This window comes from Nocardia altamirensis NBRC 108246, from assembly GCF_001612685.1.
Lineage (GTDB): Bacteria > Actinomycetota > Actinomycetes > Mycobacteriales > Mycobacteriaceae > Nocardia > Nocardia altamirensis.
On the sequence record NZ_BDAY01000057.1, the window covers coordinates 1 to 57,671 of the forward strand.

54 protein-coding genes, 1 pseudogene and 1 riboswitch (1 of these 56 running past the window's edge) are annotated in these 57,671 nt (G+C 68.0%); of the genes and pseudogenes, 37 read left to right on the forward strand and 18 right to left on the reverse strand.

Annotation, left to right across the window (positions count from 1 at the left end; genetic code table 11):
• The 5 genes from ftsL to NA11_RS28310 all read right to left on the reverse strand — a co-directional run.
• The coding region (gene ftsL, locus NA11_RS28290) for a cell division protein FtsL (protein WP_069165069.1) at positions 1-690 on the reverse strand (690 nt) is incomplete at its 3' end.
• Between the two features lie 301 nt (positions 691-991).
• Positions 992-1,966, reverse strand: coding sequence for a 16S rRNA (cytosine(1402)-N(4))-methyltransferase RsmH (gene rsmH / locus NA11_RS28295; RefSeq protein ID WP_069165070.1), 975 nt, complete (start codon positions 1,964-1,966; stop codon positions 992-994).
• Positions 1,967-2,153: 187 nt separating this feature from the next.
• Complete coding sequence (gene mraZ / locus NA11_RS28300; protein ID WP_069165071.1) at positions 2,154-2,585, reverse strand: division/cell wall cluster transcriptional repressor MraZ; 432 nt, start codon at positions 2,583-2,585, stop codon at positions 2,154-2,156.
• A 439-nt stretch (positions 2,586-3,024) separates the two neighbouring features.
• Complete coding sequence (locus tag NA11_RS28305) at positions 3,025-3,450, reverse strand: SCO2097 family morphological protein (protein ID WP_069165072.1); 426 nt, start codon at positions 3,448-3,450, stop codon at positions 3,025-3,027.
• Positions 3,451-3,641: 191 nt separating this feature from the next.
• Positions 3,642-4,082, reverse strand: coding sequence for an SAV_6107 family HEPN domain-containing protein (locus tag NA11_RS28310; RefSeq protein WP_069165073.1), 441 nt, complete (start codon positions 4,080-4,082; stop codon positions 3,642-3,644).
• A 172-nt stretch (positions 4,083-4,254) separates the two neighbouring features.
• On the opposite strand from NA11_RS28310, the gene NA11_RS28315 reads away from it, so the two are divergent.
• From NA11_RS28315 to NA11_RS28335, 5 genes are all read left to right on the forward strand, one after another.
• A complete protein-coding gene (locus NA11_RS28315; RefSeq protein ID WP_069165074.1) occupies positions 4,255-4,866 on the forward strand; it encodes a GNAT family N-acetyltransferase in 612 nt (203 codons plus the stop codon).
• A gap of 31 nt (positions 4,867-4,897) precedes the next feature.
• Positions 4,898-6,463 (forward strand): phytoene desaturase family protein, encoded by a 1,566-nt coding sequence (locus tag NA11_RS28320; protein WP_069165075.1) that lies wholly within the window; start codon positions 4,898-4,900, stop codon positions 6,461-6,463.
• On the forward strand, positions 6,460-7,299 hold the full coding sequence (locus NA11_RS28325; protein ID WP_084655141.1) for a carotenoid biosynthesis protein: 840 nt from the start codon (positions 6,460-6,462) through the stop codon (positions 7,297-7,299). The genes NA11_RS28320 and NA11_RS28325 overlap by 4 nt, the downstream gene beginning before the upstream one ends.
• Before the next feature lie 91 nt (positions 7,300-7,390).
• Complete coding sequence (locus tag NA11_RS28330) at positions 7,391-8,137, forward strand: LppM family (lipo)protein (RefSeq protein ID WP_069165116.1); 747 nt, start codon at positions 7,391-7,393, stop codon at positions 8,135-8,137.
• A 100-nt stretch (positions 8,138-8,237) separates the two neighbouring features.
• A complete protein-coding gene (locus NA11_RS28335; RefSeq protein WP_069165076.1) occupies positions 8,238-9,422 on the forward strand; it encodes a glycosyltransferase family 2 protein in 1,185 nt (394 codons plus the stop codon).
• 54 nt (positions 9,423-9,476) lie between these two features.
• Here NA11_RS28335 and NA11_RS28340 read toward each other — a convergent pair whose 3' ends face one another.
• The 3 genes from NA11_RS28340 to NA11_RS28350 all read right to left on the reverse strand — a co-directional run bounded on the left by NA11_RS28340 (position 9,477) and on the right by NA11_RS28350 (position 11,612).
• Complete coding sequence (locus NA11_RS28340) at positions 9,477-10,247, reverse strand: hypothetical protein (RefSeq protein ID WP_069165077.1); 771 nt, start codon at positions 10,245-10,247, stop codon at positions 9,477-9,479.
• Between the two features lie 212 nt (positions 10,248-10,459).
• Positions 10,460-10,885 (reverse strand): tautomerase family protein, encoded by a 426-nt coding sequence (locus NA11_RS28345; RefSeq protein ID WP_069165078.1) that lies wholly within the window; start codon positions 10,883-10,885, stop codon positions 10,460-10,462.
• Between the two features lie 25 nt (positions 10,886-10,910).
• The gene (locus NA11_RS28350) at positions 10,911-11,612 is read right to left on the reverse strand and encodes an SDR family oxidoreductase (protein ID WP_069165079.1); all 702 of its coding nucleotides are present in this window, start codon (positions 11,610-11,612) and stop codon (positions 10,911-10,913) included.
• Positions 11,613-11,705: 93 nt separating this feature from the next.
• Between NA11_RS28350 and NA11_RS28355 the strand changes: the two genes are divergently transcribed.
• The 13 genes from NA11_RS28355 (at position 11,706) to NA11_RS28415 (ending at position 24,416) form a co-directional block, all read left to right on the forward strand.
• A complete protein-coding gene (locus tag NA11_RS28355) occupies positions 11,706-12,215 on the forward strand; it encodes a winged helix-turn-helix transcriptional regulator (RefSeq protein WP_069165080.1) in 510 nt (169 codons plus the stop codon).
• A gap of 122 nt (positions 12,216-12,337) precedes the next feature.
• Positions 12,338-12,431: riboswitch (SAM riboswitch) on the forward strand.
• Between the two features lie 188 nt (positions 12,432-12,619).
• Positions 12,620-13,612 (forward strand): amino acid ABC transporter permease, encoded by a 993-nt coding sequence (locus tag NA11_RS28360; RefSeq protein WP_174567745.1) that lies wholly within the window; start codon positions 12,620-12,622, stop codon positions 13,610-13,612.
• Positions 13,609-14,376, forward strand: a complete 768-nt coding sequence (locus NA11_RS28365) for an amino acid ABC transporter ATP-binding protein (protein ID WP_069165081.1) — start codon at positions 13,609-13,611, stop codon at positions 14,374-14,376. Before NA11_RS28360 ends, NA11_RS28365 begins: the two co-directional genes overlap by 4 nt.
• A gap of 14 nt (positions 14,377-14,390) precedes the next feature.
• Positions 14,391-15,350 carry an ABC transporter substrate-binding protein gene (locus NA11_RS28370; RefSeq protein WP_245746233.1) on the forward strand — a complete coding sequence of 320 codons (960 nt, stop codon included), beginning with the start codon at positions 14,391-14,393 and terminating at the stop codon, positions 15,348-15,350.
• 4 nt (positions 15,351-15,354) lie between these two features.
• The gene (locus NA11_RS28375) at positions 15,355-15,879 is read left to right on the forward strand and encodes a GNAT family N-acetyltransferase (RefSeq protein WP_069165083.1); all 525 of its coding nucleotides are present in this window, start codon (positions 15,355-15,357) and stop codon (positions 15,877-15,879) included.
• Positions 15,876-16,988 carry an LLM class flavin-dependent oxidoreductase gene (locus tag NA11_RS28380; protein ID WP_069165084.1) on the forward strand — a complete coding sequence of 371 codons (1,113 nt, stop codon included), beginning with the start codon at positions 15,876-15,878 and terminating at the stop codon, positions 16,986-16,988. Before NA11_RS28375 ends, NA11_RS28380 begins: the two co-directional genes overlap by 4 nt.
• Positions 16,985-18,604, forward strand: coding sequence for an ABC transporter substrate-binding protein (locus tag NA11_RS28385; protein WP_069165085.1), 1,620 nt, complete (start codon positions 16,985-16,987; stop codon positions 18,602-18,604). Before NA11_RS28380 ends, NA11_RS28385 begins: the two co-directional genes overlap by 4 nt.
• A gap of 2 nt (positions 18,605-18,606) precedes the next feature.
• A complete protein-coding gene (locus tag NA11_RS28390; RefSeq protein WP_069165086.1) occupies positions 18,607-19,614 on the forward strand; it encodes an ABC transporter permease in 1,008 nt (335 codons plus the stop codon).
• A gap of 43 nt (positions 19,615-19,657) precedes the next feature.
• Complete coding sequence (locus NA11_RS28395) at positions 19,658-20,464, forward strand: ABC transporter permease (RefSeq protein WP_245746246.1); 807 nt, start codon at positions 19,658-19,660, stop codon at positions 20,462-20,464.
• 2 nt (positions 20,465-20,466) lie between these two features.
• On the forward strand, positions 20,467-22,131 hold the full coding sequence (locus NA11_RS28400) for a dipeptide ABC transporter ATP-binding protein (protein ID WP_069165087.1): 1,665 nt from the start codon (positions 20,467-20,469) through the stop codon (positions 22,129-22,131).
• On the forward strand, positions 22,131-22,385 hold the full coding sequence (locus NA11_RS28405; RefSeq protein WP_069165088.1) for a hypothetical protein: 255 nt from the start codon (positions 22,131-22,133) through the stop codon (positions 22,383-22,385). The genes NA11_RS28400 and NA11_RS28405 overlap by 1 nt, the downstream gene beginning before the upstream one ends.
• A gap of 76 nt (positions 22,386-22,461) precedes the next feature.
• Positions 22,462-23,268 carry a DUF1684 domain-containing protein gene (locus NA11_RS28410; protein WP_069165089.1) on the forward strand — a complete coding sequence of 269 codons (807 nt, stop codon included), beginning with the start codon at positions 22,462-22,464 and terminating at the stop codon, positions 23,266-23,268.
• On the forward strand, positions 23,265-24,416 hold the full coding sequence (locus NA11_RS28415; RefSeq protein WP_069165090.1) for an LLM class flavin-dependent oxidoreductase: 1,152 nt from the start codon (positions 23,265-23,267) through the stop codon (positions 24,414-24,416). The genes NA11_RS28410 and NA11_RS28415 overlap by 4 nt, the downstream gene beginning before the upstream one ends.
• Here NA11_RS28415 and NA11_RS28420 read toward each other — a convergent pair.
• Positions 24,393-25,316, reverse strand: a complete 924-nt coding sequence (locus NA11_RS28420) for a hypothetical protein (RefSeq protein WP_141717890.1) — start codon at positions 25,314-25,316, stop codon at positions 24,393-24,395. The genes NA11_RS28415 and NA11_RS28420 overlap by 24 nt on opposite strands.
• Before the next feature lie 394 nt (positions 25,317-25,710).
• On the opposite strand from NA11_RS28420, the gene NA11_RS28425 reads away from it, so the two are divergent.
• Positions 25,711-27,780, forward strand: a complete 2,070-nt coding sequence (locus tag NA11_RS28425; protein ID WP_084655142.1) for a CocE/NonD family hydrolase — start codon at positions 25,711-25,713, stop codon at positions 27,778-27,780.
• Between the two features lie 34 nt (positions 27,781-27,814).
• Here NA11_RS28425 and NA11_RS28430 read toward each other — a convergent pair whose 3' ends face one another.
• Complete coding sequence (locus NA11_RS28430; RefSeq protein WP_084655143.1) at positions 27,815-28,816, reverse strand: methylenetetrahydrofolate reductase; 1,002 nt, start codon at positions 28,814-28,816, stop codon at positions 27,815-27,817.
• A gap of 90 nt (positions 28,817-28,906) precedes the next feature.
• Here NA11_RS28430 and NA11_RS28435 point away from each other — a divergent pair, with 90 nt between their 5' ends.
• The 4 genes from NA11_RS28435 (at position 28,907) to NA11_RS28450 (ending at position 34,469) form a co-directional block, all read left to right on the forward strand.
• The gene (locus NA11_RS28435) at positions 28,907-30,058 is read left to right on the forward strand and encodes a polyprenyl synthetase family protein (protein WP_069165093.1); all 1,152 of its coding nucleotides are present in this window, start codon (positions 28,907-28,909) and stop codon (positions 30,056-30,058) included.
• A 14-nt stretch (positions 30,059-30,072) separates the two neighbouring features.
• Positions 30,073-31,650 carry a phytoene desaturase family protein gene (gene crtI, locus NA11_RS28440; protein WP_069165094.1) on the forward strand — a complete coding sequence of 526 codons (1,578 nt, stop codon included), beginning with the start codon at positions 30,073-30,075 and terminating at the stop codon, positions 31,648-31,650.
• A 99-nt stretch (positions 31,651-31,749) separates the two neighbouring features.
• Positions 31,750-33,507, forward strand: coding sequence for an alpha-(1->6)-mannopyranosyltransferase A (locus NA11_RS28445; RefSeq protein WP_439957105.1), 1,758 nt, complete (start codon positions 31,750-31,752; stop codon positions 33,505-33,507).
• Positions 33,504-34,469, forward strand: a complete 966-nt coding sequence (locus NA11_RS28450) for a phytoene/squalene synthase family protein (RefSeq protein ID WP_069165095.1) — start codon at positions 33,504-33,506, stop codon at positions 34,467-34,469. Before NA11_RS28445 ends, NA11_RS28450 begins: the two co-directional genes overlap by 4 nt.
• 19 nt (positions 34,470-34,488) lie before the next feature.
• Here NA11_RS28450 and NA11_RS28455 read toward each other — a convergent pair whose 3' ends face one another.
• The gene (locus NA11_RS28455; protein ID WP_069165096.1) at positions 34,489-34,857 is read right to left on the reverse strand and encodes an Rv2175c family DNA-binding protein; all 369 of its coding nucleotides are present in this window, start codon (positions 34,855-34,857) and stop codon (positions 34,489-34,491) included.
• 149 nt (positions 34,858-35,006) lie between these two features.
• Here NA11_RS28455 and pknB point away from each other — a divergent pair, with 149 nt between their 5' ends.
• A complete protein-coding gene (gene pknB / locus NA11_RS28460) occupies positions 35,007-36,965 on the forward strand; it encodes a Stk1 family PASTA domain-containing Ser/Thr kinase (protein WP_245746239.1) in 1,959 nt (652 codons plus the stop codon).
• A gap of 153 nt (positions 36,966-37,118) precedes the next feature.
• Here the strand turns inward: pknB and NA11_RS28465 are convergent, their stop codons facing one another.
• On the reverse strand, positions 37,119-38,504 hold the full coding sequence (locus NA11_RS28465; protein WP_069165097.1) for a class II 3-deoxy-7-phosphoheptulonate synthase: 1,386 nt from the start codon (positions 38,502-38,504) through the stop codon (positions 37,119-37,121).
• A gap of 166 nt (positions 38,505-38,670) precedes the next feature.
• Between NA11_RS28465 and NA11_RS28470 the strand changes: the two genes are divergently transcribed.
• A complete protein-coding gene (locus NA11_RS28470; protein WP_069165098.1) occupies positions 38,671-39,177 on the forward strand; it encodes a polyadenylate-specific 3'-exoribonuclease AS in 507 nt (168 codons plus the stop codon).
• A gap of 94 nt (positions 39,178-39,271) precedes the next feature.
• Here the strand turns inward: NA11_RS28470 and qcrB are convergent, their stop codons facing one another.
• The 4 genes from qcrB to ctaE are packed head-to-tail and all read right to left on the reverse strand — an operon-like array spanning position 39,272 to position 43,651.
• Positions 39,272-40,894 (reverse strand): cytochrome bc1 complex cytochrome b subunit, encoded by a 1,623-nt coding sequence (gene qcrB, locus NA11_RS28475; protein ID WP_069165099.1) that lies wholly within the window; start codon positions 40,892-40,894, stop codon positions 39,272-39,274.
• Positions 40,891-42,096, reverse strand: coding sequence for a cytochrome bc1 complex Rieske iron-sulfur subunit (gene qcrA / locus NA11_RS28480; protein ID WP_281197107.1), 1,206 nt, complete (start codon positions 42,094-42,096; stop codon positions 40,891-40,893). The genes qcrB and qcrA overlap by 4 nt, the downstream gene beginning before the upstream one ends.
• A gap of 20 nt (positions 42,097-42,116) precedes the next feature.
• Positions 42,117-42,980, reverse strand: coding sequence for a cytochrome bc1 complex diheme cytochrome c subunit (gene qcrC / locus NA11_RS28485; protein ID WP_167837753.1), 864 nt, complete (start codon positions 42,978-42,980; stop codon positions 42,117-42,119).
• Positions 42,981-43,039: 59 nt separating this feature from the next.
• On the reverse strand, positions 43,040-43,651 hold the full coding sequence (gene ctaE, locus NA11_RS28490; RefSeq protein WP_069165101.1) for an aa3-type cytochrome oxidase subunit III: 612 nt from the start codon (positions 43,649-43,651) through the stop codon (positions 43,040-43,042).
• Positions 43,652-44,008: 357 nt separating this feature from the next.
• On the opposite strand from ctaE, the gene NA11_RS28495 reads away from it, so the two are divergent.
• The 3 genes from NA11_RS28495 (at position 44,009) to NA11_RS28505 (ending at position 46,025) form a co-directional block, all read left to right on the forward strand.
• Positions 44,009-44,455 carry a hypothetical protein gene (locus tag NA11_RS28495; protein WP_069165102.1) on the forward strand — a complete coding sequence of 149 codons (447 nt, stop codon included), beginning with the start codon at positions 44,009-44,011 and terminating at the stop codon, positions 44,453-44,455.
• A gap of 112 nt (positions 44,456-44,567) precedes the next feature.
• Positions 44,568-45,629, forward strand: a complete 1,062-nt coding sequence (gene trpD, locus NA11_RS28500; RefSeq protein WP_069165123.1) for an anthranilate phosphoribosyltransferase — start codon at positions 44,568-44,570, stop codon at positions 45,627-45,629.
• A 114-nt stretch (positions 45,630-45,743) separates the two neighbouring features.
• Positions 45,744-46,025 (forward strand): hypothetical protein, encoded by a 282-nt coding sequence (locus tag NA11_RS28505; RefSeq protein ID WP_069165103.1) that lies wholly within the window; start codon positions 45,744-45,746, stop codon positions 46,023-46,025.
• A 400-nt stretch (positions 46,026-46,425) separates the two neighbouring features.
• Here the strand turns inward: NA11_RS28505 and NA11_RS28510 are convergent, their stop codons facing one another.
• Positions 46,426-46,701: an Lrp/AsnC family transcriptional regulator gene (locus NA11_RS28510; protein ID WP_069165104.1), complete on the reverse strand. Its 276-nt coding sequence runs from the start codon at positions 46,699-46,701 to the stop codon at positions 46,426-46,428.
• Between the two features lie 1,174 nt (positions 46,702-47,875).
• Positions 47,876-49,414: pseudogene (locus tag NA11_RS47360) on the reverse strand (DEDD exonuclease domain-containing protein); the annotation flags it as partial.
• A gap of 609 nt (positions 49,415-50,023) precedes the next feature.
• Between NA11_RS47360 and NA11_RS28520 the strand changes: the two are divergent.
• From NA11_RS28520 to NA11_RS28560, 9 genes are all read left to right on the forward strand, one after another.
• Positions 50,024-50,584, forward strand: a complete 561-nt coding sequence (locus NA11_RS28520; protein ID WP_069165105.1) for a C40 family peptidase — start codon at positions 50,024-50,026, stop codon at positions 50,582-50,584.
• Positions 50,585-50,850: 266 nt separating this feature from the next.
• Positions 50,851-51,879 (forward strand): NlpC/P60 family protein, encoded by a 1,029-nt coding sequence (locus tag NA11_RS28525; RefSeq protein ID WP_069165106.1) that lies wholly within the window; start codon positions 50,851-50,853, stop codon positions 51,877-51,879.
• Positions 51,880-51,885: 6 nt separating this feature from the next.
• Positions 51,886-52,878, forward strand: coding sequence for a hypothetical protein (locus NA11_RS28530; protein WP_069165107.1), 993 nt, complete (start codon positions 51,886-51,888; stop codon positions 52,876-52,878).
• 247 nt (positions 52,879-53,125) lie between these two features.
• On the forward strand, positions 53,126-54,253 hold the full coding sequence (locus NA11_RS28535; protein WP_069165108.1) for a glycosyltransferase family 4 protein: 1,128 nt from the start codon (positions 53,126-53,128) through the stop codon (positions 54,251-54,253).
• 222 nt (positions 54,254-54,475) lie between these two features.
• Positions 54,476-54,859, forward strand: a complete 384-nt coding sequence (locus NA11_RS28540) for an SRPBCC family protein (RefSeq protein ID WP_069165109.1) — start codon at positions 54,476-54,478, stop codon at positions 54,857-54,859.
• A 71-nt stretch (positions 54,860-54,930) separates the two neighbouring features.
• The gene (locus NA11_RS28545) at positions 54,931-55,368 is read left to right on the forward strand and encodes an SRPBCC family protein (protein ID WP_069165110.1); all 438 of its coding nucleotides are present in this window, start codon (positions 54,931-54,933) and stop codon (positions 55,366-55,368) included.
• Positions 55,369-55,424: 56 nt separating this feature from the next.
• Entirely contained in the window at positions 55,425-56,678 is a 1,254-nt protein-coding gene (locus tag NA11_RS28550) for an ArsA family ATPase (protein ID WP_281197108.1), read from the forward strand.
• Entirely contained in the window at positions 56,671-57,111 is a 441-nt protein-coding gene (locus NA11_RS28555) for a hypothetical protein (protein WP_069165111.1), read from the forward strand. Before NA11_RS28550 ends, NA11_RS28555 begins: the two co-directional genes overlap by 8 nt.
• Positions 57,108-57,671 carry the 5' portion of an ROK family protein gene (locus NA11_RS28560; protein ID WP_069165112.1) on the forward strand. It continues 444 nt past the right edge of the window, so the window shows 564 of its 1,008 coding nt (coding positions 1-564); the start codon lies at positions 57,108-57,110; its stop codon lies off the right edge, out of view. The genes NA11_RS28555 and NA11_RS28560 overlap by 4 nt, the downstream gene beginning before the upstream one ends.

Genomic DNA, 57,671 nt, shown 5'->3' on the forward strand with positions numbered 1-57,671 from the left:
GTCCGGCGCGGGCGGCGGTGCAGGCGCGACCGGGGTCGGGCTCGGCACCGGGCTCGCCGGAGCCGCGTTCACCTGCGCGTTCGCCGGTGGCGGCGCGGTCGGCGTCGCCGGTGTAGTCGTCACCGGCACCACCCGCTCACCACGGGCCTGGGCATTGTTCGCGGGCGGGGGCACCGGCGCCGACGGCGACACGTTCAACGGCGGCACCGGAGGGCCCTGTGCCGGAGTGGGTTTGCCGATCACCGTGACGGTGCCGTCCGGCGCGACGACCAGGCGAGCCGGGTCCTTGGCCGGAATCATGCCGAGCTCGCGGGCGCGGGCGGCAAGGGCAGGCGCGGAATCGGCCGCCTCCACCTCCCGCTGCAGCGCGTTGCGCTCGTCGAGCAGCTTGCGGTTGACTGCCCTGGCGTCGCCGAGTTGGTAGCTGTCCTCCGCGGCGCGGGTGGTCAGCAGCAGCGTGAGCGCGAGGCCGCAGCCGAGCAGCGCGATGATCGCCGTGACGAACCGGATCCGGCCCGCCATCGCCGTCACCGGCTGCTTCGGCAGATCCGGTGTGTCCGAACGGCTTTCGGCGCGGGTCCGGCGCCGCGCATAGGCCCGCTGTGCGGCGCCCGACTTCACCCGGTCGGACTCGTGCACCCGGCGCGCGATGCGCCCCGGTGCCGCAACGGTCCGTGTCCGTATGCTCATTTCGTTGTCCCCTCGTGAGTCTGCGTGGGGCATCCGGCCTCCCTTGTCCAGGCCCCACACCCGGTCTGCCGGAGACACACTCCTCGTTCGTGTCGCCTCCGGCGTGCTGTGCTGGAGGCGGGACACGCCCGCCTCCGTTCCGCCGAAAGAGCGCTCGTACGATCCTGTCTCCAACGGCTGCGTGCGCGCGCGAAAGTTCCGGTCGTCCGGATGAGCACCGCGCGAGGACGACCCATCCGATCCGGTGTCATGCCGGAGTTCCCACACCCCGTCGGCCGGGTGAGCACGCCGCAGCGGTGACTCATCCGACCTCCTGGATCCGTTCGGCCGCGCGCATCCGGACCGGTGCGGCGCGGGGGTTCTCCTCGATCTCCTGCTCCGTCGCCTTCTCCGCACCGCGGGTGAGCATCCGGAATTCCGGTCCCATGCCCGGCAATTCGACCGGAAGGTCGACGGGCGTCCGGGAGGCCGCGCGCGGCGCGAACTCCTGCTTGACCACCTTGTCTTCCAGTGACTGATACGACATCACCACGATCCGGCCGCCGACCCGCAGTGCGTCCATCGCGGCGGGCAGCGCCGCGCGCAGCGAATCGAGCTCGCGGTTCACCTCGATCCGCAGCGCCTGGAAGGTGCGTTTGGCCGGATGCCCGCCGGTGCGCCTGGTCGCCGCCGGAATGGTCGCGTAGAGCAGTTCGACCAGCTCGGCGCTGGTCGTGAACGGCCGCTGCTGGCGGCGGCGCAGCACCTCGGAGGCGATCTTGCCCGCGAAGCGTTCCTCCCCATAGGTTTTCAACACCCTGGCCAGATCGCCGTGGCCGTAGGTGTTGAGCACATCGGCGGCGGTGGGGCCGGTGGTCGGGTCCATCCGCATGTCCAGCGGCGCGTCGACGGAGTAGGCGAAGCCGCGGTCGGCCTCGTCGAGCTGCATCGACGACACGCCGAGGTCCATCAGGATGGCCGAGACCGAGCCGGTGGTGGCAAGCCCGGCCTCGGTCAGTGCGTCGGCGATGCCGTCGTATCGGGTGTGCACCAAGGTGATTCGGTCCGCGAAGGGCGCGAGCCGCGCACCGGCCAACTCGAGGGCGGCGGTATCACGATCGAGACCGACGAGCCGAAGGCCGGGATAGGTGCGCAGAAAGTGCTCGGCGTGTCCGCCGAGACCCAGTGTCGCATCGAGATATACCGCGCCCGGTTCGGTCAGCGCGGGCCCGAGCAGTGCATCGGCTCGACCGAGCAAAACCGGAACATGGCGGGGGCCGTCCTGTTCGCGGTTCACCTCGACCTCCCGGGATCTGCCTCGCTTCGTCGCGTACCACACGCGGGTCGCTCTGTTCCCACTGCTGAAAACTGTTGCTGGAGACGAATGCCCCGTGGTCTCTGACCGAACCTCGGCACCTGGCGTCGGGGAAGTACGTCAGGGTCCGCGTCCGGGCAGAGGCCACGCGGCACTCGTTCGCTCGGGGCTAGAAGATTCCGCCCAGCGACTCGTCTCTCGCTTGCGAGAAGTCCTCCTCGTGCTCGGCGAGGTAGGTGTCCCACGCCTGCTTGTCCCATATTTCGAGGAAATCGACCGAGCCGATCACCACGCAATCCCGTTGCAGGTTCGCGTACCGACGGTGTTCGGCAGATAACACGATGCGGCCCTGGGCATCCGGACGTTGTTCGTCGGTGCCGGCTGCCAGTGCCCGGACGAATGCGCGTGCCTGCGGATTACTCCGAGATGCCGCCGCGGCCCGCCGAGCGAGCGCGGTGAACTCTTCTCTGGGATACACGGCAAGGCTGTGGTCCTGACCCTTCGTGACCATCAACCCTCCCGCCAGATCGTCTCGAAATTTTGCAGGCAACGTCAGTCGCCCCTTGTCGTCCAGCCGAGGTGTGTAGGTACCGAGAAACAACCCGATACCTCCCTAGTCGATCACCTCGATGGTCGGCCTTTCCGGTAGTGCGCGCTCCACATTACCCCACTTTCCCCCACTTTCAATCGAAACCCGTGGTGATCCGGCTCGCCGCTCAGCCGATTTCGCAGGTCACCCCAGCTATCACCCAGGTGGAGAACTTTTTGCGTGTTCTGCCGACACGCACGGTCCGCATGGACAAACGCCCGGAAACACCCAGCAAACACCCAGGTGTGATCGCTTCGAGGCGAAGGTGGGGTGCAGTGGGTGATCACGGTGGGGCGAGGTGGGGAATCTTGGTGGGGGGCGGTGGGGGAAGTGCCACCCACCGACGCGGAGATCACCGGCGACCCGAAAGTCTCCACACGTGAGCCAGCGACGCCGCACCGAATCGGTGCGGCGTCGCCAGCCGTGCTGAAGTTGTCGGGCTACGAGCGAGCTACTCCTGCTCGAACCTTCGCCGGAATCGGTCTTCCATCCGCTCGGAGAAGCCGCCGGACTTGCGTTGGCGGCCACGGCCACTCGTGCCGCCGCCCGGACCACCGGGCGCGGCGTCGCCGCCGGACCGATCACCCTTCGCGATGCCCTTGGAGCTGCCGACCAGCAGCAGGACGCCCGCGGCGAACATGACGATGAAGCCGATCAAGCTGATGATCGGGAAGCCGCCGGGCTTCACTGGTGCGGCGATGCCGGCGACGAGTAGAAACAGACCGAGGACGAACAAGGCCGCGGCCTGGAGTCTGCGACGACTCGAGGTCGAGCGAAGGCGTCCGCCGCGGACGGACGACGCGAACTTCGGATCCTCAGCATAGAGCGCGCTCTCGATTTGTTCGAGCATGCGCTGCTCGTGCTCGGAGAGTGGCACGGTACCTCCCCCGGCACTAGGCGTGGCTGTCGCCTCCGGGTAGGCGACAGATAGCCGACCTTGGCGGCTATCTGTCACCAATGATACGAGTTCGATCAGGGCCGTACCACCTTATGGGCGCAGCCAGACGAAGTCTGTCGCCAGCCGCGCCGGGCCGAGCGAAGCCGAGGCACTCGCCTAGGAGCCCATAACTATGCGGTCATGCCCCCTGTCCACCCCGGGGCCGGGCGCAACCGGGCCGATGCGTTAAGGAGATCTTCGACGTCGTGAAGGAATGCGCCTACCCGCGAATAGAACTCGTCGGCCTCGGGATCGTCGATGTCGCGATCCAGTCCGGCCTCCAGCGCCGCCCTGATCTCCGAGCGCGCACTGAAATAATCAGCCCACATCACGAACTCGGGCGCGGCGCCTTGCATGAGGACCCACGCGTTGCGGGATCGAGCCCGTGGCGCGGTGTCGGCGCCGGTGAGCGCGATCACTGCCCCTGCCCCGCGCAACGCCGCGAGATAGGCGGTCCGGAACCGCTCACGCGGGTCTCGCTCGCCCGCGGCCTCCATGAGCAGGCCATCCGCTCGTTTCAGTAGCTTGCCCGCTCGACCGGGTTGTCCGGGATGTTCCATCCGACCAGACATGTCCCCGTCCCTCCATCATCGCGCACCCGGGGCCAACACCGCCTTGGTGTGACCGAACAGGTATTCGAACGTTTGAATTGAGATTGAATATAGAGACGCCCACCGACAACTTCCGCGCCCGCGCAGTGACGACCCCGTCGCCGCACTCCTGCCCGCCGGACCGACGAGAGCCATGACCGCCGTCAAGCCCAATCACACGCCAGCACCTGTCGTCGTCGACCTCTCCGTCGCGGCACTGCGCTCCCGGCTGCACGACGCACTCGGGGTGTATGTCGCGGCGATGGACTATCCCCGCGGCACCGAACACCACCGCGCGCCCATGTGGACCGAGCACACCACCCGCTCCGGGTGGCAGGCCGTCGCCGCGGTGGCACCGGACGATTCGGGCCTCGTCGATCTACGGTCCTCGCCGATCGTTGCCATCGCCTACGGGTATCACGGCGCACCGCACCAGTGGTGGCACCAGCAGGTGCACAGCGGGATGCGACGGTCCGGCTGGCCGGAACACTCGGCGCGCGAACTGCTTTCGGACTACTTCGAACTCACCGAGCTGCATGTGCACCCGTCGGCACAGGGCCTCGGCATCGGCGCAACGCTGCTCGAACGGCTGCTGCGGGACCGGCAGGAACGGGCGGTGCTGCTGTCGACGCCGGAGGTCGAGCAAGAAGACAATCGCGCGTGGCGGCTGTACCGGCGGCAGGGATTCGGTGACGTGGTGCGCAATTTCGTGTTCGCGGGCGACAGCAGGCCGTTCGCGATTCTCGGACGGCGGCTGCCGCTGTGAGGACGGTGCGGCGCGCCGGCATGGCGGTCACGTGACGGTCGCGGTGGTCGGCTCCGGCCACAATGCGCTGGTCGCCGCCTGTTATCTCGCGCGGGCCGGGCATCGGGTCGAGGTGCTGGAACGCGACGAGGTGCTCGGCGGCGCGGTGTCGACGGTCGAGCGGTTTCCCGGCCATCTGGTCGATCGCGGTTCGTCCGCGCACCTCATGATCCGGCATACCGGGATCATCGAGGACCTGGCGCTCGGCGACTTCGGGCTGCGGTACATCGATTGCGACCCTTGGGGTTTCACGCCCGGTTCCGCGGGGCATGCGCCGCTGATTTTTCACCGGGACCTCGACGCCACCTGCGTATCGATCGCGGCGGCGTGCGGCGAACGGGATGCCGCGGCGTATCGGCGGTTCGTCGAGGTGTGGGGGCCACGCAGCGCGCGGGTGATGCGCGCGTTCGGCGGCGGGCCGACGCCGGGGCGGCTGGTGCGTTCGTTCTGGGGGCTTGACGCGAAGCACGGTGGCAGCGCGCTCTCGCGAGAGTTCCTGCAGTCCGGTGACGCGTTGCTGGACACCTATTTTCAGGACGAGCGACTCAAGGCGTCGCTGGCCTGGTTCGGCGCTCAGTCCGGGCCGCCGATGTCGGAACCCGGCACCGCGCCGATGGTCGGGTTCGCCGCGCTCATGCACACGCTGCCGCCTGGTCGTGCGGTCGGCGGCAGTGGCGCGTTGAGTGCGGCGTTGGTGCGACGGTTGCAGTCCGATGGCGGCGTGGTGACGGCGGGCGACGCGGTCACCGCGCTGCGGCGCGACGGCGACGGCTGGCAGGTGCACACCGCATCGGGACGAAAGCTGCACGCGGACACCGTGATCGCCGGTGCCCATGTGCTGACCACCCTCGAGCTGTTGCGCGGCGGCGGGTTCGACGCCGCGGTACTCGACGACTGGCGGCGGCGCATCCGTGTCGGGCCCGGCATCGGCATGGTCGTGCGAGTAGCCACCAACGCGTTGCCGAACTATCCAGGCAGTTCGGCCGACGAATCCACGCGCGGTCTGCAGTTTCTCGTGTCGGATCGGCGTCAGCTTCGACTCGCGCACGGTGCGGCATCCGCCGGTGAGCTGCCGCCGCGGCCGGTGGTGCTTGCGATGAGCTTCAGTGCGCTCGACCCGAGTATCGCGCCGCCGGGTGAGCACCAGCTCTCGCTGTGGGCGCAGTGGCACCCGTACCGGCTGGCCGACGGCAGCGACTGGGCCGGGCACGCCGACCGTGAAGCCGATCGCATCATCGCCGAAGTCGACTCCTGTGCACCGGGTTTCGCCGACTCGGTGCTGCGCAGGCATGTGCAGACCCCGGTCGAGCTGGAACGGGAGCTCGGACTGCTCGGCGGCAATGTGATGCACGTCGAGATGTCGCTGGACCAGATGATGCTGTGGCGACCGCTGCCCGAGCTGTCGGGGCAGCGCGTGCCCGGCGCACCCGGCCTGTATTTGACCGGCGCGTCGACGCATCCGGGCGGTGGCGTGTCCGGGGCGAGCGGGCGCACCGCCGCCGCCATGGCACTGCGCGACCTGCGACGTCGTCGATTCTCGTTGCCGCGCAGGCGATGACATCGATCCCGCGGCACACTGTCCGCCCGCCGGTGCGTGCGGTGGTGCCGCTCATCAGCGCCGCGCTGCTGATCCTCGCCCAGATCGCCTACCCACTGACCTCAGGTGCGGCCCGCGACCGGGTCACGGTGCTCGTCGTACTCCTTTCGGCGGGTACGGCATTGGCGCACGCGCGAGCGACCCGCGGCATTCGGTACGCGGTCGGGTTCGCCGTGATCGTCTCCGGCCTCGGCCTGCTCGCCGAGATCGTCGGCACCGCAACGGACTTGCCGTTCGGGTGTTACGCGTACGCGGTGGACCGGCTCGGACCTGCCATGAGCGGAGTGCCGCTGGTGGTACCACTGGCCTGGACCGGCGGGCTGTATCCGGTGTGGGTGGTGGCCGGGCTGATCGCCCGGCGGGTGCCGTCGCGGATCGGGTTGTTCGCGGTGGGGGCGGTGGGCTGGGACCTGTTCCTGGATCCGCAGATGGTCGCCGACGGGCAGTGGGTCTGGTGCGACACCGACTCCGGACTGCCCGGTCTTCCCGAAATCCCGTACACCAATTATCTCGGCTGGTTCGCGGTGGCACTGCTCATGGGAGGGCTGCTCGCGGTCTGGGATCGGGCGGCGCCCGATGCGACGACGTCAGTAGGGCTCGACAGAATCGGACCCTTTCCGACTCGGATCGCCGTGCCGGTGGCGGTATTTCTGTGGACCTGGCTCGGCTCGACCCTCGCGCACGCGGTATTTCTCGGCCTCCCGTTTTCGGCCTGTTACGGCGGCATCGGGCTGAGCATCCTGGGCATTCCGCTGCTGCGCAGGCTCGTCGCAGGCCCGACTCGACAGGACGGGTAGCGACATCGCGACCCGCGTTCCGCCCGTCGCGTGGGCACTACGAGGGATGGCCTGGCACGATGTCTGCGTGCAGCCGAGTCCCATCACCACGATGCCCGATGCCCCGGTCCTATCGCCGCCGCGGACACCCCGTCTCGGACGGCGGATCGCCGCGGCCGTTCTGCTGGCGGCGTTGCTGGTCCCCGTGCTCGCGGGCTGCCTGCGGGTGCAGGTGTCGATGGGTGTGTCGTCGAACGACCGCGTGTCGGGGCGGATCGTCGCCGCGGTCGTCCCCGCCGACCCCAAGGACAAGGGCCCGCAGCTGAAGGCGCCGGACTCGTTGGCCGCGAAGGTGCGGGTAGAGCCCTACACCCAGGACGGGTACGTGGGCAGCCAGGTGTTCTTCGAGGACATGTCGTTCGGTGAGGTCGCGCAGCTCGGTCAGCTGTCCGAGCAAACACAGGGCATGTTCTCGCTCCAGTTCCAGCGGGCCGGCGATCTGGTCAGCCTCAACGGCCGCGTCGACCTGAAATCCGTACCGCCGCACGGCTCCGACGTGCAGTTCACCGTCGCCTTCCCGGCCCGCGTCGCCAAGACCAACGGCAACCGCGAGGGCGACAACATCGTGTCGTGGAAGCTGCCGCCCGGCGACGTCTCCACGCTGCGTGCCGAGGTCAGTTACGCCGACCCCAACACCCGCTCCTTCGCGGGCTGGGCAGGCATCGTCGGCGGCATCACCCTCGCCGTCGCGGCCATCATCGCCGCCATGGCGTACATGGACCGCAATCCCCCGGCGCCGGGCGCACCCACCGGGCTCTCCTGGAGTCGTTGGTGGCGTTCGGTCAAGCAGAGTCGCTGAGCCTGTTCGCTGAGCGCCCCGTGATCGCGGGGCGGAGCGCGAATGCGTTGTGCGCCAAGGTAGTCGGTGCCGCGTGGATCGACATCGCAGGATCGCTCGGATGAGCGTGGCCAGGGCGGGCGCCTTGCGCGTAACGCAGATCGGCGCCGGCATCGCGGTGTCAGGTGCGGCCATCACCTTGTACAACCGGATCACGGTGCGGCGGTTGACGAATCAGCCTGCCAGCGTGATCGAGCCGGTGACCGTGTGCGTGCCTGCGCGAAACGAGGCGACACGGCTGCCGTGGTTGATCGCTGACCTGCGGGCACAGCGTGGGGTCGCGCGGATGACGGTGCTCGTCCTCGATGACGCCTCGACCGACGACACCTTCGCCGCCGCGACCGCGGCGGCCGCTGCCGATCCCCGGATCACGGTGTTGCGCAACGACACCGAACCCGCGCCGGGCTGGACCGGGAAGGCCGCCGCGTGTGCGCGGCTGGCCGAGGGAGTTTCGACACCGTCGCTGATATTCCTCGATGCCGACGTGCGACTGGCGCCTTACGCGATCGCGGGTGCGGTCACCGCGTTGCGCAGGCAGCGGGTGGCGCTGGTGTCGCCGTGGCCGCGACAGCGGGCCGAGTCCGTGGCCGAGGCGCTGGTGCAGCCGCTGCTGTGCTGGTCATGGGCAGCGAGCCTGCCGATCTCCGTGGGCAATCGGAGCTTGCGGCCATCGACCGCGGTGGCCTGCGGCCAGTTTCTGGTGTTCGACACCGCCGCCTACCGCGCCGTCGGCGGGCACGCCGCGGTCGCCGCCAGTGTCACCGAAGATCTCGATATTGCTCGAACCCTGCGCCGGGCCGGACAGCACACCGTTCTCGTTGCCGCGGGCAGCCTCGCACATACCAGGATGTACACCGGCGCCGCCGAAGTCGACGCCGGCTACACCCGCTGGCTCTGGTCCGCCTACGGCGGCACCCGCATCGGCGGTGCCGCAGTGGGAATCTTTGCTGCCCTTGGCTATTGGCTGCCACCGCTGGCGGCCGTCCTTGGTCACGGTGCGGTCCGGCGCGCCGGCCTGCTCGGCTACATCGCCGCAGTCATCGGCAGGCTACTCGCCCGTTCGACCGAGACCGGCGGCCCGCTCGCAGGCGCCGATGTGGTTGCGGCACTGGCCCACCCATTCTCCGTCGCCGCCTACCTGCGGCTCTGGGTGCGTTCCCATCGGGCTCGGCGGCGCGGGGCATTGCGATGGAAGGGTCGTGTTGTCGATACCGCGGGTGTCGGCGCGCGGCTTGCTTCGGACTGACTCGCTTGCCGACCTGGACCGCAGCTGCGTCGAAAACGCCGTCCGGTCAACGGCTTACGGAACGTCGATCACACCAACGGTCGGTAGAAAGAAGCAGGGCACGCCACCGTTCTGCACCGTGCCGAAGACCGCGGCGAGCACGGTGCCCGATCCGGTCTGGACCGGCACCGCACGAATCCCGCCCATCGGCATGGCACCGAGGAAGAAGTCCTGAATCACCCGCTCGGCCATGGGCCGCAGCGCCGGCGGGACCTCGGCGGGAACCATCGTGCGGACCACATCGGACAGCAGCCCCATCGGCACCAGGCCGTACTTGCTTGTGCTCGTGTTCAGCCAGGCGACATACATACCCGTGGTATTCGGCCCATCGGGCCTGAGCCCGTACGGCAGAAAGCTGAACATGGTCTGCCCGGCCTTGACTGCCGTCAGATCGAGTCCAGGAATCGGGATCGTCGTCTTGGGCCACGGCCCAGGCACCGCACCGGCCACCGCGGGCGCGAGCCCAAGTGTGCTGCCCGGCAGACAGAACGGCGCGGCCGTCGGATACAGAAACGGCTGCATCCCGAACGCCCGCAATGCATCGACCGCGGCCTCATAGAGACCGAACAGATCCCCGGCCCCACCTCGTCCGCCCTGAACCGGCCTATCCCCCACTCCGCCAGGCGAGTTGGGTGTAGCACCCCCAGGCGCCACCGGCGCAACACCGGCGGGTGGCGCAAGCACCCCACCGTCCGATGGGCCAGGCGCCGCACCGGCAGCAGGCGCGATGACCATCAGCGCGAGTGCACCGACAGCGGACAATACGGTCGAGCGCAGCACGGCCATGGAGACCTCCTCGTCGACACAACCGATGCCTGACGGTACTCCGGCAAACTCGCTGAACTGCCCGTATTGCCGGTGGCAAGCTCCTGGCGTGTCGCGGCGCCCGCCGTCAACAGTGCAGTCGACGACCATCCGCATGCCAACCGTGCGACGCACCGTCAGGGGATGCGCCGAGTGGACAACCCGGGCCGCTGATCGTCAGCGCCGTGTCGTCGTCAGTATGCGGACACCGAGTTCTGTTCGACCCAGCGCTTTTCGGCGTCGGAACCGCCCGGCGGGGGCACGACACCGTTGATCATCCAGAGGTCTTCGCTGGTTTCGTCGGCGTGAAACTCCCAGTGCAGGTCGGGATCTCGTTCGAGGAAGGGGTGCACGATGCTTTTGATCCACTGAGTCGTTCGCCGGCGGCTTTCCTGATCGGGGTTGCGGCGAGCGATGTGGTCGATGGCGATGCGAACCCCGGCCGGGGTTGGTTCGCCGCCGACGTAGAAGTTCTCCGGACGGACTTCGTGAAACAGGGTCACCACATAGAACCTCGGCAGGCCGACCGATTCGTAGTGGTCGGCGATGCGAGCGGCGAGCCGGTGTTTGTCGGTGTCGGTGAAGGTTCCAGGCGTGTGATGAATTGTCCACAGTGGCATGGTTTTCGGTGCTCCTCTGGTGATCTCAGCGGGCGGCAGCGAAGATCAGCTGCTCCACCGGCCCGGAGAGGGCTGCTTTGACGTCGACGGTGACGGCGTCGGCCAGCACTTCGGTGTGGCCTGCTTCGAGGCCGTCGAGGATGCGGGCGGCGACCTCGACGGGCGTGACCTTCGGCGCTTGGATCGCCGACACCATGTCGGTGTCGATGAATCCCGCATGGACGCCGACGACCTGGGTGTGCTGCTGTGCCAATTCGATGCGCAGCGAGTTCGTCACCGACCACGCGGCGGCCTTGGATGCCCCGTATGCGCCGCTGCCCGCCAGCCAGGACAGCACGGAGTGCATGTTCACCAGCGCGCCGCCGCCGTTGGCGGCCAGGATCGGCGCGAAGGCCCGCGCCACGCGCAGCGTTCCAAAGACATTGATATCGAAAGTCTCAGTGACCCTGTCGAAGTCGCCCGTCAGCAACGAGCCCGGCAGCAAGGCCCCTGCGTTGTTGAACACGAGCTGGGTGTCGGAGGCGAGCTCCGCAAGCGATGCGACCGAGTCTGCGGAACGCACCTCGAGTTCGGCAGTGACCACCTCCGGCCTGCCGTCGACGTAGGCCGAGCGCGCGGTGGAGTACACCTTTCGCGCCCCACGCGCCAACAGTTCATCGACCAGCGCCGCGCCGAGCCCACGCCTGCCCCCGGTCACCAGAGCCGCCTTGTCTTGTATCGCAACCACGGCAATCTCCCATCTCAGTAACGATGACGTTAGTTAGATACAAGCACGGGGATGCTGCATAACGCAAGCGTTAGTTACAATGGCCGGGTGGCGATGGAGTTCGAGAAGCAGCTGCGCGATCGCGACGCGTGGTCGGTCGGCGACGGCTGTTCGGCGGAACGGGTGCTCAGCCTGCTCAGCACCAAGACGGTGTTTCTCGCGATTCGGGAATGCTTCTACGGCACAACACGATTCGAGGACTTCGTCGCACGGATCGGCACGTCGGCGCCCGCTGTGTCACGGGCGCTCAAGCAGCTCGAATCCGCCGGGATCGTCACCCGCGTGCCGTATCGCGAGCCCGGCAAGCGGATCCACGACGAGTACCGGCTGACCGAGTCCGGCGAGGACATGCTGCCGGTGTTCCTGTCCCTGATGCAGTGGGGCGACAAATACCTGCAGGACAGCCGCCCACCCCTCGCCTTCATCGACCGCGATACCGGGCGTCCCCTGAAGGTCAGGGTCACCGCCGAACCCGTGCGGGAGCCGTCCTCGGACGACATCGAGATCCGGTTGAACCCCGCCCTCCGGCGCCGCGCGCGGACCCCCGACCGCGACGAATTCTGAGCGACCGCCCGCTGTGCGACAAGGGCTACGCTCACGGTGATTAGTTCCCTTGCCTAAGGGTTCGGCCGCTGGGCATGATAATTCGGCTCGACCCTGACATCGTGCGGTGTCCGGATCGGCGGCAACCATCCAGAGCGACCGAGAGACCTGGCTCGTCGACGTCGCAGCAACCCCCCGTACAGCGGGTGCGGGTGCTTCCGCCAGGACCGATGGAGGAACCGACATGGTCATCGAAGCTGTCCGCGGCATCCGGTGGGGACGCCGACATATCGACCAGTGCAAGGTGACGTCCGCGAGCTGTCGGGGCTGACCGCAGCCAGACAGTGCACCCGTCGCTGGCCGGGTGAGGTGACCGCGGCCCGATGAGGGGCGGTCACATTTCGTTCTTCCGAAGGACCTACGCCATGAGTGCGTCTGTCGCACCTGATGCCGCTGCCGAGCTGGCGCCGGACGAGCCCGCCCCACCACCGCCCGTCGCGACAGCCACGCCGACGGTAGCCAAACCGTGGCACCCGTGGCGCTGGGTGATCAGCGCCGTCGCGCTCGTCCTGCTCGCGCAGTTCATCCACGGCCTTGCCACCAACCCCGGCTGGGATTGGCCGACCTTCGCCCAGTACATCACCGCGAAATCGGTGCTGTCGGCACTGCGGGTGACGCTGGAGCTCACCGCGTGGGGCACCGCCCTCGGCTTCCTGCTCGGCACCGCCCTTGCCATCGCCAGGCTCTCGAACAATCCGGTGCTGCGGGTCATCTCGTGGAGCTACATCTGGGCGTTCCGCTCGATTCCGCTGATCGTGCAGCTGCTGTTCTGGTTCAACATCGCCTACCTGTACAACACGCTGTCGATCGGAATTCCTTTCGGCCCAGCGTTTTTCACCTTCGAGGTGAACGGGGTGATCAGCGGGTTCACCGCGGCGGTGATCGGGCTCGCGCTGCATCAGGCCGCGTACTCGGCCGAGATCATCAGAGCAGGCATCATCTCCGTCGACGCGGGCCAGCTGGAAGCCGCTGCCGCGCTCGGCATTCCGCGGGTGCGCCAGTTTCGCACCATCGTGGTGCCGCAGGCGATGCGGTCGATCCTGCCGAACGCGACCAACGAGGTGATCAGCCTGTTCAAGGGCACCTCGATCGTGTCGGTGATGGCGATCGCCGAACTCTTCTACCAGGTCCAGGTGATCTACGGCCGCAACGGCCGGGTGGTGCCGCTACTGATGGTCGCCACCGCCTGGTACATCGTGCTCACCACCGTGCTCTCGGTCGCGCAGTACTACATCGAGCGGCACTACGCCAAGGGCGCGCAGCGCACACCGCCGCCGTCGCCGCTGCAGCGCGCCTGGCAGAAGCTGCGCGAGATTGCCGAAACCGGTTCCGCCGCACCGCGCGGAGCGACCCGATGACCGCGGCAGCCGCCGTCGAGGTGCGCGGCGTTCGCAAAGCCTATGGCGCGCACGAGGTTTTGCGCGGGATCGATCTGACCGTGCGGTCCGGCGAGGTGGTCACGGTGATCGGCCCGTCCGGCTCAGGCAAGTCCACCCTGCTGCGGGTGGTCAACCATCTGGAGCCACTGGACGCGGGCACCGTGCACATCGACGGCGAGTTGATCGGTTATCGCCTGCGCCGCAACACCTTGCACGCCCTACCCGACCGTGCGGTGCGCAAGCAGCGCGCCAACATCGGGTTCGTCTTCCAGCAGTTCAACCTGTTTCCGCATCTGCCAGTGCTCGACAACGTCACGCTGGCACCGCTTTCGGCGCAACGGCGCGATCGCAAGGAGGTCGAGGCCGAGGCGCGCGTGCTGCTGGCGCGGGTCGGCATCGGCGAGCTGGCCGACGCCTATCCGCGCACGCTGTCCGGCGGGCAGCAGCAGCGAGTGGCGATCGCCCGCGCACTTGCCTTGCGGCCAAGAGTGATCCTGTTCGACGAGCCGACCTCAGCCCTGGATCCGGAGCTGGTCGGCGAGGTGCTCGACGTGATCCGCGGCCTCGCGGACGGCGGCACCGCCCTGGTGATCGTCACCCACGAGATCGGCTTCGCCCGCGAGATCGCCGACACCGTGGTGTTTCTCGACGCGGGCGTGATCGTCGAGCAGGGCACGCCCCAAGCAGTCCTCGACAATCCGCGCCACCCGCGCACCCGCGCGTTCCTTTCCCGAGTCCGCTGATGAACAGGTACCCGATGAAGCTCTCTGCCCTGGCCACCGCCGCCGCGACCGCGGTCGTGCTGCTGGCCACCGGCTGCACCGACCAGGAGGCGGACACCACGTCCCAGACCGCCGGTGCGATCACGTTCGACCTCTCCGCCGCCCAGACCGGCCGCGTCCGCGCCGCCAAGGTGGACAGCATCGCCGCCGAAGTGCCGCAGGCCATTCGGGATCGCGGCACGCTGGTGGTGACCGGCGCCTCCGGCACCGCGCCGCCGCTGCGCTTCTACGCCAACGACGACAAGACCGTGGTCGGCTCCGAGGTCGATTTCGCCTCGCTGGTCGCCGACATTCTCGGGCTGAAACTCGATGCGCAGGTGGCGGATTGGTCGCAGAACTTCGTGCGGATCGATTCCGGCGAGGTCGACGCGTTCATCTCCAATGTCACGGTGACCGAGGAGCGCAAGGAGAAGTACGACTTCGCCACCTACCGCAACGACACCGTCGCGCTGGAGGTGCCGAAGCAGAGCACCCTCGACTATCAAGGCCGTAAGAGCCTTGCCGGCAAGCGGATCGGCGTCGGCACCGGCACCAATCAGGAGCAGCTCCTGGTGAAGTGGAACGAGCAGAACCGCGCCGAAGGTCTCGCGCCGATCGACATCGCCTACTTCCAGCAGGTCAGCGACTACTACCTGGCGCTGGCCTCGCAGCGGCTCGACGGCTACATCGGGCCGAACCCGACCGCGATCTACCACTCCACCACCACGAATCAGACCAAGATCCTGGCCACCTTCTCCGGCGCGGGCGAGGAACTGCAGGGTGAGATCGCGGTGCTCACCAAGAAGAACAACGGGCTGGTCACCGCCGTCCAGCACGCGCTGGCCTACGCCATCGAGCACGGCACCTACCAGCAGGTGATCGCGCGGTGGGGTCTGCAGTCCGAACAGGTCACCGCGTCGCGGATCAATCCGCCCGGCCTACCGAAGAAGCGGTGAGCCGGTGACCCAACAGCTTTCGCGACCGGAGCTGCGGGTGCACCTCGTTGCCCAGAGCGATCCGCTCGCCGCGCCACTGCTCGCCGAACTCGCGGTCGAATACAGCAACCGTTACGGCGGCACCGCAGGCCAGATGCACGCGTCACTGACCGAATACCCGGCGGCGGAGTTCGCGCCACCGCACGGCGCGCTCCTGGTCGTCACCAGAGCAGGAGAAGCGGTGGCAGGCGGTGCCTTTCAACGCTACGACGCGGAAACCGCCGAGCTGAAACGCATCTGGACGTCGCGGGAACACCGCAGACAAGGCCTCGGCCGCTACGTGCTCCAGCAGCTGGAGGCCGAGATCGTGCAGCGCGGCTACCGGCGCATCTATCTCACCACCGGGCCACGCCAGCCCGAGGCCGTCGCGCTGTACCTCGCGACCGGCTATACCGCGCTCTACGACCCGGCCGTGCCCGCCGACGAGATCGGCCCGCACCCGTTCGAGAAGCACCTGTCCCGTACCGACGATCTGGGGGCGATCGTATGAAGTTTCTGCTCTTCACCCTGGTTACCCGAGTGCCGGATCCGACGACGGGACGCCTCCCCGGCACCAGGGAACGGCTGCGCAATGTCGTCGAACAGGCCAAGCTGGCCGAGGATCTGGGCTACGACGGCTTCGCGGTCGGCGAGCGGCACGAAGATCCGTTCCTGTCCGCCGCGCCGCCGGTGATCCTCAGCCATCTCGCCGCGGTCACCTCCCGTATCACGCTGTTCACCGCGGTCACCACGCTGAGCCTGCTGGACCCGGTGCGTGCGTTCGAGGACTACTCGACGCTGGACAACCTGTCCGGCGGCAGGCTGGAGCTGATCATCGGCAAGGGCAACGGCGCGGCGCAAGCCGAGCTGTTCCACGTCACCACCGACGACCAGTGGGATCGCAATCGCGAAGGCTACGAACTGTTTCGGGCGCTCTGGGCCAGCGACAGCGTGACCTGGTCCGGCCGGTTCCGGCCGGAACTGAAGGCGGCGAAGGCGCTGCCGCGGCCGTGGCAGCCGAAGATCCGGATCTGGCACGGCAGCGCGACGAGCAGAGACTCGGTGGAACTTGCCGCACGCAACGGTGATCCGCTGTTCTCCGCGAACGTCACCAACCCGATCGAGCCGTATGCCGAACTGGTGCGCCACTATCGGGAGCGCTGGGAGTTCTACGGCCACCGGCCGGAAGACGCACTGGTCGGGGCAGGCACGGCCGGATTCCATGTGGCCCGCACATCCCAGCAGGCGCTCGACACCTACCGTCCGATCTTCGAGGCACGACTCGCGTTGGCGCACAAGCTCGGGCTGCCGATCGTGTTCGAGACCCTCGACGATTTCGTTGCCCGCAGCTCGGCCCTGGTCGGCAGTCCCGAGCAGGTGATCGACAAGGTCGGGCGGCAGTACGAGCAGTTCGGCCACGAGGTGATCCACCTGTCCGCCGAGCGCGACGGCCGCCCCGAGATCGACTACCTGGACAGTCTCGCGCTGTTCCAGACCGCGGTGGCGCCGGAGTTGCGCCGCCGCATTCCAAGCCGCCCCTTGGCCACCGGCGCCGATGCCGCCGAGCTCGACCCGCGCGACGACCTCGTCCGCACCGAAACCTCTGGAGTAGCACCGTGATCCGAACCAGCCACCGAATCCTCGCGCTGGCAGGCGCACTGGCCGCCGTCGGCGCCGTCGCCGCCTGCGGCACCGATTCGGCCGCTCCCGGCGGTGACGCAGGCCCGCCCAAGCCGGGCGGCACCTTGCGCTACGGGCTTTCGCAGGCGCCGACCTGCTCGGATCCCGCGCAGTCCGGCACCAATCAGACGCTGTACGTCTCCCGGCAGATCGTGGATTCGCTGACCGACCAGGACCCGAAGACCGGCGAACTGAAGCCGTGGCTCGCGCAGAGCTGGGAGGTGACGCCCGACGCGAAGGTCTTCACGTTCAAGCTGGCCGACGGCGTCACCTTCAGTGACGGCACGCCGCTCACCGCGGATTCGGTGCGCAACACCTTCGATTCGATCGTCAAGCTCGGATCGGCGAAATCCCCGCTCGGCGCCAGCTATCTCACCAACTACGTCGGCACCACCGCGGTGGACCGGTTGACCGCGCGGGTGGAGTTCAACAAGCCCAACGCGCAATTCCTGCAGGCGTCCTCGACGACGCAGCTCGGCATCCTCGCCGACGCCACCACCGCCAAGCCCGCCGAGCAGCGCTGCCTCGGCGACAACATCGGCAGCGGCCCGTTCACCTACGCGAGCTACCGCCAGGACGCCTCGGTGACGCTGGCGAAACGCGCTGGCTACCAGTGGGGTTCGGCGGTGTTCGGGCATCGCGGCGAGGCATACCTCGACAAGATCGAGTTCACCGTCGTCCCCGAATCCGGCGTGCGCACCGGCAGTGTGGCCTCGGGACAGCTCGATGCGATCAGCGACGCGCTGCCACAGGACGCGCCGCAGATCGAGGCGGCAGGCGGGCGGGTGCTCAGCACCGCCAATCCCGGTGTGCCGTTCGGCTTCCAGCCCAACGTGACCCGAGGACCGTTGCGCGATCCGGCCGTTCGCCAGGCCCTGCTGCCTGCGATCGATCGGAAGCAGTTGGTCGACACCGTGCTCGGACCCCAGTTCAAGCCCGCGACCAGCACGCTGGCCAGCAGCACGCCCGGCTACCAGGATCTTTCGGCACAGCTGGCCTACGAGCCCGCGAAGGCGCGCACCATCCTGGATCAGGCGGGCTGGGTGCCGGGTGGCGACGGCATCAGGGTGAAAAACGGTGAGCGCCTGTCCTTCTCGGTGCTCTTCAGCCAGGTGTTCGCGGGCAATCAGGCGATCATCGAGCTGGTGCAGCAGCAACTGCGCCAAGCCGGTATCGAGCTGAAGCTGGATCTGGTGTCCGTCGCGGAGTCGACGGCGCGGCAGAACGCCAAGGACTTCGACAGCACCTACTACAACACCACCCGCGCGGACGGTGACATCCTGCGCACCTCGTTCGGCCTCGACGGCCGCAATCTCAATGTGCGCGGCCGCATCCCGGCCCTGGACGACGCGCTCGACGGACAGCTGAGCACCGTCGACGGCGGCACCCGCACCGGCCTGGTCCGCACGGCGCAAACGCAGGTGCTCGATGCCGGACTGTGGATTCCGACGGTGGAGCTGTCCCAGGCGATCGGCGTCGGCGCCGCCGCGCAGGACCTGAGGTTCGAGGCCTCGGCCCGGCTGCAGTTCTTCGACGCCTGGCTGAGCCGGCGGTGACGATGGCACGCTATCTGGCTTTGCGAGTCCTGCAGGCGATCTGGGTGCTGTGGGCCGCGTTCACCCTCTCGTTCATCGTGCTCTACCTGCTGCCCGCCGACCCGATCTCGATCGCGGCCGACGGCGGCGGTGCGGGCACCCCGGTGGACAAGGCCGCGATCGCCGAGTTGCAGGCGCGCTACGGGCTGGATCGGCCGCTGTGGGAGCAGTATTGGACCGCGCTCTGGCATGCGGTGCGCGGTGACCTCGGGCATTCCATCGGCACCGGACAGCCGGTGACGAGCGCACTCGGCGACGCGTTGCCGTCGACACTCGCATTGACCGGGCTCGCCCTGGTTTTCGCGACCGTCGGCGGCGTCGCGGTGGCCTTTGCCGCGACCTACACCCGGCGCCCGTGGCTGCGCACCACGTTGGCCGCGCTCCCCTCGCTCGGGGTCTCGGTGCCGACCTTCTGGACGGGATTGCTCCTGCTGCAGCTGTTCTCGTTCCAGTGGCGGCTCGTCCCCGCCTTCGGCGGGCACGGCTTCGCAGGCACGGTTCTGCCCGCGGTGACGCTGGCTTTGCCGATCGGTGCGGTGATCGCCCAGGTGCTCACGGCCGGGCTCGCGGCAACCTGGCGGCAGCCGTTCGTCGATGTGGCACTGGCCAAGGGCGGTTCGCGCTGGTGGGTGCAGCGCAAACACGTGCTGCGCCCGGCAAGCGTGCCGACCTTCACCATCGCAGGCGTGCTCGTCGGCAACATGCTGGCCGGATCCGTCGTGGTCGAGACCGTTTTCGCCAGGCAGGGCGTCGGGCGGCTCACCCAGACCGCCGTACTGGCACAAGACATTCCGGTGGTGCAGGGCGTCGTCCTGCTCACCTCGGCCGTGTTCGTCACGGTGAATCTCGCGGTGGATCTGCTGTATCCACTGCTCGACCCGCGCATCGCCGCGCGTTCCGGCCGCAGTCTCGCGGCCGAGGAGACGCCCGAGCCGAGCGGGACAGTCGAAGGGGTGGCAATTCGTGGTTGACGTCATCGAGGAGCGGCGGCCGATCGCGCTGCGCGCACCAACGCTGCGAGGGAAGTGGTTGCGCGGCAACGCGATCCTGATCCTGTCCGGATTGATCGCGGCGCTTGCGGTCGGGTGGGCGCTGTTTCCCTCGGTCTTCGCCAGCGGTGATCCGTTGATCGGGGTGCCCGCGGAGAAGTTCCGCAGTCCCGACGCGCAGCACTGGTTCGGCACCGACAACCTCGGGCGCGACCTCTACACCAGGATGGTGCACGGCGCCGGGCTCTCGCTCACCGCGACGCTCGCCGCGGTGGGGATCGCCTTGGTGGCCGGGTCGCTCCTCGGCCTGGTCTCGGGTGCGGCCGGTGGGTTCATCGACTCCGTCGTGATGCGTGTCGTCGACGTGCTGCTGTCCATCCCGGCACTGCTGCTGTCGCTGGCGCTGGTCACCGCGCTCGGCTTCGGTACCCGCAATGTGGCTATCGCGGTTGGTGTTTCGCTGATCGCCAATTTTGCGAGGGTCATGCGGTCGGAGGTACTGCGGGTGCGGCACGCGGCGTATGTCGAGGCCGCCCATGCTGCGGGCACCCGGTGGTACACGGTGCTGCTGCGGCATGTGCTGCCCAACTCCTATCAGCCGGTGCTCGCGCTGGCCGCGGTCGAGTTCGGCATGGCCGTGCTCTCGATCTCAGCGCTGAGCTTCCTCGGTTACGGCGCGAAACCACCCACCCCGGAATGGGGTTCGCTCATCTCCGAGGGCCGCAACTATCTCGCCACCGCGTGGTGGCTGACCACGCTGCCTGGGCTGGTCATCGTCGCGGTTGTCTTGGCCGCTCAGCGCCTAGGGCGCGCCGTAGGAAGGAACGAATAACCATGACCATCACTTCGCCGCCGGCACCACCAACGCACACCCACGCGCGCACCGCCGATCCGCTGCTGCGGGTCGACGATCTCCGCGTCCGCTACCAGGCGGAATCGGGTGCGGTCAGCGCACTGGCCGGGGTTTCGTTGCAGGTGTGCCGCGGCGAAGTAGTGGCGCTGGTCGGCGAGTCCGGTTCCGGCAAGTCAACGCTCGCGCAGTCGGTGATCGGGCTACTCGGCGCCAATGCCGAAATAACCGGTGGCACTATCGCGTTCGACGGGAAGGTGATCGACACCAGGTCAGCGCGGGCGTTGCAGCGGCTGCGTGGCGCGCGGATCGGCTTCGTGCCACAGGATCCCGGTCTGTCGCTGAATCCGGTCCAGCGCGTCGGCGAGCAAGTGGCCGAGGCCCTCGTGGTGCACCGACTAGCCGACCGCAAGTCCGCGCGCGGACGCGCGGTCGAGTTGCTCGCCGAGGCCGGCCTGGATCGGCCGGAGCTGCGCGAAGTGCAGTACCCGCACGAACTTTCGGGCGGTCAACGCCAGCGGGTGCTCATCGCCGCCGCGCTGGCCTGTGCGCCGGACCTGGTGATCGCGGACGAGCCGACCAGCGCACTGGACGCCACGGTGGCGCGCCGGGTACTCGATCAGCTGGCGAGCCAGATCGCGGCCAAGGGCACCGCGGTGCTGTTGATCACGCATGATCTCGCGGTGGCCGCCGAGCGCGCGGATCGGATCATCGTGCTGAACGGCGGCGAGATCGTCGAAAGCGGGCCGACCGCAACGGTGTTGGCCGACCCGCGGCATCCGTACACGAAACGGCTGCTCGCGGCCTCACCGAGCCTGGCGCCCGTCGGCGCCTATCGGACGCCCAAGCCACGCGACGGCGCGACGCCGTTGCTCGCAGTGCGCGAGGTGCGCAAGCGATTCCGGGCGCAGGCAGGCGGGTCGGTGACGGCGGTCGCCGGAGTCGACTTCGAGCTGCGGCGCGGCGAAACCCTGTCGCTGGTCGGCGAATCCGGGTCGGGCAAGTCGACGACGGCGCGCATCGCGTTGCGGCTCACCGATCCCGACAGCGGGCGGGTCGCCTTCGACGGACAGGAGCTGACCCGGCTGCGCGGCGCACGACTCCGGGTGCTGCGCAAGCGGTTCCAAGTGGTCTACCAGAACCCGTACGCGTCGCTCGACCCGCGCTGGCGCGTCGGCGCCATCATCGAGGAGCCGCTGCGCGCCTACGGCGTCGGCGACCGCGCGGCCAGGCAGGCACGGATCGCCGAGCTGCTCGAGCAGGTGGCGCTGCCCGCCGACTTCGCGCAGCGCCGCCCCGCCGAACTGTCGGGCGGACAACGCCAGCGCGTGGCGATCGCCCGTGCCCTGGCCTTGCATCCCGACTTGCTGGTGCTCGACGAGCCCGTCTCCGCGCTCGACGCCTCGGTCCAAGCGCAGATCTTGGAGCTGCTCGACCGGCTGCAGTCCGAGCTGGCACTGAGCTACCTGTTCATCTCGCACGACCTGGCGGTGGTCCGCAGGATCAGCGATCACGTTGCCGTCATGCGGCATGGCCGTATCGTCGAATCAGGCCCCACCGCACAGATTTTCGACAATCCGCAGCACGAATACACCCGCGAGCTGCTCTCCGCCATCCCCCGGCCCGCCGTTGCGAAAGGACTCCCCTGATGTCGGATTCGACCTACCGCAACAGCCGGATACTCGTCCGCACGGAGCGGCCCGTGAGTTGTCGGAGCAGGCCGGACGCGGCGCCCTCGCTGCCCGCCCGCGCGAAGCGATGGTGGCGAACCCACCTGACCGGGCCCGGGACGGATCGCGGCGCCGAGTTGTGGCAGCACGCACTGTTCTTCGCACCCGACGCCGCGGGAACAGGTCTGCACCCGGCGGCACGGCAGTGCCTCGATTGGCGGGAAACCCACTGATGACCGACCTCACCATCCGGCGCGACCATGTCGGCCCGCGTCAGCACAGCACCGTCCACGAAGGAGCACGAGCGTCATGACGACAAGCATCAGCACCGTTTTCGAAACCGAGTGGGCACGCTGGCATCACGCTCGGGAGGACCAGTTGCGTGACCCGCTCGGCTTCCTCAGCCTGACCGGATTGCATTGGCTCACCGACCAACCCGAGCGACTGCCGGACGTGCCAGGCACCTGGTGGGTCACCGACAACAAGGTGTTCATCACCGCCCAGCCCGCCGACCGCCTGGAAGTCGACGGCAACCGCATCGCAGGCGTGCAGATCCTCACGCCCGCCGAGGGTGCGCCGGGATTGTCGGTGCTGCACGAACATCGGGTGCTCGAGGTGATCCAGCGCACCGGCAAGTACGCGGTGCGCGTGCACGATCCGGCCGCGCCGACGCTGGTGAGTTTCGACGGCATTCCGGCCTACGCAGCCGACCCGCGCTGGGTGGTGCATGGCCGGTTCACCCCGTTCGACGAGTCGACGACGGTGACCACCGGTGCCGTGATCGACGGGCTCGAGCACCACCACACCGCCTCGGGCACCATCGAATTCACCATCGGCGAGGCCACCGAGCGGGTCATCGCGTTCGGCGATCCGACCGATCTCCGCCTGCTGTTCACCGACGCGACCAGCGGCATCACCACCTATCCCGCCGCGCGCTCGCTCGCGGTCGGCGCGCCCGACGCGAACGGCATCGTTCGGCTCGATTTCAATCGCGCGGCCAACCTGCCGTGCGCCTTCACCGATTTCGCGACCTGCCCGCTTGCGCCCGCGGAGAACCGGCTGCGGGTGGCCATCGAAGCAGGCGAACAGCATCCACGGCTAGGGAGGACCGCGTGACCGTCCCGCTCTCCATTCTCGACCTGTCCCCGGTCAGCGCGGGCTCGACCGCGCAGCAGGCGCTGCGCAACACCATCGACCTCGCCAAGCACGCCGAACAGTGGGGCTACCACCGCTATTGGCTCGCCGAACACCACTTCGTCTCGGTGGCCAGTTCCGCGTCGATCACCCTCATCGGTTTGGTCGCCGCCGCCACCTCCCGCATCCGGGTCGGCTCGGCGGCCGTCCAGGTCGGCCATCACACCTCCGCGTCGATCGTGGAAGCCTTCGGCACCATCGACGCGCTCTACCCCGGCCGACTGGATCTCGGCCTCGGCCGCTCCGGCCACCGCCGCAGCCAATACGGCTCGGAGCCAGCACATTCGAAGGGCAGCAAGCCCAAGATCGACACCGCGACCGGCCGCACCGAAATCCGGGACGGCGTCGTCGTTCCGCCGCCGTTCGACCCGGGCCGGATCGCCGACCGCTCGAAGTTCCTCGCCTCCATCGGCGCCCTGCAGCAGCGCGGCGCGGAACCACTGGACTTCGCCGAGCAGATCGACGAGATCCGCGCGCTACTCGACGGCACCTTCACCAGTCAGGAAGGCATTGCGCTGCATGCCGTTCCCGGCGAGAGCGCGCAGGTCGAGCTGTGGTTGTTCGGCAGCTCCGGTGGCGAAAGTGCCGAACTCGCAGGCCGACTCGGGCTCCCGTTCGCCGCGGCCTACCACGTGGCCCCCGGTACCGCGCTCGACGCCGTCGACGCCTATCGCGCGGCCTTCCGCCCCTCTGCCCAGCTGTCCGCCCCCTATGTCGTGGTCTCCGCCGACGTGGTGGTCGCCGCCGACGACGCGACCGCCCGCCAGCACGCCGCCACCTACGGCCACTGGGTGCACAGCATCCGCAGTGGGGCCGGTGCGGCCGACTATCTCGACCCGGACACCGCCACCCCACTCACCCCCGAACAGCACCGCCTGGTCGACGACCGCCTGGCCACCCAATTCGTCGGTGCGCCAAGCACTGTCGTCGAGCGGCTGGCCGCTCTCCAAAATCTCACCGGCGCCGACGAGCTCCTCGTGACCAGTGTCACGCACCGGCACGCCGACCGGCTGGAGTCGCATCGACTGCTCGCCGACGCGTGGGGGTTACGCGCAGCCCGCGCCGCGTGAGCTTTCGAACGGCAGCGCAGGCCCCTCGTACAGGAGGGCGTCTGCGCTGTCGTAGACGCGGACGGTGAAGTCGCGCAGCTGTTCGTAGACCTCGGTCTCGACGGCGATCATCGCCGCCAATTCGTCGTCGTTCGATGCCGTCGCCGCGGTGCGCAGTTCGGTCAGTCGCGGCTGGCTCGGCAGTTCGAGTGGCAAGTCCACCGCGAACGTCCGTGCCACGACCGTGGCCGGAATCACTGTCCCGTCCACGGTTTCCACGTCCAGCCTGGCGGCCTGCGGCGCGAGCGAGCCGAGCAGGCCGGGCCAGATCCGCCGAATGGTGTACGGCCGCATGCTGAAGTCGCGCCTGCTGCCTGCCCGGATGATCTCCCTGACCTGAGCGCGTTGCCCATGCCTGAAGTCGAACACCGCTTCGTCGCCCGACTCGGCGTAGACCATCAGCGCACCCTCCGGGGTGCCCGTTCCGGTGCGCGCGCCGACGTGCCAGCCCGCGTAGGTCACCGACTGCGTTGACAGACCGTAGATTTCGGCGGTCCGATAGGCCCTGGCCAAGGTGTCGAGTTCCGCGCGTTCGCGCAGGCTCTTCAGCCCGGCCATCCGCCGCTCGTCCACGCGGTCTTGCGCGGCGATGTACGCGCGGTCGACCGCGGCTTTGAGTTCCTCGAGCATCTTCCAGTCTTCGCGGTCCTCGGCGGCCCGGTAGGCATCCGAGTAGCTCGATTCGAAAGCCTCGATGCTTTGCGTGTCACCCTCGAAGTCGGCGGCCCAATGGGCGCGCCGAGACAAGGGTTTCGGCCGTTCGGCCGGTTGTTCCTCGGTTCCGCAGCATGTCCTGGCGGGCTCGTCGTGCTGGCGCACGACATAGAAGTCCCGTCGGACGGCGTCCATCGACCCCGTCACGTGTGTGTCTTCCTGGTCATCGGCGGTCCGGCAACCTCTGGCCAAAGCCAGGTATCCCGCCGCCATGTGCTGGTCGTGCCGTCTGAACGATCGTTTGGCTGGTGGGGTCACTGCGCCGTGCCCTCCCCTTCTCTTACACATCCCGCAACACAGGCCCGACGGACCGGGAATCCGTCGAACACTCACTCCATCGAGGGCAGTCTCGCCCCCGTTTCACGTGTTCATCAATTTTTGATCATGCGTCCAGGACAGCTAAATACCCCGAGACCAAACAGTTACATACCCGTCGCTACGGAGATCAAACTGGCCGTCGCACCCCTATTTCGAAAACTACCACGAAACATACATGCCTGCATGTATATTTCCGGCCGATTCGGAACGACGGAGGAGATCGATGAGGATTGCTCCAGCCCCACCGGGGACGGCAGCCGACGGAGTCGGCGGGGTGGGCAAGCACCGCGGGACCCGCTGGTTCATCGGAGTGCTCGCCCTACTCGCTGTGTCACAACTACTCGTAGCGCCGACCGCGCCCGCCGCACCAGAGGGGATGCCACAGTGGACCGCGCTGCACGACGGTCCGCAGCAGTACCCGGGGATTCATATCGACTGGGATGTGCCGATCACGATGAGCGACGGCACCGTGCTGAAGGCGAACGTGTACCGGCCCGCAGACGCGAACGGACCCGTTACGACGCCGCTGCCGACCATCGTCAACCTGACGCCCTATACCAAGCTGCTCTCGATGATCGCGCAGACCGGGCTCTCGATCCCGGTACTGTCCGACGCGATCGTCGGGTTCCTTCGCGACTTCGAGCTGCCGGGCACCCCGCTGGAGGGACTGACCGACGCGACGCGGGTCGCGGGCGGCGGGTTCGGGCGCGCATTCGCGGTGGACCCCAACCTGATTCGCAGCGGCTACACGCAGATCGTGGTCGACGTCCGCGGCACCGGCTTCTCCCAAGGGATCTGGGAGCCGTGGGGGCCGAAGGACCAGCAGGACACCCCCGAGGTGATCGCGTGGGCCGCCGCACAGCCGTGGTCCGACGGGAACGTCGGCATGACCGGCGCCTCGTACTCCGGGATCAACCAGGTGCAGGCCGCCGAAAAGCAGCCGCCCGCACTGAAAGCCATCGTCCCGGTGGTGCCCGGCAACGACCTGGTGCGCGACATGATCGCGCCGGGCGGTGCGGCCATCGGGATCCTGCTGCCCTATCTGCTCCTCGTGAACACGGCCAAGTTCGTGCCCGATCTGGTGTCGCTGCTGCAAGGCAGGTTCGATACGCAGTGGCTCAGCGACCGGCTGGCCAGTCCGCTGTCGTTCCTCGACGTCGGCGTACAGACGTTGGGCACCGACTCGTTCGACCGGATTCCGCCGCAGCTGCAGGAGGTCCTCGACCCGGCGAGCCCGATCAGGCAGGCGTGGCTCGGGCAGCCGGACCGTATCGCGGTGCCGACCATGGTGATCGGTGGCTGGCACGACAACTTCGCCAACGGCGAACCCCGTATCTACCAAGACATTCCGCTGCCACCCGGGCAGAAGCAGCTGATCATGGGCAACAGCTATCACGTGAGCACGGGCTTCGACATGCGCGGCAAGCCCGGTGAACCGCCGCGCATCGATGTGCTGCAGCGCGCGTGGTTCGACAAGTGGCTCAAGGGCATCGACAACGGGATCGACGGCTACGGCCCGGTGACCATGTGGCAGCAGGGTGCCGGGTGGACCAGCGCCGAGCAGTTCCCGCGGCCGGAGGCGAGCCACCGGCGGTTGTACTTCTCGGCGGCGCCGAGCGGCACCACCGACACCAGCGTGCACGACGGAACCCTCACCGCCGAACCCACTTCCGAGACGAACCGGCTCACCGTGGCACCAGGACTGGCCAGTCTCTGTTCGGCCGACTCGGTGCAGGGCACCGCGGGCATCCTGGTCTTCTCCGGCTGCGGCAAGGAAGCACGGATCCAGGAACTCAGCGGGCTCACCTTCACCAGCCCACCGGTGACCGCGCCGACACCGATCTCCGGCCCGATCGCGGTGCACCTCAACACGGTGCACGACGCCACCGACGGCTACTGGACCGCGACGCTGAACGATGTTGCCCCGGACGGTCGTTCGGTCACGCTGACGACCGGGCAGCTGATGTCGTCTTTGCGTGTCATCGACGACGGACGAAGCAAGCGTTCACCCGACGGTGCGTACACCGATCCGTTCCCGGTGATGTCGCTCGCCGAGCGCCAGGCGGTGGTGCCGGGACAACCCGTCCAGCTCGATGTCGGCCTCGCCCCCACTGACGCGATTCTCCAACCGGGACACCGGCTTCGGGTCGACATCTTCGCGGGCAACTATCCGAAGGGCCTGCCGATCCGCCCGATGCTGGACGCGACCGAACTCAAACCCCAGCACCTGCAACTGGATCCGTCGGCACCCAGTTATCTGAACGTGCCGCTCGCCGGAAACCCCGGCTGGTAGCGAACAGGGCCGGACGCTCTCGGGTGTTCGGCCCTCAGGCGCTGATCGGCGCCGCGGTGACGCCGTAGCCGAGGTTGGTGAGAACCTCGGTGGTCGCCTTCGCGAAGTTCAATGTGATGAAGTGCAGGCACGGCGCGCCCTCGTCGATCAGCCGCTGCGCCATCTCGGTCGCGATCTCGATGCCGACTTCGCGCACCGCAGCCTGGTTTTCGTCAGGCGCATCGCCCGCCGCCTTGCTCAGCCGGTCGAGCACCGACGCGGGCAGCGCACGGCCACACAGCTCTTCGGCGCGCGCCACCGTGCGCAGCGAGGTGATCGGCATCAGCTCGGGAATGATCGGCTTGGCGCCCTCGATCGGGTCGCACTGCACGAGACGGTCGCGCAGCCGGAGATAGTGCTCGACGTCGAAGAACATCTGGGTAATCGAATATTCCGCGCCCGCACGCAGTTTCGCGGCCAGGAAGGCGGTATCGCTGTCCAGGTCCGGCGACCGGTGGTGCCCCTGCGGGAACGAGGCGACACCGACGTGGAAGTCGCCGAGGTCGCGCACGATGCGCACGAGTTCCTCGGCGTAGGCGACACCCTCGGGATGCTGCTGCCATTCGCCGAGCGGATCGCCGGGCGGGTCGCCGCGCAGCACCAGAATGTTGCGGATGCCCGAATCGGCGTAGGAGCCGACCAGCGAACGCAATTCGGCGAGGCTGTGCTCGACGGCGGTCAGATGCGCCACCGGAAGCAGGGTGGTCTCCTGCGCCAGCTCACCGGTGACCCGCACGGTGCGATCGCGAGTGGAACCGCCTGCGCCGTAGGTCATCGACACGAACGCGGGATGCATCCGCTCGAACTGGCGAACAGCACGCCACAGCCGTGCCTCCGCGGCCGCGTCCCGCGGCGGATTGAACTCCACGGAGAAAGGCACGCCGAGACCGGAATGGGTCCGCAGACTCTGTACAACCGAGGGTGTTCCAGAGACGTTCGGGTGCGTCCGGGGCGGACGGCCTGGGGTCGAGCGTCCCCGCGCATTATCGAAAGTCACCGGTCCAGTGTAAGTGGCGAGCGACGGCGGCCCCGGCGGGTCGGCGCAGCCAACGCGTATTCTTCGGACCAGACCAGCACCCGCCTGACCTTGGAGGCTCCCCTGTCCGCCGGACCCGGTACCCAGACGCCTCACCGCACCTCGGCGGCCGAGCTCATCGCACCCCAGCCTGGCACCCCCGGCTTCGTCACCGCGGTGGAAAACGCGTTGAACAGGTTCTTCGCCACCCGTCGCGGCATCGTCGAGCAGCTCGGCCCGGTCTTCGTCGAGGCGGCAGATGCGTTGGAGCTGTTCGTGTTGCGCGGCGGCAAGCGCACCAGGCCCGCGTTCGCGTGGACCGGTTGGCTCGGCGCCGGCGGCGACGGCGAGAGCCAGGAAGCCGACGCGGTGCTCACCGCGTGTTCCGCGCTGGAGCTGGTGCAGGCGTGCGCGCTGATCCACGACGACATCATCGATTCCTCGCGCACCCGCCGACGCTTCCCCACGGTCCACGTCGATTTCGAGCAGCGCCACCGCGACCGCGACTGGGCGGGTGATTCCGCTCACTTCGGCACCAGCGTCGCGATCCTCATCGGCGACCTGGCGCTGGCCTGGGCCGATGACATGGTGCACGCCTCCGGGCTCGACCCGGCGGCGATCGCCAGGTTCGCGCCGGTGTGGGCAGGCATGCGCACCGAGGTGCTCGGCGGGCAGCTGCTCGACATCCACGGTGAGGCGGGCGCCGACGAGTCGGTGGCGGCCGCGCTGCGGATCAACCGGTACAAGACCGCCGCCTACACCGTCGAACGCCCGCTGCACCTCGGCGCAGCCATCGCGAACGCCGATCAGGGCCTGATCGAGGCCTACCGCACCTACGGCACCGACATCGGCATCGCCTTCCAGCTGCGGGACGACCTGCTCGGGGTGTTCGGCGATCCCGCGGTGACCGGCAAACCCTCCGGCGACGACCTGCGCGAAGGCAAGCGCACCGTGCTGGTCGCCGAGGCGTTGCAGCGCGCGGACGCGACCGATCCGGCCGCCGCGAAGCTGCTGCGCACCAGCCTAGGTACCGATCTCGGCGCCGACGAGGTCGAGCGGTTGCGCGAGGTGCTGACCGAACTCGGCGCGGTGGACGAGGTGGAACGCCGGATCAGCGAGCTCACCGAGGCCGGGCTGGCCGCCATCGAGGCGAGCACGGCGACCCCGGCCGCCAAGGAGCGACTGCGCGCGATGGCGTTGGCCGCGACCAAACGCGCCGCGTGAGAGCTGGTCGATCAGTGAAAACCGTGGCAGGACCGACGGATCGAGTAGTGGTCGTCGGCGCTGGACTGGCCGGTCTCGCCGCCGCGCTGTATCTGACCGGCGCCGGACGCTCGGTCACCCTGCTCGAGCGGGCAGACCAGCCCGGCGGGCGGGTCGGGACCTATCGCGGTCCGGACTACGAGATCGATTCCGGCGCTACCGTTTTGACGTTGCCCGAACTGATCACCGACGCCCTTGCCGCGGTCGGGCGCACCCCGGAGACCTGCAAGCCAGCGCTCCGCATCCACCAGCTGGCCCCCGCCTACCACGCAAAGTTCGCCGACGACAGCACGATCCGGGTGTTCGCCGACCCCGAGGCGATGGCCGAGGAGGTCGCCGCGGCCTGCGGTCCGGCGGAGGCGCGCCGCTACCGGCGGCTGCGCGCGTGGCTGGCCCGCATCTATGCGGCCGAGTTCACCGAATTCATGGACACCAACTTCGATTCACCGGTGGACATGCTGCGGACTCCCGAAAAGCGCAGGGCGCTGGTCTCTTTGGTGCGCCTCGGCGGGTTCGGCAAGCTCGGCGGCCGGGTCGGGAAGTTCCTGAACGATCCGCGACTGGCCAGGCTGTTCACCTTCCAAGCGTTGTACGCGGGCCTGCCGCCTGCCGAAGCGCTCGCCGTGTACGGCGCCATCCCGCACATGGACACCGCGCTCGGCGTCTACTTTCCCGAAGGCGGGATGCGCACGATCGCGGCGGCCATGGCGGAGGCCTTCACCGCGGCAGGCGGCACGCTGGAATTGGGCACCGAGGTAACCGCGGTCGACTACGCGGGCAGGCGGGCCGAGCGGGTACACACGGCCGACGGCCGCACCTTCGACTGTGACGCGCTGGTGCTCACCGTCGACCTCGGCTCCGTCGCCCGCTTCGGCGTGCGCAGGCGCCGCTGGTTGCGGGCCGCGCCCTCCGCGGTCGTCGCGCACGGCACCGTGCCCGCCGCGGTGGCCGCCACCTGGCCGGTGCAGGCGCACCACACCATCGAATTCGGCGCGGCATGGGACGCCACCTTCGCCGAGATCACCGGCCGCCGAGGACGATTGATGAGCGACCCGTCGTTGCTGCTGACCCGGCCCGCGCTCACCGACCCCGGTCTGGTCATCGCGCGGGCGGACGGCGCATACGAGCCACTCTCGCTGCTCGCGCCGTGCCCCAACCTGGACTCCGCCCCGCTGGACTGGGCGCGCGTCGGCCCCGCCTACCTCCGCGAGCTGCTTCTGGTGCTGGAAGAACGCGGATATCGGGGCATTGCTGAGCACTTCACCATCGACCATCTCGATACGCCGCAAACGTGGCACGACCAAGGCATGCTGGCAGGCACACCGTTCTCCGCGGCCCATCTTTTCCGACAAACCGGACCATTTCGCCCACGCAATTTTCCGCGCACCAGCGACAATGTAGTTATCGCAGGTTGCGGCACCACGCCAGGCGTAGGAGTGCCGACCGCACTGCTGTCCGGAAAACTGGCGGCAAACCGTATTACCGGTGATAAGCGCCCTGCTCGAGATGAAACCGCACCTACCAGCGGGATAGTGTTCCCTGCGACGCCGTAAACTAGGCGCCGACCTATTCACGTGCGGTTGCGACCGCTGACCATTCGGGGGGACCGACACCAGATGGCATCCCCCGAAACGCGCGCCGCAGAGGCTCCATTGACTGACACCACCGGCCACGCACCGAGCAATGCGGCGAAGCGCGAATCGGCCGCCACCGAGCGATCCGAGTCGGTTGCCGCAGCACCACGTGCGTCGGCGAGCACCCTGTCCCAGAGTGCGTGGTCCTTGCTCCGCACCTCCGCCGATTTCCTCCGCAGCCCGGAAGGGCATGCCGCGCTGCTCGGCTTCTACGGCGCGCTCATGATCACCGTCGGCGGCTTCGGCGCAGGCAGCACCCGGCGGCAGGATCCGCTGCTCGAGGCGATGCACCTCTCGTGGCTCCGTTTCGGCCACGGCTACGCGCTGTCGACCATCGTCATCTGGATCGGCGTGCTGCTGATGATCACGGCGTGGGTCCGGCTCGGTCGCGCCACCATCGGCAAAGGCACCGGGCTCGACGCTCGGGGACGGCAGACGGCGGAGCCGGCGGGGTGGGTAAGCACCGGCGTGACACTGAACGAATTGCGCGCCATTGTCGGAATCTGGATCACCCCCTTGCTGTTCGCGGTGCCGATGTTCAGCAGGGACGTGTACTCCTACCTGGCACAGGGCGCGTTGCTGCGCGACGGCTACGACCCGTACGTCGACCCGCCGGTCAAGAACCCGGGTGTGCTGCTGGACAACGTGAGCGAGGTCTGGACGGCGACCACCGCGCCTTACGGCCCGGTCTTCCTGCTGCTCGGCCGCGGCATCACCAGCATCACCGGTGACAGCGTGGTCGCAGGCACCATCGCCATGCGCTTCGTGATGCTGCCCGGCCTGGTGTTGATGATGTGGGCGGTGCCGTATCTGACCAAGCACCTCGGCGGCAAGCCGACGGTCGCGCTGTGGCTCGCAGTGCTCAACCCGCTGGTGCTGATCCACCTCATCGGCGGTGTGCACAACGAGATGCTGATGGTCGGACTGATGTGCGCGGCCATCGCGCTGGTGTTGGAACGCCATCACGTGGCAGGCGTGGTTGTGCTCGCCATCGCTGTGGGGATCAAGGCGACCGCCGGCGTCGCGCTGCCGTTCCTGGTGTGGATCTGGATGCTGCACGAGCGCGAGCAACGCGCCGCGCGCCGGGCCGGGCGCGACCCGGAACACCTGCCGGAGAGCGAACAGCCCCACGATGCCGCCGAACCGACCGAAGACATGCCACACCCGACCATGGTGTTCGCCAAGATCGCCGGTCTCGGCCTGAGCGTATTCGCGATCGTGTTCCTGGCCGCCTCGGCCATCGCAGGCGTCGGCATCGGCTGGCTGACGGCACTGTCCGGGTCCAAGAAGATCATCCAGTGGCTCTCGCTGCCCACGATCATGGCGCACGCGACCACCTGGGTGACGCCGCTGAACTTCGCGCCGGTGCTCGACGTGGCCAGGGTGTTGTGTGCGGTGGCGCTGGTCGCCGTCCTCGGGTGGACCTGGTGGCGGTTCCGGCACAGCGAGCGCGAAGCGGTGCTCGGGATCCTGATCGCGTTCGTCGCGATCGTCATCCTCTCCCCCGCCGCGCTGCCCTGGTACTACTCGTGGCCGCTCGCGTTGGCCGCCGCCTTCGCGCTGTCCACCAGAACATTGATGGTGCTGGTCGGCATCTGCACCTGGCTGATGCTGGTCTTCCAGCCGGACGGCTCCATCGGCCTGTACAACTTCGTGCACGTGGCGGCCGCGACCTTCGCCGCCGTGGTGGCGGCGATGTCGTTGCGCACGGTGGACCCGCTGCGGTTGCGGTCCGCGCCACCGAGCATCGAACCGGCCGCGCCAGCCCGCCCATGATCGGCGACGCCTCGTCGACCCAGCTCGACGTCGCGTACCGCGTATGCAAGCAGATCGCGGCCACGCACGGGCGCACCTACTTCCTGGCCACCCGGCTGCTCTCGGCCGAACGCCGACCAGCGATCCATGCGCTCTACGCGTTCGCCCGGCTGGTCGACGACATCGTCGACCACGCGGAAACCGATGCGCCCCAGCGCCTTCCGCAGCGACCCGACCCCGCCGACCTACTCGACCTGATCGAGAAGGACCTGCGGATCGCGCTGGAATCACCGGGACAGCCGCTGCCCGCCGAGCCGCACCGGCTGGTCCTGCTCGCCCTCGCCGACACCATCGGCCGCTACGACATTGCCGCACAACACTTCTGGACGTTCCTGGACTCCATGCGCATGGATGTGCCTGGTACCAGCCGCTTCCGGGATCGCTACGCCACGATGGCCGAGCTCCGCGACTACATGGCAGGCTCCGCCGCCGCCATCGGTCTCCAGGTGCTTCCCGTCCTCGGCACCGTCGTCCCGGTCGCCGAAGCCGAACCCGCCGCCGCAGCGCTCGGCGAAGCGTTCCAGCTCACCAACTTCCTTCGTGACGTCGCCGAAGACCTCGACCGCGGGCGCGTCTACCTGCCCGCGGACGAACTCGCCGCCTTCGGCGTCGACCACGATCTCCTCGTGCACTGTCGCCGCACCGGTCACACCGACCCGAAGCTGCGCCGAGCCCTGGCACACCTCATCGCGATCAACCGCGACATCTACCGCAGGGCCCAACCGGGCATCGATCTCCTCGACCCCCGCGTCCGCCCGGCCATCCGCACCGCAGCCACCCTCTACGCAGCCATCCTCGACCGCATAGAGGGCTCCGGCTACGACATCTTCACCCACCGCGCGGTAGTCCCCCGCCACCGGCGACTCGGGGTGGCGGCGGTGCAATTCACCACCGCGGCAGTGACCCGTCAGCGACGACGCTGAGCGGTTACTCGCCCGGCTTTCAGAACGGGTCGGCGGCCGCTCTACGGATGACCTCGCGAGCGAGGGGGCCGTGGAGGGCGTCGATGGGCTTGCCTGGGAGGCTGTCGTCGTCGGTGAAGATCCACTGGAGGATCTCTTCGTCGGTGTACTTGGCGTCCTTCATCACGGTGATCAGACCGGGGAGCGGCTTGACGACCGCGCCTGCGTCGTCGAAGAACCGTTCGGGGACGCTCGCGACACCGTCGCGACGGACGGCGAGCAGCTGGTGGTCGCGCAGCATCTGATGCACTCGGGTCACTACCAGCCCGAGCTTGTCGGCCACCTCGGGTAGCGGCAACAGCGCCACCGACTCCGGAAGGACATCATCACTGCAGGGAAATGCACTCACGCCGATAACGGTAGACGGTCTGCTGCCGCAAGTCGTGAGACACCCGGGTGCGTTTGGTCGATACCATCGTGAGGGCCGCACTGGGCGGTCGATCGCTTGTGGGATGAACCGCGAGGGGTGAGAACTTTGTGAAAGCCGGAGGACATCAATTGATCGGCCAGATGCTGGAAGGGCGCTATCGCATCGATGCGCCGATTGCCCGCGGCGGCATGTCGATGGTCTTCCGGGGAGTCGACACCCGTCTGGATCGCCCGGTCGCCATCAAGGTGATGGACCCGAAATTCGCCGGTGACCCGCAGTTCCTTTCCCGATTCGAGTTCGAGGCCCGCGCGGTCGCCAAGCTCAAGCATTCGTCGCTGGTCGCGGTGTACGACCAGGGTGTCGACGGCGAGTATCCGTTCTTGATCATGGAGTTGGTCGAGGGTGGGACGCTGCGCGAGTTGCTGCGTGAACGCGGGCCGATGCCGCCGCACGCGGTGCGCGCGGTCGCCGAGCCGGTGCTCGCGGCGATCGGCGTCGCGCATGCCGCGGGTCTGGTGCACCGTGACGTGAAGCCGGAGAACGTGCTGATCTCCGATGCGGGCGAGGTCAAGATCGCCGATTTCGGTCTGGTGCGCGCGGTGGCAGCGGCCAACACCACCTCGGCGAGCGTGATTCTCGGCACGGCGGCGTACCTGTCGCCCGAGCAGGTGACCAGCGGCACGGCCGACGCGCGAAGTGATGTGTATGCCTTCGGCGTGTTGATTTTCGAGCTGCTGACCGGGAAGGTGCCGTTCACCGGCGACACCTCGATCTCGATCGCGTATCAACGCATCGAGAACGACGTGCCGAGCCCGAGCCGGTTCATCTCAGGCGTGCCGCCGGAGTTCGACGAGCTGGTCGCCAAGGCCACCGCGCGCGAGCCCGCGCACCGCTACGCCGACGCGAACGAGATGGCGGCGGCGCTGCGCCAGATCGGCACGACACTGAACCTGCCGCCGTACCGGGTGCCTGCGCCGCAGGATTCGGCCGAGCATTTGAGCGCAAGCTATCGGGTTGTCACGCCCAACGGGCAGCAGCCTGCCGCGGCGCCCGTCCCCGAGCCGTACACGCCGCCAACCGTGCAGCACACGAAGGTGGTCACTGCCCAGCGCCCACGGGTGGATTACGGCCCGCCGGACGGCTACGACGAACAACCGGTGCGCCAGCAGCACGCGTCGACGCCGTATCAGGCGTATGCGCCGGCCCGCGCGAAGTCCCGCCGCGCGGTCTGGCTGTGGGTGGCCATTGTGGCGATTCTCACGCTGGTCGTCGGCATCGGCGGCTGGTGGCTCGGCTTCGGCCGATTCTCGCCGATCCCCGCCACCGCCGGACTCGACAGCAATCGCGCGGTCGCCGCGCTGCGCGAGGCCGGGTTCGAAACCCAGATCAGACAGAAGGCGTCGGACACGATCCCCGTCGGCAACGTGGTAGGCACCGACCCGTCGGCGGGATCGCGAGTCACCAAGGGCTCGACGGTCGCGGTCCTCATCTCCAGCGGCAAACCCAAAGTGCCCGACGTCAATCGCGGCGACCAGATCTCGAAGGTCAACCAGCTGATCAAGGACGCGGGCCTGCAACCGGTGGATGCCGGCGAAGTCGGCAGTTCCGCTCCGAAAGGCACCCTCGAACGGGTCGACCCCGGCCCCGGCACCGTCCTTCCGATGAACGCACAGGTGAAGGTCTATCGCAGCAGCGGGGCCAAACCGCTCAAACTGCCGGACGTCCGCGGCAAAACCACCGAGGACGCCACCAAGATCCTCACCGCGGCAGGCTTCAAGATCCGCGACACCCAGCTCAAATTCGACAAGGACATCGCAGGCGACAAAGTCATCGGCACCGACCCGGAGGGGTCGACCACGGTCGACTCCGGTACGGCCGTCACGCTTTTCGTCTCCAGCGCGGTCAGAGTGCCTGCGATGCTCGGCGGCAGCGTCCGCGAAGCCAAAGCCGCGCTGCGCGAACTCGGTCTCCAGGTAGAGGTCAAACAGCTCACGCCCTCCGACAGCTCCGTGGTGATCGGTCAGGTCCCCGGCATCGGCACCAACGTCGAAGCGGGCTCCACGGTCACCCTCACCGCCCTCCCCTGATCCGAACCGCCGGAATCGCGCCAGCGCACAGCGCGTTTCGCGCGTTGCGGGATCAAAGACACTGAGCCGCACAGTTTTCGACTTCTCACATCCGGCATCGGGTGCGAGGAATCGAAAAGAGTGCGGCTCAGGAAATTTCGCGATAAAGCAGCGTCAGCGGAGCATCTCGGCGACGAGGAAGGCCAGTTCGAGGGACTGCTGGGTGTTGAGGCGCGGGTCGCAGGCGGTTTCGTAGCGACCGGACAGGTCGAGATCGGAGATGTCCTGCGCACCACCGAGGCATTCGGTGACGTCTTCACCGGTCAGTTCGATGTGCAAGCCGCCGGGGTGGGTGCCGAGGGCGTGGTGCACCTCGAAGAAACCCTGCACCTCGTCGACGATCCGGTCGAAGTGGCGGGTCTTGAAACCGGTGGACGCCTCGTGGGTGTTCCCGTGCATCGGATCGCACTGCCAGATGACCTGATGCCCGGTGGCCTGGACCTTTTCGATGATGGGCGGCAAGACATCGCGGACCTTGCTGTTGCCCATGCGGGACACGATGGTCAGGCGGCCCGGCTCGTTGTTGGGATCGAGGCGCTCGACGTATTCGACGGCCAGCTCGGGCGTGGTGCTCGGCCCGATCTTCAGGCCGATCGGGTTGGCGAGCAGTTCGGCGAGCGCGATGTGCGCGCCGTCGAGCTGCCTGGTCCGTTCGCCGATCCAGAGGAAGTGCGCGGACAGGTCGTAGAGGACCGGCTCGCCTGCGGCGTTCTCGCTGAGCCGCAGCATCGCGCGCTCGTAGTCGAGCACCAACGCCTCGTGGCTGGCGTAGATGCGGGCCGACTTCAAGCTCGGGTCGTTCACCCGGCACGCGGTCATGAACGCGAGGCCGCGGTCGATCTCCTCGGCCAGCGCCTCGTAACGGGCACCGGCAGGCGACTTCGCGACGAAGTCACGGTTCCAGTCGTGCACCTTGTGTAAATCGGCCATGCCCGCGCCGGTCAGCGCGCGCACCAGGTTCATCGCGGCGCTGGCGTTGGCGTAGGCGCGCACCAGCCGAGACGGGTCGTGCTCGCGCATCGCGGCATCGGCCACCAGCGAGTTGACCATGTCACCGCGGTACGACTTGAGGCCGAGCGAATCAGTGTCGGAGGACCGAGGCTTGGCGTACTGGCCCGCGATCCGCGCGACCTTGACCACCGGCATACTCGCGCCATAGGTCAGCACGACCGCCATCTGCAGCAACGTGCGGATGTTGCCCCGGATATGCGGCTCGGTGTTGTCGGCGAAGGTCTCGGCGCAGTCGCCGCCCTGCATGAGGAACGCTTCACCGCGCGCCACCTCGGCGAGCTGCTCGCGCAGGTCCTCCACCTCGGCGGGCACACAGATCGGCGGCACACTCTCCAGCACGGTCCGCATCACCCTGGCCTGTTCCGGATCCCACGAGGGCTGCTGCAGTGCGGGGCGGGCCAGCGCGTCGTCCAACCGCCTGCGCAGCTCGATGGGCAGCGGCGGCAATTCCGGCAGGCGATCGATCGGTACGTCGACGGTCCAGTTCACCCGTTCAGAATACGGACCACTCGGACGCCTGTGGTACCCACCGTAGGGGTGGGTCCTCCCACCACCGTGTCGAGCCGAGCCCGGATACCGGACTCGGCCCACCTCCACTTAGGGTGGTTCTTCGAGACATCGCGGGGGCAACACCGAACTGCTGAGGAGTGGACCGATCTCGCTTCGATACTTTTACGACTGCGAATTCATCGAGGACGGCAAGGTCATCGACCTGGTCTCCATTGGTGTCGTCTGCGAGGACGGGCGCGAATACTACGCGGTATCCACCGAATTCGACCCGGATCGCGCCGGCCCGTGGGTGCGCAGGCACGTGCTGCCGCAGCTGCCGTCGCCGTCCTCGCCGCTGTGGCGAAGTCGACAGCAGATCCGGGACGAGCTCTACCGCTTCCTGGTGCCCCGGTCCTCGGTGGTGCCGGAGCTGTGGGCGTGGGTCGGCGCGTACGACCATGTGGCGCTCTGCCAGCTGTGGGGTTCGATGGTCGACCTGCCCACCGTCCTGCCCCGATACACCAATGAACTGCGCCAGCACTGGGACGCGCACGGCAGGCCCGAGCTGCCGCCCGTCCCGCCGGACGCACACGACGCGCTGGCCGACGCGCGCCACAACCTGGCGAAGTTCGAAGCCATCGAAGCGTCCCGCCGCAGCACGCCACGCCTGTAGTCACGGCATCGGCCGAATCATCAGCGGCACCGCCGCCGCCGTCAAAAGCAAAGGCCCCGAGTCGGATTCGACTCGGGGCCTTCGTGTTCAGCGATCAGTGGCTGTGCTTGCCGCCGTGTTCCTTCTCTTGGCGCTGCTGCAGCACCTTCAGCTGCTTGTGCTCCTCGGCATGCTCGATCTCGAAGTGCTTTTCGCTCTCCTGCCACGGATCGGCACGCAGGAAGCTGCCGGTACCCGGCTTGCCTGCGGACCCGAGCTTGTTCATCTTCTTGGGCACCGGGGCGCCCTGGTACTCCAGCGGGATCGGGTGGCCGTGGTCGTCGACCGGGCCGAGCGGCTGGTGCACCTCGATGTACTCACCGTGCGGCAGGCGCTTGATGACACCGGTTTCGATGCCGTGCTCCAGCACCGCCCGGTCGCTGCGCTGCAGGCCGATGCAGAACCGGTAGGCCACGAAGTAGGCGACCGGCGGCACGACGAGCAGGCCGATGCGGCCCATCCAGGTGGTGGCGTTCAGCGAGATGTCGAACTTCAGCGCCAGGATGTCGTTGACACACGACAGCGTGAGCACCAGGTAGAAGCCGATGGACATCGCGCCGATCGCGGTGCGGACCGGCACGTCGCGCGGCCGCTGCAGCAGGTTGTGCCCTGCGGTGTCGCCGGTGAGCCGCTTCTCGATCCACGGGTACATGATCAGCACCGTGAACACCAGGCCCATGATCAGCGCAACCCAGAACACGGCGGGCACCGTGTAGTTGCCGATGTACAGCTCCCACGGCGGCATCAGACGTGCCAGACCGTCGGTCCACATCATGTAGAAGTCGGGCTGCGAACCCGCCGACACCTGAGAGGGGTTGTACGGACCCAGGTTCCAGATCGGGTTGATCTGGAAGACGCCGCCCATGATGCCGACGATGCCGAGGGTGAACGCGAAGAACGCGCCCTGGTCGGCGGCGAACACCGGGATGATGCGGGCGCCGACCACGTTGTTCTCGGTGCGGCCAGGTCCGGGGAACTGGGTGTGCTTCTGGTACCAGACCAGCGCGACGTGCGCGGCGATCAACGCGAGAATGATGCCGGGGAACAGCAGCACGTGCGCGATGTAGAGGCGCGGAATGATGATCGTGCCGGGGAAGTCACCGCCGAAGATCAACCAGTGCATCCAGGTACCCGCGATCGGGATACTCATCGTGATACCGCCGAACGCGGCGCGCAGGCCGGTGCCGGACAGCAGGTCGTCGGGCAGCGAGTAGCCGAAGAAGCCCTCGAACATCGCCAGGATGAGCAGCAGGCAGCCGATCACCCAGTTCGCCTCACGCGGTTTGCGGAACGCGCCGGTGAAGAAGATGCGGAACAGGTGCACGATGATCGACGCCGCGAAAAGCAGTGCGGCCCAGTGATGCACCTGGCGGACGAACAGACCGCCACGCACCTCGAAGGTGATGTTCAGCGACGTCTCGTAGGCACGCGACATGGTCACACCACGCAGCGGCTGGTACGCGCCGTTGTAGACGACCTCGGTCATCGACGGATCGAAGAACAGGGTCAGATATACGCCCGACAACAACAGGATGATGAAGCTGTACAGGGCGATCTCGCCGAGCAGGAACGACCAGTGGGTCGGGAAGACCTTGTTGATCGACCGCTTCACGAACTTCGCGGCTTGATACCGCTCGTCCATCTCGTTGGCTTGGGTGGCGACCATAGAAGGGCTCATGAACGACGCTCCCAGTAAGCCGGGCCGAGGGGCTCGATGAAGTCGCCGTTGGCGACCAGGAATCCCTCGGAGTTGACGGTGATCGGCAGCTGCGGCAGTGCGCGAGCGGCAGGACCGAAGACCGGCTTACCCCATTCGGTCGCGAGGAACTGCGACTGGTGGCAGGGGCAGAGGATCTTGTTGGTCTGCGACTCGAACAGCGAGGTCGGGCAACCGAGGTGGGTGCAGATCTTCGAGTAGGCGAAGTAGTCGCCGTAGTTGAAGCTCTCCTGGCCCTTACGCTTGATCGCCTTCTGCGCGTCCTCGGTCCGCAGGCGAATCAGCATGACGGAGTTGCGGATACCGCGCAGCGACTGCAGCGTCTCGTGCTCGTGGCCGCGCCAGCTTTCCTTCCACGGGAACACCGTCTCCATGCCGCCCGCGTCCATATCCTCGGGGCGGACGAGCACGATGTCCTCGGGACGACCGGTGTCGCGGCGGATGTAGATGGTCTCGCCCGGGTAGTCCGGGGTCCAGCCCGACACCCACAGCGGCGACTTCTCGCGCTTGGCCCACGGGTTCTTCACCATGCCGCCGACGAACACCAGCAGCGCGCCGATGCCGAGCACACCGACACCGGCACCGGCGGTGCGGGTGATCAGCTTGCGCCGGGCCAGCGTCGAGGTGTCCAGCGCGTCCGTCAGCTCGGCGACCAGGGTGCGGCGCTCGACCTCGGGCGACGGGCCGTCGTGCCGGTCCTGGATGGACAGCTCGGCGGGGATGAACAGCTTACGGATCAGCACCACCGCGACGCCGATGACCAGCACCGAGACACCGAAGGTGATACCGACCAGCGGGGTGAACAGCGAGTAGGCCGCGTGGCCGTCCTCGCCGGAGGACTTGAACTCCCACGGCCAGAACAGGAACACGCCGACCAGCACCGCCGCGGCGATGCCGGAGACCGCGAACCAGAACGCGACCGCGCGCTCGGCCCGCTTCTCGGCGCGGGTGCCCGGAACCGGGAACCGCTCGCGCCGGTAGGCGACGTCGACGCCGTCCCGCTCGGTGCCGAGCTTGACCAGCTCGTCCCGCGACATCGCGTCGAGTTCCGCCTCGGTCGGATCCGTCAGCGCATGGCCTGCGGACTCCGGAACGGCCGGGGTACGGCTCGCCTGCTCGTTCGACGGCTCGCCGCCGTCGTGGCCCTCATCCGGCCGACCCATGTCGTTTGGCTCCTTATCCGTCATGACCTAGACCCGATCCAAATCGCGGCACCGACCACCGTCGTGATGCCGACCACCCACATGACCAGACCCTCGGTCGCGGGACCGAATCCACCGAGGTCCCAGCCGCCGGGGGCACGCTCTTCCTTGGCGTTCATGACGTAGGCGATGATGTCGCGCTTCTCTTCCGGCGAGAGCTGCCGGTCGGAGAACTTCGGCATGTTCTGCGGGCCGGAGATCATCGCGTCGTAGATCTGCTGCTCGTTGGCAGGCTCCAGCGGAGGCGCGAACTTACCGGAGGACAGTGCGCCGCCGCGGCCGGTGAAGTTGTGGCAGGAAGCGCAGTTCATCCGGAACAGTTCCGAACCGCGGGCGATGTCGTCGCCGCGCAGGGATTCCTGGGCGATCTCGCCGTTCGCGTCACGCACGACCGAAGGACCGCCGCCATTGGCGGCGATGTACGCGCCGAGCGCATCGGTCTGGCGGGCATCGAACTTCGGTGGCTTGCGCATCGCCTGGGCCTCCTGGCGGGCCATCGGCATGCGGCCGGAGGACACCTGGAAGTAGACGGCGGCCTCGCCGACACCGATGAGGCTCGGGCCGCGATCCGCGACACCCTGCAGGTTCGCACCGTGGCAGGTGATGCAGGACGTGTCGTAGAGCTGCTGGCCTTCGCGGATCAGCGCGGACTGGTCCTCGTGCGCGGTCGCGCGCTGCGGGTCCGGCGTCAGGGCCGCTGCCAGGAAGCCTGCAGAGACGAGGCCCACCAACAGCGCGAGCCCACCCGCGATGCGACGGCGAAGGCGGCGCTGCCTGCGTGTCTTGCTGGCCTCGCCGTTCCCGTTGCGTGCGGGCTCTGGCGCTGACGGGGGAGATGAACTCATCTGTGTCCCTTTGGAGTAGACGGAACCGACTTGTGCAAAAGACTGGGGCGTTGCCCGGCTCAGCGGACGAAGTAGATCGTGGCGAACAGTCCGATCCACACGATGTCGACGAAGTGCCAGTAGTACGAGACGACGATCGCGGCGGTGGCCTGCGCGGGGGTGAACTTACTGACCTTGGTGCGGATCAGCAGGAACACGAACGCGATCAGACCGCCGATGACGTGCAAACCGTGGAAACCGGTGGTGATGTAGAACACCGAGCCGTACGCACTGCTCGAAATCGAGGTGCCCTCGTGAACCAGGTGGTAGTACTCGTAGCCCTGACCGCCGACGAAGAAGGCGCCCATGATCAGGGTGATGACGTACCAGCGACGCAGGCCGAACACATCGCCCCGCTCGGCCGCGAACACGCCCATCTGGCAGGTGAACGACGACGCGACCAGCACAGCGGTGACCGGCACGGCGAGCCCAAGGTTCAGCTCGGTCGGTTCCGGCGGCCAGTTGCCATGGGCCTGCGCGCGCGCGACGAAATACATCGCGAAGAGGCCGGCGAAGAACATCAACTCGCTGGACAGCCAGATGATGGTACCGACGCTGACCATGTTGGGCCGATTCAGCGAGTGCACACGCTGGGTAATGGCCGATCCGGGGGTCCCTACTGCGGTCGTCACGGGGGTAAGTATGACTCGTCGTAGTACGACACAAGTACCCGGGTGCGAAACTTGTGTCTCCGTGTCGGAAGACCCACGGACAGACAACCTCTCGACCTGGGAAGATCGTTTCGCGGTGGCCGCGACGCGACCCGTTCGGGGGTCGGGAAAATCAGCACCGCCTAGGCGATTCGACCAGGGGCGGTAGCCGGCGGACGGGTGCGTCTCGCGCCCGAGCGGCCGGAATGTGCGGCTTCGGTGCAGCGGGTCGATCCGGCGGCTGGCCGCTGCCCGTTCCGGCAAAACTCGCGGGTACCGGTCGGGCGTGTCGGCATTGCCGGGTACCAGGATGGCATGCGGAGATAAGGGGAACCTGAGATGGGAATCGATGTGGGACGTGGTTGGCGGCGCTGGTTCGGACGGAGCGGTCCGGCGCCGCTGGATCCGAGCCGGGCCGATCTGGTGGTGGTTGTGGCGAGTTTCGATGACGCCGAGGCTTGTTCGACGGCACTGGCGCGCGCGACCGCGTTGATCGCGGACGCGCCCGCGGTGCTGCGTCATCACCTGCGCGTGCCGCCGGGGCAGGTCGAGGCGGTGTGCGGGATCGCCGCGCAGGCGGGGTACGCGCCTGCGCCGCAGGTCGGCGGGCCGGGGACCGACATCATGGAAACGGTGATCCTGCAACGGGTGCAGGTGCTCGACGCGCTGCACTGTTCGCAGGAACGCTCCAGGATGGCCGGACTCGCGCAACGCCACGAGGGCACAGCCGACGGCTGGGATGCACTGCAGCCGCGCCCCACGAATGGAACTGCCACCGAACAGTGACAATAAGCCCTCGCCCAGTAGGCTTCTTCGCGACAAACTGGTGGGCAGCCGCGCGCATTCGCGCGTCGCGAGCACTCTTTGCGAGCCAGCGTGACAGGGAGAAGTGGACGAGATGAGCGAACGCAGCTGGCCTCAGGTTTTGGGGGCCCTCACCGACGGTGACGACCTGGCTGCGGACGACACGGCCTGGGCGATGGACGAAATCATGTCGGACAACGCGACCTCCGCGCAGATCGCCGCATTCGGTGTCGCCATGAAGATCAAAGGCCCGACGCCTGCCGAGCTGACCGGCCTCGCCACCGGCATGCTGGAACACGCGCGGCTGGTGCACATCGACGGCGACGCCGTCGACATCGTCGGCACCGGCGGTGATCGGTCCGGATCGGTGAACATCTCCACGATGTCCTCGATCGTCGTCGCGGCCGCCGGGGTGCCGGTGGTCAAGCACGGCAACCGGGCGGCGTCCTCGAAGAGCGGCGGCGCGGATGTACTCGAAGCGCTCGGCGTGCGGCTCGCGCTCGGACCGGAATCGGTGGCACGGTGCGTCCGTGACGTCGGCATCGGGTTCTGTTTCGCGCCGGTGTTTCATCCCGCGCTGCGGTTCGCCGGTGCGGCGCGCAGGGAAATCGGCATCCCGACTGTCTTCAATGTGCTTGGGCCGCTGACGAATCCGGCGCAACCGCGGGCAGGTCTCGTCGGATGTGCGTTCACCGATCTGCTTCCGGTGATCGCGGGCGTTTTCGCGGGACGCGGCGCGAGTGCGCTGGTTGTGCGTGGCAACGACGGGCTGGACGAGATCACCACCTCCGACACCACGGCCGCCTGGGTGGTGTCCGGCGGGCAGATGCGGGAAACCACGATCGACCCGACTCGCCTCGGCATCCCCCGCGTCGACCTCGCCGCACTGCGTGGCGGCGACGCACAGGTCAACGCGGGTGTCGCGCGCGACGTCTTCGGCGGGACCAGCGGCGCGGTTCGCGATGCGGTGCTGGTGAATTCGGCGGCGGCGATCGTCGCCTACAACCTGTCGCAGGGCACCGCCGACGCCGACACCGAGGTGCACGAGCTGCTCTCGACCGGCCTCGAACGCGCCGCCGAGGCGATCGACACGGGCAACGCTGCCGCGCTGCTCGAGCGCTGGACCAAGCTGACGGTCACGCTCGGCGACCGCTGACCTGGGCATTCCCTCGCCCGCCAGGCGGGACTAAAGTTGGAGCGACATTCCGGCAAATCGCCCGGATTCGGTGTCCGGGTGTGCGCCGGTCCTTCGACTGGTAAGGAGCACACCATGCGTCGCAGCGTTCGCGCACTACCCAGCGTGCTCGCGGTGGTGGCCGTGCTGGCCGCCGCGCCGACGGCCCAGGCGGACGGCAGTTTGCTGGTCAACAACCAAGACATGGGCAACGCGGGCTGCGTCTTCCTCGGCAGCGACGACACCCGCACCATCGAGAACAACACCAACAGCGTGGTCACCCTCTTCCCGCTCGCCGGCTGCGAGGGTGATTCCAGCGGTGTGCTCGCCCCCGGCGAAGCAGGCCAATACACCAGCAAGTCAGCCCAAATCGGCTGAGCCAGCGGAATCCGCCCGCCACCAAACCCTCAGCCCGGCACAACCGGCCCGAGTCGGCGCGCTCTCCACACGGCATGAACATCGGCAAGCGATCGAGCCGAGCCAACCGGTTCGGTGCGCGGACACCAGCGACAGCTGGTGAAATAGGCGTCCCCGCCGTACATCAAGCACCGCCCCTGTGCGGCGGGGACGACTTCAAGATCATGGGGTACTGGTGCAGGCATCGCCCGAGAGGCCACCTGCACCAGTACCCCCTCGACACGGGGCCGAGCCGACACGATCTCCACGCGGCCAGCCGCACAGTCGGGCCGAGTCGGCGGGCTCTCCACGGACACAACGCCGTCGAGTTGGTGTTGATGGCTGATCGGGCGACCGCGCATTGTCGGCCGCCCGCTCGGTTTCACTCGCCCAGCGAGAAGCCTGCCTCGACATCCACGCGGGAGTAGGACTTGAACGCGATGTGGGTGGTGGTCCGTGCGACGCCGTCGACCTTGTCGATGCGCCCGGTCACCACCTCGGCGATCTGCTCATGGTCACGCACCCGCACAATCGCAATCAGGTCCACGTCGCCTGCACAGGAATAGACCTCGGCAACACCTTCGGTGTCCGCCACGGCCTGCGCGGTCTCGGGAATGCGGCCGTTGTCGGCATGGATCAGCACGATCGCGGTAATCATGCGCTCAGCCTAAGCGGTTCACGTATTCCTCTTCGGCCGGTTGGGTCCTCGCCGCCGCATCAGCCGCCTCCGCCCACCCCGACCACCGCGCCGCCCCATACGCCGGCTCCCGATACCCCTCGCTCGTCCGCACGATCCGCACCCCCGGCCGAGCCAACCACCGCACCACCAACCCCGCCTCCTCCGGCGAAGCCCCCCGCAACGGCGGCACATTGATCGGAACGTCCTCCCACGACCCCACATCCACCCGAACCGGCACGTCCACCAAAACGTCCTGCCCCACCCGCACATCCCCCGAGGCCTTATCTATATGCAAGCCGCCCTCCCCCGCGCGCACGTTCGCTGCCCCACCGTCGCCCGCGCCCTGGTCTCGTGGGGCCTTATCCATACGCACGCCCGCCGAGGCTTCATCTATATGCGAGCCGCCCTCCCCCACCCGAGCGCTCACCGAATCACCCTCCCCTGCCCGCAAATCCGGCGAGGCCTTATCTATACGCAAGTCCCCCTTCCCCGCGCGCACGTTCGCCGAGCCACCCGCGCGCACGTTCGCCGAGCCACCCGCGCCCTGGTCTCTCGGGGCCTTATCTATACGGACGTCCACCGAGGCCTTATCTATATGCGAGCCGCCCTCCCCCGCCCGCACGTCCAGCGTGGCCTTATCTACAGGCAAGTCCCACTCCCCCGCGCGCATGTTCGCCGAGCCACCCTTGCCCGCACGTCTGCCATTTGAGGCCTTATTTATGTGCGCGTCCGTCGAGGCCTTGTCTCTGCGCAGGTCTGCTGAGACCTCACCTTTCGCGCGCAGGCCGCCCTCCCCCGCACGTCTGCTCTCCGAATCACGCTCGCCCGCATCTGCGTCGGAGACGGACCCATCTACTGCACGCACGTGGCGCTCGTCCGGACGCATGCTCATCGAGCCGCCCGCGCCGGTGCGCACGTCATTTGGGGCCTTATCTATATGCGCGTCGGCCGTGGCCTTATCTATCGCACGCCTGCCGTCCTCCCCTGCACGCGCGCTCGAGTCACTCTCGCCCGCATAAGCGTCCGGGTTGGCCTTATCTACGGCGTGCACATGGCTCCCTCCTGAACGCATGCTCATCGAGTCACGCGCAGCGTTGGGGGCTTTATCTATATGGGCGTCTGCTGAGGCCTTATCTATTGGGTGTACTCCGCCCTCGGGGATGACGGTTTCGGCTGCGGCGACCAGACGTTCGACGACGGGCATCGGGGGGACGCCGCGGACCGCGGTGCCTGCGGCGGCGAGGCGGCCGTAGCGGATGACGGCGAACTCCCATCCGCCGGCGCCGTCGGGGTGGGCGGCGATGAGTTCGGCGATGCGCGCCACGGCGGTGAGGCGCTGGGTGCGGTGCAGGGCGCGGATCACGGCGACGGTGCGGTCGCGGAGGCGCGCGGCCGCCTCGAAGTGTTCGGCGCGGGAGTGGGATTCGATGCGGTCGAGCATGGTGCGCAACGCCGCGTCGGAGCGGCCGGCGAACAAGGCGCGCACGCGCGCGGCGACCGGTGCGTATTCCTCAGTATCAAGAGCCCTTCCGTCGCCTGCCGCTGGACAGCCGCCGACGATCGCGGGCGGGCACTCGTGCCTGCCGCGGCTGGGCAGGCGGGTACTGCAGGTGCGCAGGCCGGTGTGTTCGGCGATGATCACCGCCAGTTCGGCCGCCTCGTTGCGAGAGTTGAAGGGTCCGAGGGCGTCCCGATTCGGGGTGCGGACGATCGCGAAGCGGGGGAACGGCTCGGCGGTGAGCGTGATCCACCAGGCGCGCTTGGGGAACTTGGAGCGGCGGTTGTAGGGCGGGGTGTGCGCGACGAGCAATCGCAGTTCCCGTACCCCGGCCTCCAACGCGTGCGCACACACGACGTGGTCGACCCTGGTTGCCAGCGAGACCATTTCTTTCATCCGGCCTCTGGTCTCCGAGCCGGTGAAGTAATTGCGTACGCGGCGGCGCAAATTCACCGCGGTGCCGATATAGAGGACTTCGTCGGACGGTCCACGGAACAGGTACACGCCGGGACTCGTCGGCAGATCGGCGGCGAGGAACCGCTTGGCGCGCTGACGCGGCGTGACGTCGGGCAGGTAGTCGACCAACTCGGTGAGACTGTGCACGCCTTGATTGCCGACTCGTCCGATCAGCGCGTGCAGCACGTCGACGGTCGCCCGTGCGTCGTCCAGTGCCCGGTGCGTCGGCTGGGTGCTCGCGCCGAGCAACTGGGCAAGCGCACTCAACCGCACCGACGGCGCCTCGTCCCTGCCGAGTACGCGCCGCGCCAGCTTCACGGTGCAGAGCACGGTGAAGCTCGGCCATGCGGTCTCGCAGCCGGCCGCTGCGGCCCGCAGGAAGGCCATGTCGAACCGCGCGTTGTGCGCGACGAGCACCGTGCCTGCGGCGAACTCCAGAAACCCGGGCAGTACCGCGTCGATCTTGGGCGCCGCGTAGACCATCGCGGTGGTGATCCCGGTGACCTGAACGATCGCGGGTGGCACCGCCCGACCGGGGTTGACCAGGGTGGCGAACTCGCCGAGCACCTCGCCACCACGCACTTTCACCGCGCCGATCTCGGTGATCGCGTCGGCGCCGGGGCTGGTTCCGGTGGTTTCGAGGTCGACGACCACGAAGGTGGTGTCGTAGAGGGGCGTGTCGAGGTCATCGAAGACCAGCTGCTGAGCGGCGGCCTTGCGCGGCGCGGGGTCGGACACGGGCTGGAGCGTAGGCCCTGGGTACGACAAGGTCGGATCCCTGTCCGATTTGTCCTAAAAGTCCAGAAAACGGCCGGACAGACTCCTCGAGATTTTCGTTTCGATACCCACAAAATGATCTAGAACGCCGAAAAGTGACGCAGCTCACATTGTTGCACAAAAGACATCAATCGCTCGGGCGTGTCGCCCAGTGCCGAGGTGCTGCCACCGGCGCGCTGCGGCCGATCGCGGCGAGTTACCCAACCGACCAGTCTTCTAGCTTGACATGTCACCGAGATGAACGGAGCGACCTGGGGAAATGTCCAACGGGTTCACACCGAAACACCGGCGCGTCGTCATGCCGCTGACCGAGATAGCGACAGAGGCGCCAGTCGATAACAACGCGTTGTTATCGTTCCGTGATTGCTGGGATATATCTCACATCGTTTAGACGAGATTTACATCGCGCGTCCGCAATTTGCCGTTGTCCGACTTTACAAACCACCGTGATGTGTTCGTAACCTTTTCGAGACCTCACGGAGTCCGGCGCACCACACCTGGTGCATCGACACGAAGTCCGCGGCACCAGCCAGGGTGCGGCGTCGTGGGGCAGATTGGGAGTACCGCATCATGACGACCAAATCCGTCAAGCGACGTGCCGTCGCCGCCGGGGCCGTCGGCGCTGCCACCATCGGCGCATTCCTGCTTCCGGCCGCCCCCGCATCGGCGCAGCCGGTGACCATCCCCGGCATCGGCACCTTCGAGGTGCCGAACGAGATCCAGATCCCGCAGGGGATCCCCGGCATCGAGCTGCCCGCACAGCCGCAGCTGTTCGTCGCACCCAAGAAGTCCATCGGCGAGGAGGCCCTCGACGCCGCCATGAGCAAGCTGGGGGCCCCTTACGTGTACGGCGCGGCGGGCCCGAACGCCTTCGACTGCTCCGGCCTGGTCCAGTGGTCCTACCGCCAGGCAGGCCTCGAGCTGCCGCGCACCAGCGGCGCCCAGCTCGGCGCGGGCACGCCGGTGTCGATGGACGACCTGGAGCCCGGCGACCTGGTGTCGTTCTACGGCGGCGGCCACTCCGGCCTGTACGCCGGTGACGGCAACGTCGTGCACGCGTCCACCTCCGGCACGCCCGTGCGGGTGGCGCCGATCTCCTCGATGCCGTTCGCCGGAGCCCGTCGCTTCTGAGAAACCGCTGGTCGGGCCGCATTGTGCGGCCCGGCCGCCGGTTCGCGGTTGTGATCGTTTCGTTCTCTACTGGACACAGACCTAGGCCGTTCCGTAACCTAATCGAGACCTTCTCGGATTACCCGGGGCACGCCATCGGCAAACCTCGCGCATCTCGAAGGTGCTGGGTCGGTTCACAAGCGTCAGTTCACGAGATCGCTTCACCAAGGAACGAGGCACGGCAGGCTGTGGCAGCACACCGGAGACGACACCGCTCGACCCGTCTGGTGGGAGGGGCACTGGCGGCCGGAGTTCTGGCCACCACCGTCCTGTGCGGCGGCAGCCCGGCGGGCGCCGATCCGGTAGCGCTACCGACCACGGCCACGGAGGCCGTGCAGCGGATGATCGACCTCTCACGCCAGTCCGATCAGCTCAACCAGCAGGCTCTCGGTGTCCAGGAAGACCTCGATGCGAAGCTCGGGCTGCAGCACGATGCCGACGCCAAGCTGGCCGAAGCCACCACCCTGGTGAACCAGGCCCGCGACGAGGTGCGCAAGTACCAGCCGATCATCGATCGGACCGCGATCGCCGCCTATCAGGGCGCCCGCACCAACCGGCTGTTCGCCGTGCTGGTCAGCGATTCCCCGCAGCAGCTGCTCGACCAGATGTCCACGCTGGACGTGCTGACCGCGCAGACCTCCGCGCAGCTCGATCTGTACAAGAAGGCGACCGACGCCGCCGACGCCGCGGAGCATCTCGCGCGCCGGGCCGCCGACGAAGCCCGTTCTGCCGCAGACAAAGCCGAGGCGGTGCGTGCCGATCTCGAACGCAAACGCAGCGACCTCGGCGGCGCCATCGCCCAGGTGGTCGGGGCGTGGAGCTCGTTGTCCGCGAAGGACAAATCGGCGCTCGCCGGTTCACCGTTCCCGCCCGGCTTCGACCGCGACACCCTGTTGCAGGGCCTGGTGCCGGGCAGCGGAACGAGCGCGCTGGCCGCCGGGCTCACCCGAATCGGCGACCCCTACGTGTGGGGCGCGACTGGGCCGCACCAGTTCGACTGCTCGGGGCTCGTCCAGTGGGCGTTCAAACAAGTCGGCAAGAGCGTGCCGAGGACCAGTTCGGCGCAGGCGTCCTACGGCACGCCGGTCGCCCAGAAGGATTTGCAGCCCGGCGACGTCGTGTTCTTCTACTCCGACATCTCCCACGTCGGCATCTATGCAGGCAATGGACTCATGGTGCACGCCTCCACCTTTGGTGTGCCGGTCGCGGTGGCACCCATCTCCACCACGCCGTACCACTCCGCTCGGCGATACTGACAAGCTATGAAGATGCGGCGGGTCCGCGCGTGGTGGTTGGCACGACGGAGATTCGAGTTCTGTCTCACCGTCGCGATGGTGGTCGCGCTGACCGGATTCTGCGGTGCGCTGATCATGCTGCCGAACGCCGAAGGGCAGCACGCGGAGACGCCGCGCGCCGTCACGGCCGACGCCATCGGTCAGGCCGCCGCGGCCGACCCGAGACTCGCCGACGTGCGCCGCAGCATCGAGCCGTTCGGCCCGATCATCGCCGAAGAGGTGACGACCGGAAACGGACAGCAATCCCTGGTCGTCGGTCACCCTGAGCAGCACACCGAAATCAGCCTCCTGCAACAAGAACTCGCCGCCGCCACGACCGCGGTCACCGAGGTGTGGGGCCCGGACTGGGCGCAGTCGGCGCTGGTCGTCGTCGCCTCCTCCCCCTCCGAATTCGCCGGTCTCGTGCACGCGGGCTCGACCATGTCCGCCGAGGTCGCGGCCGCTTCAGTGGCCGACCCGTTCGTGGCGGGCAGCTCGCCGACCGGTCAGCGGATCGTGTTCAGCGCCGACGCCGGACGCCGCCTCGATGACGCGGGCATGCGTACCCTGCTGCGGCACGAACTCACCCACATCGCCACCCGCGCCGAAACCCGAGACGGCGCACCGCTGTGGATGCTCGAGGGTTTCGCCGACTACACCGCCCACGTCGGCCATCGCTTCACCCAGGTCGCTCCGACGCTCACCGCGCAGCTCCGGCAGCGCGAACTGCCTCGAGACCTCCCGCAGGACGCCGCGTTCACCGGTCCTGCCGCCGCGGCCACGTATGAACAGGCGTGGTCGGTGTGCGCGTTCGTCGCCGAGAAGTACGACCGATCCCGGTTGGTCGAGCTCTACCGACGGATCGCCGCGGCCAAGCAGAGCCCGGTCACCGAGAACCAGATCCTGCAGGACGTGCTCGGCGCCAGCCGCGCCGATTTCGTCGCCGACTGGCGCAATTGGCTGTCGGCACAAGCGGTCTGAGCCGCGATCCGCGGCAGCAGGCCCCATAATGATCACGGTCGCGCCGCCGACTGCCTGGCTCCGCGAACACCAGGTCGAGGGTGCTGGTCATGCCGGGGTCCGCGGGTGGAACATCGACACCGCCGCACGCTGTCCACGCACTCGGCCCGTGCGCCTGGACTCAGGACCGAGGGAGTGCCGACACGAAAGAACGTCGCGAATACGCAGCGCCGCAATGTCGGCCAAGCGCACACAGTAGGTTGTCAGCATGGCCCGAACTTTGCTGGTGACCAATGATTTCCCGCCGCGGCCGGGTGGTATTCAGTCCTATCTGCACGCGCTGGCCGGACAGCTGCCGCCGGGTGATCTCGTCGTCTACGCCCCACGCTGGCGCGGCGACAGTCATCTGAAATTCGATGCCAAACAAAAGTTTCAGGTGGTCCGCCACCCCACCACGCTGATGCTGCCCACCCCGCTCGTCATGCGCCGGGCCGCCCGCCTGCTGCGCAGCGAGCAGTGCGACACGGTGTGGTTCGGCGCCGCCGCGCCGCTCGCTCTGATGGCGCCGGTGCTGCGGCGCGCGGGTGCCGAACGCATCCTGGCCAGCACGCACGGGCACGAGGTCGGCTGGTCCATGCTGCCCGCCGCCAGGCAGGCGCTGCGCCAGATCGGCGAGCACACCGACGTGGTCACCTATGTCAGCAAATACACGCGTCGCCGTTTCGCCTCGGCATTCGGCCGAAATGCGTCGCTGGAATATCTGCCCCCGGGTGTCGATACCGACACCTTTCGCCCGGATCCGGCCGCCCGCGCGGAATTGCGCGCGCGCTACGGCCTCGACGATCGGCCGACAATTCTCTGCCTGTCCAGGCTGGTTCCCCGAAAGGGCCAGGACGCACTGATTGTCGCGATGCTCGAAATCCGCAATCGGGTGCCCGGCGCGACCCTGGTCATCGCGGGCGGCGGGCCCTACGAGGAGAAGCTGCGCGAGCTGGCGATCGCCGTCGGTGTCGCCGACGATGTCATGTTCATCGGCCGGGTGCCTTCCGGCGAGCTCGCCGCCCACCACACCCTCGCCGACGTGTTCGCCATGCCGTGCCGCACCCGAGGCGCGGGTCTGGATGTCGAAGGACTCGGCATCGTCTATCTGGAGGCCTCGGCCTCCGGCGTACCGGTCGTCGCTGGCCGCTCAGGCGGTGCCCCAGAAACGGTCATCGAGGGCGAAACCGGCCGCGTGGTGGACGGCCGCTCGGTCGAGCAGATCACCGACGCCCTGGTCGACATCCTCTCCGACCCGGCAGCCGCACAACGCATGGGCGCCGCGGGCCGGGAATTCGTCGAAGATCACTGGCGCTGGGACACCCACGGCGCCCGCCTCCGCCAACTCCTGCGTTAGCCATTCTTACTGAGCAGCCTCGGCCCGGTGCCGAAGTCCGGGCAGATGCGCCGGATCGGACATCGACGCAGGGCCTGGCTCCGCCACGATCGGCTCGATCCGGCACCCGGGCCTGCCGACGGAAGCGAAGCGCCGTCGTGCGGTCCCATCCGTTAGGCTCAGCACCGTGACTGACCGAACCGAGCGAGCCGCCGACACCGCGACCTCCGGCGAGGTTCGGTCATGACCAGCATCACGGTCGCCGACCAAACCTTCGTCGCCGCCTCGGGGGCCGAGGTCGCCGATGTGCTGTCGGCGCCGAACAATTGGCTGCGCTGGTGGCCCGACCTCATCCTCGAGGTCCGGGAAGACCGCGGCGACAAGGGAATTCGCTGGACCACGAAGGGCGCGCTGGTCGGGACCATGGAGGTCTGGCTGCAACCCTCGCTGGACGGGGTGATCCTGCATTACTTCCTGCACGCCGAACCGCATCCCGCGCTGCCGCCGAACCGGATCGCCGCCGCGAATCGCGCGCGCCGGGTCGCGGGCAGGAACATGTCGTTCGAACTGAAGACGCGGCTGGAGGCGGGCCGCCCGGCGGGCGTCGCCCCTGCCAACGCCTCTTGACGCTCCCCCATCCCGCCGGCTCCGCCGGCTGCCATCCCCAGGACCGACGCTGAAAGGAACCGCTGTCCGCCATGGCCGACAGGACCCAGAGGTCGATCATCATCGAGGCCCCGTCGCAGCAGGTGATGTCCGTCATCGCCGACCTGGAGTCCTACCCGGAGTGGGTCTCGGCGGCGAAATCGGTCGAAGTACAGGAGAAGGGCCCGGACGGGCGGGCGCGCACCGCGCGGTTCGTGCTGGACGCGGGCGTGGTCAAGGACAGCTATGTGCTCGCCTACGACTGGCGCCCTGACAACAAGGCGGTCAGCTGGACGCTGGTCAGCGGTGAGCTGCAAAAGGCGCAGAACGGCACGTACGAACTCATCGATCAGCCCAACGGCGGCACCGAGGTCGTCTACACGCTGACCGTCGACCTGAACATCCCCATGATCGGCATGTTCAAGCGCAAGGCCGAGAAGGTGATCACCGATACCGCGCTGAAAGAACTGAAGAAACGGGTCGAAGGCTGACGACGCAGAAGCCAGGGGCCGGAGCAGCCGCCGAGCGAACGCGGCTCGAGCTGTTCATCGGCAAGGGTGGGGTAGGCAAGACGACGCTGGCGTGTGCCACCGCCGTGGCCTATGCCAGGTCGGGTCAACGGGTGCTCGTCGCCTCGCTGGATCAGGCACATTCACTCGGCGACGCCCTCGGCTTCCGCTTCCCGCGCGACCCAGGCACGGTCACCGGCATCGTGCGCGTGCAACCCGGCCTCGACGTGATCGAGGTGGATTCCCTTGCGCTGCTGGAGGATCGGTTCCGCGACGTGGTCCGGATGCTGTCCTCGGCCGCGGGCCACGACCACGGCGTGGACCTGTCCGCGCTCGATCCCGCCGAGTTGACCGGCCTGCCCGGCGTGCAAGAACTGCTCATGCTCGTCGAGATCACCGGGTTCGCGAACGAGAACGACTGGGATGTGGTCATCATCGACTGCCCACCCTCGGCCGACATGCTCCGCATCATCACCGCGCCGGACACCCTGCTCGGCTATCTCGAGCGGATCTGGCCGCCGCACGCCAGGGCGATGAGCACCGTCGGCACCGACCTGCGCCGCGCGGTGCTTGCCGTGACGGTCGAACGAATCGTCAAGGCGGTCAGCGAGGTTCGCGATCTGCTCGCCGACCATCGGCGCACCGGCGCCAGGCTGATCACCGTCGCCGAGCGGGTGACGCTCGCCGAATCGGAGCGCGTCCGGTCCGCCGCCGCGCTGCTCGGGCTGCGCCTGGACGCGGTGGTCGTCAACAAGGTGCTGCCGCCGACCGCCCCGCCGGAATCCGACCACCCTGCGGTGCACTGGTATCTGAACCGGCGGGCCGAACAGTTGGCCGCGATCGCCGAGTTACAACACTCGATGCCGGGTATCCCGGTGCTGATCGCGGAGCACACCGGGCCGGAGCCGATCGGACTGAACTCGCTCACGACCCTGTCGTACGCGGTGGACTCGAGCAGGAACAGCAACGATCCAGCCTTTATGCTGAGCGACAGTCCGGCGGAGGTTGACGCGAGTTCCGGCGAACCGGTGGTTCGATATGAATCGGGCACCGGTCTGCGCGCAATATACACACTGCGGATGCACCTGCCCGTTGTCGATGCGGCAACGCTGCGACTTGGCCGAGTGGAGGACGATTTGATCGTGGGAGCGGACGGGGTCCGGCGGCGCGTCCGTTTGGCGCCGGTGTTGCAGCGGTGCACGGTTGACGGCGCAGAACTCGACGGTGGTCAACTCGTGGTGCGGTTCCGGCCGGATCCGGACGTCTGGCCCGAAGGCGGTGCCGATGAGTGAACGGGATACGCCGCCGTCGGACGCCGCCGATCCGGTGGACGGCGTCGCCGAATTCGCGGCAGAGCTGAAGCTGCTCGCCGAAACCATGCTGGAGCGGGTGGAGCCGGTGCTGCGCCGGGCGGCCGACGGCCAGACCGAGTGGGCGAGCTGCGGCTGGTGCCCCGTGTGTGCCGCGGCCGCGCTGGTGCGCGGCGAACACCACGAAGTACTGCAGACGGTCGCCGATCACGGCACCGCGATCGTCACGGTGCTGCGCGAGGCGCTGGCCGGCGTGCCGGTCGATCCGGTCATGCCCGACGTCGACCAGGCAGGTCACGAACACGGTGTGCGACAGGAGGATTCCGATCCCATGACGGCGACGTCGGAATCCGGTGCCGGACAGCGCACCTCGCGATCCCGTTATGTCAGCATCCCCGTGACGATCAAGGCATGACGCACCGGATGGCAGGTGCGCGGCCGCTGACCGTCGGAATCGACGTCGGTGGCACCAACATTCGCGCGTCGGTGATCGACACCAGCGGCGAGGTACTCGACACCGTGCAGGCGCCGACCCCGCATTCGGCGAAGGCACTCGAGGACGCGCTCGATCGGTCGGTGCGCGAACTGTGCCGCAGGCATCCGATCAGCGCGGTGGGTCTCGCCGTCGCCGGGTTCATCAACGGCGACCGCTCCACCGTCCGGTTCGCCCCGCATTTGCCGTGGCAGAACACCCCCGTCGCACAGCGGCTCACCGAACGGCTCGAGCTGCCGGTCACCCTGGAGCACGACGCGAATGCTGCGCTCTGGGCCGAATACCGGTTCGGCGCCGCTGCGGGCGGACACAACGTGGTGCTCGTCGCGATCGGCACCGGAATCGGCGCCGCGCTGCTCATCGATGGTCGGCTCTATCGCGGAACCCACGGTGTCGCACCGGAACTCGGGCATCTACAGGTCGTCCCCGATGGGCGGGCCTGCCCGTGCGGTAAGCGCGGCTGCTGGGAAAGGTATTGCAGC

Coding starts and splice junctions, on each gene's coding strand:
- NA11_RS28380 (WP_069165084.1), top strand. CDS start 15,876: ATGAAGTTTCTGCTCTTCACCCTGGTTACCCGAGTGCCGGATCCGACG.
- qcrA (WP_281197107.1), bottom strand. CDS start 42,096: ATGGGTCGGCCGGATGAGGGCCACGACGGCGGCGAGCCGTCGAACGAG.
- NA11_RS28315 (WP_069165074.1), top strand. CDS start 4,255: ATGACCGCCGTCAAGCCCAATCACACGCCAGCACCTGTCGTCGTCGAC.
- NA11_RS28510 (WP_069165104.1), bottom strand. CDS start 46,701: ATGATTACCGCGATCGTGCTGATCCATGCCGACAACGGCCGCATTCCC.
- NA11_RS28555 (WP_069165111.1), top strand. CDS start 56,671: ATGAGTGAACGGGATACGCCGCCGTCGGACGCCGCCGATCCGGTGGAC.
- NA11_RS28450 (WP_069165095.1), top strand. CDS start 33,504: ATGATCGGCGACGCCTCGTCGACCCAGCTCGACGTCGCGTACCGCGTA.
- NA11_RS28535 (WP_069165108.1), top strand. CDS start 53,126: ATGGCCCGAACTTTGCTGGTGACCAATGATTTCCCGCCGCGGCCGGGT.
- NA11_RS28310 (WP_069165073.1), bottom strand. CDS start 4,082: ATGTCTGGTCGGATGGAACATCCCGGACAACCCGGTCGAGCGGGCAAG.
- NA11_RS28545 (WP_069165110.1), top strand. CDS start 54,931: ATGGCCGACAGGACCCAGAGGTCGATCATCATCGAGGCCCCGTCGCAG.
- NA11_RS28390 (WP_069165086.1), top strand. CDS start 18,607: ATGGCACGCTATCTGGCTTTGCGAGTCCTGCAGGCGATCTGGGTGCTG.
- NA11_RS28345 (WP_069165078.1), bottom strand. CDS start 10,885: ATGCCACTGTGGACAATTCATCACACGCCTGGAACCTTCACCGACACC.
- NA11_RS28325 (WP_084655141.1), top strand. CDS start 6,460: ATGACATCGATCCCGCGGCACACTGTCCGCCCGCCGGTGCGTGCGGTG.
- NA11_RS28495 (WP_069165102.1), top strand. CDS start 44,009: ATGGGAATCGATGTGGGACGTGGTTGGCGGCGCTGGTTCGGACGGAGC.
- NA11_RS28365 (WP_069165081.1), top strand. CDS start 13,609: ATGACCGCGGCAGCCGCCGTCGAGGTGCGCGGCGTTCGCAAAGCCTAT.
- NA11_RS28355 (WP_069165080.1), top strand. CDS start 11,706: ATGGAGTTCGAGAAGCAGCTGCGCGATCGCGACGCGTGGTCGGTCGGC.
- qcrB (WP_069165099.1), bottom strand. CDS start 40,894: ATGAGCCCTTCTATGGTCGCCACCCAAGCCAACGAGATGGACGAGCGG.
- trpD (WP_069165123.1), top strand. CDS start 44,568: ATGAGCGAACGCAGCTGGCCTCAGGTTTTGGGGGCCCTCACCGACGGT.
- NA11_RS28505 (WP_069165103.1), top strand. CDS start 45,744: ATGCGTCGCAGCGTTCGCGCACTACCCAGCGTGCTCGCGGTGGTGGCC.
- NA11_RS28330 (WP_069165116.1), top strand. CDS start 7,391: ATGCCCGATGCCCCGGTCCTATCGCCGCCGCGGACACCCCGTCTCGGA.
- NA11_RS28520 (WP_069165105.1), top strand. CDS start 50,024: ATGACGACCAAATCCGTCAAGCGACGTGCCGTCGCCGCCGGGGCCGTC.
- NA11_RS28540 (WP_069165109.1), top strand. CDS start 54,476: ATGACCAGCATCACGGTCGCCGACCAAACCTTCGTCGCCGCCTCGGGG.
- NA11_RS28425 (WP_084655142.1), top strand. CDS start 25,711: ATGAGGATTGCTCCAGCCCCACCGGGGACGGCAGCCGACGGAGTCGGC.
- NA11_RS28400 (WP_069165087.1), top strand. CDS start 20,467: ATGACCATCACTTCGCCGCCGGCACCACCAACGCACACCCACGCGCGC.
- NA11_RS28530 (WP_069165107.1), top strand. CDS start 51,886: ATGAAGATGCGGCGGGTCCGCGCGTGGTGGTTGGCACGACGGAGATTC.
- NA11_RS28335 (WP_069165076.1), top strand. CDS start 8,238: ATGAGCGTGGCCAGGGCGGGCGCCTTGCGCGTAACGCAGATCGGCGCC.
- NA11_RS28370 (WP_245746233.1), top strand. CDS start 14,391: ATGAAGCTCTCTGCCCTGGCCACCGCCGCCGCGACCGCGGTCGTGCTG.
- NA11_RS28410 (WP_069165089.1), top strand. CDS start 22,462: ATGACGACAAGCATCAGCACCGTTTTCGAAACCGAGTGGGCACGCTGG.
- NA11_RS28360 (WP_174567745.1), top strand. CDS start 12,620: ATGAGTGCGTCTGTCGCACCTGATGCCGCTGCCGAGCTGGCGCCGGAC.
- qcrC (WP_167837753.1), bottom strand. CDS start 42,980: ATGAGTTCATCTCCCCCGTCAGCGCCAGAGCCCGCACGCAACGGGAAC.
- NA11_RS28405 (WP_069165088.1), top strand. CDS start 22,131: ATGTCGGATTCGACCTACCGCAACAGCCGGATACTCGTCCGCACGGAG.
- NA11_RS28340 (WP_069165077.1), bottom strand. CDS start 10,247: ATGGCCGTGCTGCGCTCGACCGTATTGTCCGCTGTCGGTGCACTCGCG.